This is a genomic window from Haloarcula sp. H-hyl6, assembly GCF_056934455.1.
Genome location: NZ_JBRIIK010000005.1, coordinates 57,672 through 115,342, shown reverse-complemented (window position 1 = coordinate 115,342; position 57,671 = coordinate 57,672). Strand labels below are relative to the sequence as shown.

The 57,671-nt window shown below is 51.1% G+C and carries 38 protein-coding genes and 12 pseudogenes (2 of these 50 cut by a window edge); 23 read left to right on the top strand and 27 right to left on the bottom strand.

Translation table 11 applies throughout. The annotated features are described in order from the left end of the window. Both Hhyl6_RS22945 and Hhyl6_RS22940 read right to left on the bottom strand, forming a co-directional pair. Positions 1-154, bottom strand: the 5' portion of a protein-coding gene (locus Hhyl6_RS22945) for a hypothetical protein (RefSeq protein WP_483741543.1). 3,545 nt of this gene lie to the left of the window's left edge; only the first 154 of its 3,699 coding nucleotides appear in the window; its start codon is at positions 152-154; its stop codon lies beyond the left edge, outside the window. Further along, entirely contained in the window at positions 151-990 is an 840-nt protein-coding gene (locus Hhyl6_RS22940; RefSeq protein WP_483741542.1) for a BrxA family protein, read from the bottom strand. The genes Hhyl6_RS22945 and Hhyl6_RS22940 overlap by 4 nt, the downstream gene beginning before the upstream one ends. A 121-nt stretch (positions 991-1,111) precedes the next feature. Between Hhyl6_RS22940 and Hhyl6_RS22935 the strand changes: the two genes are divergently transcribed. The 8 genes and pseudogenes from Hhyl6_RS22935 to gdhB all read left to right on the top strand — a co-directional run bounded on the left by Hhyl6_RS22935 (position 1,112) and on the right by gdhB (position 11,178). Further along, positions 1,112-2,341 carry a DNA methyltransferase gene (locus tag Hhyl6_RS22935; RefSeq protein ID WP_483741541.1) on the top strand — a complete coding sequence of 410 codons (1,230 nt, stop codon included), beginning with the start codon at positions 1,112-1,114 and terminating at the stop codon, positions 2,339-2,341. A gap of 270 nt (positions 2,342-2,611) precedes the next feature. Further along, positions 2,612-2,935, top strand: coding sequence for a DUF6788 family protein (locus Hhyl6_RS22930; RefSeq protein ID WP_483741540.1), 324 nt, complete (start codon positions 2,612-2,614; stop codon positions 2,933-2,935). Positions 2,936-3,775: 840 nt separating this feature from the next. Beyond that, positions 3,776-3,860: pseudogene (locus Hhyl6_RS22925) on the top strand (IS5/IS1182 family transposase); the annotation flags it as partial. Between the two features lie 132 nt (positions 3,861-3,992). Continuing rightward, a pseudogene (locus Hhyl6_RS22920) lies at positions 3,993-4,733 on the top strand (IS5 family transposase); the annotation flags it as partial. Positions 4,734-5,789: 1,056 nt separating this feature from the next. Continuing rightward, complete coding sequence (locus Hhyl6_RS22915; protein ID WP_483741539.1) at positions 5,790-5,942, top strand: DUF7837 family putative zinc-binding protein; 153 nt, start codon at positions 5,790-5,792, stop codon at positions 5,940-5,942. A gap of 788 nt (positions 5,943-6,730) precedes the next feature. Further along, positions 6,731-9,610, top strand: a complete 2,880-nt coding sequence (locus tag Hhyl6_RS22910; protein ID WP_483741538.1) for a bacterio-opsin activator domain-containing protein — start codon at positions 6,731-6,733, stop codon at positions 9,608-9,610. Between the two features lie 117 nt (positions 9,611-9,727). Next, positions 9,728-9,871, top strand: a complete 144-nt coding sequence (locus Hhyl6_RS22905; protein WP_483741537.1) for a rubrerythrin-like domain-containing protein — start codon at positions 9,728-9,730, stop codon at positions 9,869-9,871. A 2-nt stretch (positions 9,872-9,873) separates the two neighbouring features. Beyond that, complete coding sequence (gdhB, locus tag Hhyl6_RS22900) at positions 9,874-11,178, top strand: glutamate dehydrogenase GdhB (RefSeq protein ID WP_483741536.1); 1,305 nt, start codon at positions 9,874-9,876, stop codon at positions 11,176-11,178. 1,120 nt (positions 11,179-12,298) lie between these two features. Here the strand turns inward: gdhB and Hhyl6_RS22895 are convergent. Together Hhyl6_RS22895 and Hhyl6_RS22890 are read right to left on the bottom strand one after the other, a co-directional pair. Then, positions 12,299-14,260 carry an archaea-specific SMC-related protein gene (locus Hhyl6_RS22895; protein WP_483741535.1) on the bottom strand — a complete coding sequence of 654 codons (1,962 nt, stop codon included), beginning with the start codon at positions 14,258-14,260 and terminating at the stop codon, positions 12,299-12,301. A gap of 211 nt (positions 14,261-14,471) precedes the next feature. Further along, positions 14,472-15,032: a TATA-box-binding protein gene (locus tag Hhyl6_RS22890; RefSeq protein WP_483741534.1), complete on the bottom strand. Its 561-nt coding sequence runs from the start codon at positions 15,030-15,032 to the stop codon at positions 14,472-14,474. Between the two features lie 180 nt (positions 15,033-15,212). On the opposite strand from Hhyl6_RS22890, the gene Hhyl6_RS22885 reads away from it, so the two are divergent. Beyond that, complete coding sequence (locus tag Hhyl6_RS22885) at positions 15,213-16,097, top strand: IS1595 family transposase (protein WP_483741533.1); 885 nt, start codon at positions 15,213-15,215, stop codon at positions 16,095-16,097. A gap of 114 nt (positions 16,098-16,211) precedes the next feature. On the opposite strand, the gene Hhyl6_RS22880 is transcribed toward Hhyl6_RS22885, so the two are convergent. Continuing rightward, positions 16,212-17,450: an MFS transporter gene (locus Hhyl6_RS22880; protein ID WP_483741532.1), complete on the bottom strand. Its 1,239-nt coding sequence runs from the start codon at positions 17,448-17,450 to the stop codon at positions 16,212-16,214. 213 nt (positions 17,451-17,663) lie between these two features. On the opposite strand from Hhyl6_RS22880, the gene Hhyl6_RS22875 reads away from it, so the two are divergent. Further along, positions 17,664-18,401 carry a creatininase family protein gene (locus Hhyl6_RS22875; RefSeq protein ID WP_483741531.1) on the top strand — a complete coding sequence of 246 codons (738 nt, stop codon included), beginning with the start codon at positions 17,664-17,666 and terminating at the stop codon, positions 18,399-18,401. Positions 18,402-18,414: 13 nt separating this feature from the next. Here Hhyl6_RS22875 and Hhyl6_RS22870 read toward each other — a convergent pair whose 3' ends face one another. Then, positions 18,415-18,834, bottom strand: a complete 420-nt coding sequence (locus Hhyl6_RS22870; RefSeq protein WP_483741530.1) for a GlcG/HbpS family heme-binding protein — start codon at positions 18,832-18,834, stop codon at positions 18,415-18,417. A 98-nt stretch (positions 18,835-18,932) separates the two neighbouring features. Between Hhyl6_RS22870 and Hhyl6_RS22865 the strand changes: the two genes are divergently transcribed. Beyond that, the gene (locus Hhyl6_RS22865; RefSeq protein ID WP_483741529.1) at positions 18,933-19,199 is read left to right on the top strand and encodes a HalOD1 output domain-containing protein; all 267 of its coding nucleotides are present in this window, start codon (positions 18,933-18,935) and stop codon (positions 19,197-19,199) included. 132 nt (positions 19,200-19,331) lie between these two features. After that, positions 19,332-20,588, top strand: a complete 1,257-nt coding sequence (locus Hhyl6_RS22860; RefSeq protein ID WP_483741528.1) for an alanyl-tRNA editing protein — start codon at positions 19,332-19,334, stop codon at positions 20,586-20,588. 72 nt (positions 20,589-20,660) lie between these two features. Here Hhyl6_RS22860 and folE read toward each other — a convergent pair whose 3' ends face one another. From folE to Hhyl6_RS22815, 9 genes and pseudogenes are all read right to left on the bottom strand, one after another. Further along, the gene (gene folE / locus Hhyl6_RS22855) at positions 20,661-21,308 is read right to left on the bottom strand and encodes a GTP cyclohydrolase I (protein ID WP_483741527.1); all 648 of its coding nucleotides are present in this window, start codon (positions 21,306-21,308) and stop codon (positions 20,661-20,663) included. Positions 21,309-21,387: 79 nt separating this feature from the next. Beyond that, on the bottom strand, positions 21,388-22,005 hold the full coding sequence (locus Hhyl6_RS22850; RefSeq protein WP_483741526.1) for an anthranilate synthase component II: 618 nt from the start codon (positions 22,003-22,005) through the stop codon (positions 21,388-21,390). Next, positions 22,002-23,510, bottom strand: coding sequence for an anthranilate synthase component I family protein (locus tag Hhyl6_RS22845; RefSeq protein WP_483741525.1), 1,509 nt, complete (start codon positions 23,508-23,510; stop codon positions 22,002-22,004). The genes Hhyl6_RS22850 and Hhyl6_RS22845 overlap by 4 nt, the downstream gene beginning before the upstream one ends. 207 nt (positions 23,511-23,717) lie before the next feature. Beyond that, positions 23,718-26,009 carry a phosphoenolpyruvate synthase gene (gene ppsA / locus Hhyl6_RS22840; RefSeq protein ID WP_483741524.1) on the bottom strand — a complete coding sequence of 764 codons (2,292 nt, stop codon included), beginning with the start codon at positions 26,007-26,009 and terminating at the stop codon, positions 23,718-23,720. Positions 26,010-26,148: 139 nt separating this feature from the next. Next, the gene (locus Hhyl6_RS22835; RefSeq protein WP_483741523.1) at positions 26,149-26,778 is read right to left on the bottom strand and encodes a trimeric intracellular cation channel family protein; all 630 of its coding nucleotides are present in this window, start codon (positions 26,776-26,778) and stop codon (positions 26,149-26,151) included. A gap of 446 nt (positions 26,779-27,224) precedes the next feature. Then, positions 27,225-28,130, bottom strand: a complete 906-nt coding sequence (gene pdxS / locus Hhyl6_RS22830) for a pyridoxal 5'-phosphate synthase lyase subunit PdxS (RefSeq protein WP_483741522.1) — start codon at positions 28,128-28,130, stop codon at positions 27,225-27,227. A 65-nt stretch (positions 28,131-28,195) separates the two neighbouring features. Beyond that, complete coding sequence (locus Hhyl6_RS22825) at positions 28,196-29,446, bottom strand: serine hydroxymethyltransferase (protein ID WP_483741521.1); 1,251 nt, start codon at positions 29,444-29,446, stop codon at positions 28,196-28,198. A gap of 151 nt (positions 29,447-29,597) precedes the next feature. Continuing rightward, positions 29,598-29,762, bottom strand: a pseudogene (locus tag Hhyl6_RS22820) (IS4 family transposase); the annotation flags it as partial. 132 nt (positions 29,763-29,894) lie between these two features. Next, positions 29,895-30,997: pseudogene (locus Hhyl6_RS22815) on the bottom strand (IS4 family transposase); the annotation flags it as partial. Between the two features lie 317 nt (positions 30,998-31,314). Here Hhyl6_RS22815 and Hhyl6_RS22810 point away from each other — a divergent pair. From Hhyl6_RS22810 to Hhyl6_RS22770, 9 genes and pseudogenes are all read left to right on the top strand, one after another. Then, a complete protein-coding gene (locus tag Hhyl6_RS22810; RefSeq protein ID WP_483741520.1) occupies positions 31,315-32,601 on the top strand; it encodes a bifunctional folylpolyglutamate synthase/dihydrofolate synthase in 1,287 nt (428 codons plus the stop codon). A gap of 329 nt (positions 32,602-32,930) precedes the next feature. Further along, complete coding sequence (locus Hhyl6_RS22805) at positions 32,931-33,308, top strand: Rid family detoxifying hydrolase (RefSeq protein ID WP_483741660.1); 378 nt, start codon at positions 32,931-32,933, stop codon at positions 33,306-33,308. A 332-nt stretch (positions 33,309-33,640) separates the two neighbouring features. After that, positions 33,641-34,243, top strand: a pseudogene (locus tag Hhyl6_RS22800) (transposase); the annotation flags it as partial. Between the two features lie 679 nt (positions 34,244-34,922). Beyond that, positions 34,923-35,662 (top strand): annotated as a pseudogene (locus tag Hhyl6_RS22795) (transposase). A gap of 407 nt (positions 35,663-36,069) precedes the next feature. Then, complete coding sequence (locus Hhyl6_RS22790) at positions 36,070-36,867, top strand: sodium:solute symporter family transporter (RefSeq protein WP_483741519.1); 798 nt, start codon at positions 36,070-36,072, stop codon at positions 36,865-36,867. Beyond that, entirely contained in the window at positions 36,864-37,592 is a 729-nt protein-coding gene (locus Hhyl6_RS22785) for a sodium:solute symporter family transporter (RefSeq protein WP_483741518.1), read from the top strand. Before Hhyl6_RS22790 ends, Hhyl6_RS22785 begins: the two co-directional genes overlap by 4 nt. 272 nt (positions 37,593-37,864) lie before the next feature. Next, the gene (locus Hhyl6_RS22780) at positions 37,865-40,438 is read left to right on the top strand and encodes a GcvT family protein (RefSeq protein ID WP_483741517.1); all 2,574 of its coding nucleotides are present in this window, start codon (positions 37,865-37,867) and stop codon (positions 40,436-40,438) included. A gap of 118 nt (positions 40,439-40,556) precedes the next feature. Then, a complete protein-coding gene (gene ilvA, locus Hhyl6_RS22775) occupies positions 40,557-41,801 on the top strand; it encodes a threonine ammonia-lyase (RefSeq protein ID WP_483741516.1) in 1,245 nt (414 codons plus the stop codon). A gap of 160 nt (positions 41,802-41,961) precedes the next feature. After that, positions 41,962-43,134, top strand: a complete 1,173-nt coding sequence (locus tag Hhyl6_RS22770; RefSeq protein WP_483741515.1) for a metal-dependent hydrolase family protein — start codon at positions 41,962-41,964, stop codon at positions 43,132-43,134. Between the two features lie 59 nt (positions 43,135-43,193). On the opposite strand, the pseudogene Hhyl6_RS22765 reads toward Hhyl6_RS22770, so the two are convergent. From Hhyl6_RS22765 to rdfA, 8 genes and pseudogenes are all read right to left on the bottom strand, one after another. Beyond that, positions 43,194-43,974 (bottom strand): annotated as a pseudogene (locus Hhyl6_RS22765) (transposase). A 242-nt stretch (positions 43,975-44,216) separates the two neighbouring features. Next, complete coding sequence (locus tag Hhyl6_RS22760) at positions 44,217-45,095, bottom strand: ABC transporter permease (protein WP_483741514.1); 879 nt, start codon at positions 45,093-45,095, stop codon at positions 44,217-44,219. Further along, the gene (locus Hhyl6_RS22755; RefSeq protein WP_483741513.1) at positions 45,092-46,042 is read right to left on the bottom strand and encodes an ABC transporter permease; all 951 of its coding nucleotides are present in this window, start codon (positions 46,040-46,042) and stop codon (positions 45,092-45,094) included. Before Hhyl6_RS22755 ends, Hhyl6_RS22760 begins: the two co-directional genes overlap by 4 nt. Positions 46,043-46,047: 5 nt before the next feature. Then, positions 46,048-47,148 carry an ABC transporter ATP-binding protein gene (locus Hhyl6_RS22750; protein WP_483741512.1) on the bottom strand — a complete coding sequence of 367 codons (1,101 nt, stop codon included), beginning with the start codon at positions 47,146-47,148 and terminating at the stop codon, positions 46,048-46,050. Positions 47,149-47,150: 2 nt separating this feature from the next. Then, positions 47,151-48,227, bottom strand: coding sequence for an ABC transporter substrate-binding protein (locus Hhyl6_RS22745; protein ID WP_483741511.1), 1,077 nt, complete (start codon positions 48,225-48,227; stop codon positions 47,151-47,153). A gap of 824 nt (positions 48,228-49,051) precedes the next feature. Further along, positions 49,052-49,277 (bottom strand): annotated as a pseudogene (locus Hhyl6_RS22740) (IS1595 family transposase); the annotation flags it as partial. 237 nt (positions 49,278-49,514) lie between these two features. Next, complete coding sequence (locus Hhyl6_RS22735) at positions 49,515-50,315, bottom strand: IclR family transcriptional regulator (protein WP_483741510.1); 801 nt, start codon at positions 50,313-50,315, stop codon at positions 49,515-49,517. Between the two features lie 227 nt (positions 50,316-50,542). Then, positions 50,543-51,184: a rod-determining factor RdfA gene (gene rdfA / locus Hhyl6_RS22730; RefSeq protein WP_483741509.1), complete on the bottom strand. Its 642-nt coding sequence runs from the start codon at positions 51,182-51,184 to the stop codon at positions 50,543-50,545. 1,153 nt (positions 51,185-52,337) lie between these two features. On the opposite strand from rdfA, the pseudogene Hhyl6_RS22725 reads away from it, so the two are divergent. After that, positions 52,338-53,221: pseudogene (locus tag Hhyl6_RS22725) on the top strand (IS1595 family transposase). A gap of 92 nt (positions 53,222-53,313) precedes the next feature. Further along, positions 53,314-53,745, top strand: a complete 432-nt coding sequence (locus Hhyl6_RS22720) for a universal stress protein (protein WP_483741508.1) — start codon at positions 53,314-53,316, stop codon at positions 53,743-53,745. 76 nt (positions 53,746-53,821) lie between these two features. Here the strand turns inward: Hhyl6_RS22720 and Hhyl6_RS22715 are convergent. The 4 genes and pseudogenes from Hhyl6_RS22715 to Hhyl6_RS22700 form a co-directional block, all read right to left on the bottom strand. Next, positions 53,822-54,544 (bottom strand): annotated as a pseudogene (locus tag Hhyl6_RS22715) (IS1595 family transposase); the annotation flags it as partial. An 81-nt stretch (positions 54,545-54,625) separates the two neighbouring features. Then, a pseudogene (locus Hhyl6_RS22710) lies at positions 54,626-55,876 on the bottom strand (IS200/IS605 family accessory protein TnpB-related protein). Then, positions 55,873-56,098 (bottom strand): annotated as a pseudogene (gene tnpA / locus Hhyl6_RS22705) (IS200/IS605 family transposase); the annotation flags it as partial. The pseudogenes tnpA and Hhyl6_RS22710, both read right to left, overlap by 4 nt. Positions 56,099-56,365: 267 nt before the next feature. After that, positions 56,366-57,671, bottom strand: the 3' portion of a protein-coding gene (locus Hhyl6_RS22700; RefSeq protein WP_483741507.1) for a sodium/proline symporter. The gene runs 185 nt beyond the window's last position; 1,306 of the gene's 1,491 nt are visible here — the last part of the coding sequence; its start codon lies off the right edge, out of view; it ends in the stop codon at positions 56,366-56,368.

The following is a 57,671-nucleotide window of genomic DNA, read 5'->3' as shown; positions in this document are numbered from 1 at the left end:
AGGCATCTGTGATGTGGTAGGTGTCGAGGTAGTGGCGGTAGAGCTGATCGCGATGAGCGGCTCTGTCTTCGTCCTCCTCGAACTTCCGGTCGATACGAATGGACTCCTCGAAGGTCGCATCCTGCTTCTCGAACAGGTCGTCCATGGAAGTCATGCCGATCCCTCCGCGAGCATCGTGTAGAAGTCGTCGACGGGTTCGAACCAGACGCGACTCCGAGCTTCGTGGTGCGTCCAGCCCTCATATCCTGCCAGCCGCTTGCTCTGCGGTTCCCAGTACTCTTCGGACTGGAACAGGTAGAGCCAGCCAATCGGCTTCGTGAGCCACTCGTCGCCGTTCTGAGCCCAGGAGTAGTAGGCCGCAACCTGGAGGGGAACGTCGCCGACCTTCGGGGGTTGACCGGCGGTCTCGGTCTTCCCTTCGAGCACACCGATATCACGAAGGGCAGACCTGAGCCCCTGTACCCACCGTTTCTGTGTGGATTCCGAGTACTCTAGCGGTTCGCCAGCCTTGTCTCGGAACTCGTCGAGAATGCTAAGAACAGTATTCATCTCGAAGTCGAGTGCGGAGGGTCCTTGTTTCATCAGCCGGCGGAGGTACTCGTGGACGACATAACGAGCCAGCCCGTCATGGTTGACGAGATAGAGAAAGAGCACCTGTGCCTGGTCTCGTTCGTTCCGACACTGGTCTAGAATTGTTGGAAGCAGTGGGACCGATGGAAGTCCTTCCCCTACTGACTGAAGCCGGGCACGTATAGTGATGAGTGGCTTCTTCGAGCTATTTCGACTGCTGCGATCCCCGACGCGCTCGTCGTACCAGATCTCTTTGACCGACGTCCAATCGAGTTCGTCCGCGTAGAGAGATGCGATATCGTGCGTTCTCTTGGTTTGGAGCCCGCATTGAGTCAAATCCGTTGTGATATTCGATTCGGGGAGTTTCCCAACGAGAGATGGGAGCCATGAATCCAACTCCCCGTTTCGACCTGTAGCCATACTATGACGAGACTGTGGTATCTACTTAGAAGTTCTTGTGACGATTTCCGAGCGAATGAACGGACGGCAAGGGAACTTTGATGTGGGCTCATTATGAGGTAGGAGACAAGAGCGGTACATTATGTCAGGACAATCTTCTCTTGAGGGGAAAGCTCAGCTGGATAAATCGGAACGAGAGCATCTCGAAGACGTCGTTACAGAGCTCCGAGAGACCGTTGAGGCAGATATAGAGTACCAATTTGAACACGCCTACGAGTTACAGGATGAAAATGGTGGAAGAGATCTTTCTGGCGAAGATGTAGATGTTCGAACAGAGTTAGTCACAGCAGTTGAGCGGGAGGAGGATGATGATAAATCCTGGGATGAAAAGTTTGATCGGTATGTAATGGGCGTGGGATACACAATAGTAAATCGCCTTACTGCTCTACGCTGCATGGAAGTCAGGGGCTTCATTGACCGGCCTGTTACTCAGTTCGGCGATTCAGATCTGACTCCCGCAGCTGAAAAAATCCACCAGGAAGAATATGTCAATCCAAATGAAGCAATTGTTGAAGCGTACGATCGGGTTTGTAAGGATTTAACTGAAGAAATTGAAATTCTCTTTGATCCTGATTCACCTTATAGTATTGTTGATCCCACCGTTGATACCTTTAAAGATCTCTGTAGGAAACTTGATGAAATCCCAGATGCAGTATGGCGTGCAGACGATGTTCTTGGTTGGGTATACGAGTATTATAACGCTTCAAAGCTAGACGAGCTTCGTCGAAAAGGAGATCATGTGGGGTTAGAGCCAGAGGACGTTCCTCCTGCTAACCAGTTCTATACTCCTCACTGGGTTGTTCGCATGCTTACCGATAACAGCCTCTCCAAAATGTATCTCGAGTCGAAAGGTGAGTTACATTCTACTATAGAAAAACAAAGCAGTATTTCAGTCGAAGAACGGAAATCTCGTGATGGATCTCCTACTGAGACTCCTTCATTAGCAGACTTTAGCACCTATTTAGTCCCCACAGAAGACGAAAGCGAACCTCCAGAATTTGAGGAACCTAAGGATATTCGAGTAATCGATCCTGCCTGTGGTAGTGGCCACTTCTTGTTATACGCATTTGATATTCTTGAGCGAATTTGGCATCGAGAGCGTCCTGATTTGGAGCGCGCTAAAATACCAGAGAAGATACTACGTCACAATCTATATGGAATTGATCTTGATCTGCGTGCCTGTCAGCTTGCTGCATTCAACCTCTATCTAAAAGCCCGAGGTCGATCGGAGGAAGAAGGAGCTTCTAATTTCGAGATACCAGAAATCGGCATCGTATGTGCTGATACAAAAATTGCTAACGCTCTTCCGTAGGAGATTGTTGATACGGTTGCAGTATTCTGAGAGGAATCTACAAATACCGACTTGAACGCTTCTCTTATCCGGCCAGAGTTCAGCCGACACAATCCAAAATCGCAAGACAGCAAGCGGTCAACAATCTCCTACGCAAGAGCGTAGTACGAAACTTGTATATAAAGAAATTTCGAGTGGTGTTACAGTCAGTGAGCATGGGAGCCCTCATTACCGTCTTAACCAACAAAACTATGGAGTCGCAGGTAGTGTTGGTTAACACGAGAGTAGCCGATGTCCTACGAACCCCCGACCCCACCGGCGAACCTCCCGACGGAGATCGTCACCATGCTCAACGAATTCCCACCAGATCGTCTTCGGGACGTTGCCCGCTACGCCGAGGAAGTAGCCGAACACAAAGAACGCGAAGCACGTCTTGAGGAGGAGTCAGATACAGATAACGTTGAGGATCGACTCGATGACCGCCCAGACGATGTCCCGGTGAAAGCGACGATCACGATCAAGGAGATCAACAACAATCGCTACTACTACTGGCAGTGGCGAGACGGTGATCAAATTAAATCTAAATATAAAGGACCAGTCAAACCGGATGAATGAGCAACTCCGGTTAAGAATCTCGCACTAGACGTGAATCGAAAATCAGAGGCGAATCTCGTGTACAACATTTGCAGACCCATTTTCACATCGATACCGGAGAGAGTAGAGCATTACTACACCACTCTGCAAGTGTTCACTCCACACCACCCTGCAAGTGTTTCAACTGCTTAGAGTTGCGAACACACACACCACCCTGCAAGTGTTCTCGGTTTCAGAATAGGTACGGCAAGAAGAGCGGTACAAGAGCGGATAAACGAGAATATTGGCCTAGAGAGTGGGATCAGACAACAAGAATACAATTTCTGTGTCTACTACTAGCTAGTGTTAATAAGAATGTTGTTGTTGCTGTTATTGCCTATTCATAGAATAGAGTGTTTAAACCTCCTATATACACTAGGAGACTTTTTAGGCAGATTTAAGATGTGATCTCAATTGTCTATATTTCTCATCTTTATATGTGTCTGGGGTTTCCATCAAGATGACCGCACTCACTCCCTTGAACGAAGAACACTTGCAGGGTGGTGTGTGTGTCTCGCTATGTTCTCTCCCTTAGTCTGCTGATCACCTCGCAAAATAAGATCACTCGAACAATGGAAGCCGAGGTGGATGTAGTTTCGTTATGACAATTCACCGACGGTGCCAAACGAACTCAAAACGGTCATTTTCCCTGCTGAGAGCTCTCGCGAACCGCCACGCCGGCACGGATGCACAGAGGAGGACTACTTAATTGGATTCCGCACGAACCACCAGAAACGGAATAATCTGCTCTGTTGAATAGCGATCTAATCAGTCGATATCACGGCTTTAGAAGGGCGAAGCCGAGGAAATCGATTCTTGCCTATGGAAGTCGATCTCCTCGACTTCGTTGAGCAGCGTCGGCACCTAGCCAAACGAAGCGTTGGGGAAGCACGCGGGCGAACCCGCCAGGAGTGGTCTGCATAAGTTCTGAACAGGTCGGGAGAGACGCCGTGAAACATGCCGATCTCGACGAGATCTTTCGGTTTCCACACACTGCGGTCGCGTTCACTATTGGGGTTCAACAGTTACGCTGATCACTCGTGGCGGGTTCGCCCGCTGGATCCACGTTGTCTTGCACTGTTTTCGGCTCGAAGAAGGCCACAGCTACCGTGAAACGCCGAATCGGTTGGGGTATATGGCGGAGATCCGTAACGCCCTCGATCTTGATCAGGACGATTTGCCGGACTACACGACGATCCACAAATCGTTCGACCGGCTCGAAATGTGGGTCTGGCGGGCGCTGCTGCGCATTTCCGCGCAGCAGCATCCGCAGTCTGGCCACGCCGCACTCGACAGTACGTTCTTCGACCGCCGCTCTGCCTCGTCGTAATACCGCCAGCGGTCGGGAAGTAATGTACAAACGCTGAAAGTGACGACACTAACCGATAGAGAATCTCTTGCCGTCCTCGACGTACATATCTCAGCCCGGTGGAAACACGATACCAAGACCGGGCCGCAGGTCGTCCGCCGGAACGCCGACGACCTGCTGTCCGTCGCTGCTGACAAAGCGTTCCACAACTGGATCACGAAATACGAGTTCTACGCGCTTGGCGTCGAACCACTCATCTTACAACGTGGATCAAGGCCGTTGACGCTAGGGCATAACGCGCTCATCCGGGCAGAAGGCTACTCTCAGCGCTGGATGGCCGAGACTTCGTATTCGACAACGAAGCGCTCGCTCGGCGACGCCGTGCGAGCGTTGGGCTGGTATCGGCAGTTCCGTGAAATCGTCCTGATGTTCGCCATCTCGAACATAGAACCGCTCTGTGAACCTCTCTAACCGCGACTCAGCATCTATTCAACACGGCAGAATACACCGCTCTGTAGGTGTGCTAGGTCACAATCATTTTCCCATGACTTACCCGTCTGACGAGACGACCCAGAGTCAGGCAACTCAGTATGTCTCCAGCAGATACCTCCCCCTAATCGGACGACTTCCGGAGTCATCCGCCGATTCCCTGTACTGCGTGTGAGTCTGCGTTCCATTCGAACGCTATGCCTTCATTCCTACTTCTTAATCAGCTCACAATTCCGCTTATTGGCTGTGATACCCATCTCACACAATTTACCGAGATCTGTGAGTATACAACCGAGAACACCGCAGATCTCCTCGGTCACCAACCCGCCGGAGGTTTGGGGTGTCCCAGCTGTCACCTCTCGCCATACGATCCCCACTACCCCATGATCCCAGTCCAAGATGGTGCAGTTGCTGTTCTTGCGTGTCCGGATCATCAGTCAGAGATCGCTGAGCGGTTCCATACCGGACTTAACACGAAACAACAGCTCACAACCTCACTCAATATGTCATAGGCTCACTCAAGTATCTTGATCTCAGTTTTCAGAGTGAGAAAGCTGGATATACTGTTCGGTGTGTCCTTTGTGCTGAAGATCCAGGGATCTGTTCAGTTCGAGGGAAACGCTCCTCTCTGTGAGTGGTGTGACAAAAATATTAGTCTGGACCTTGATCCGGGGAGTTCGTCGAACTTCTCCTTCTACTACCGGGATCCATCTGACGGCTGCTTCCGGCTACCCTGGAATTTCATATCGGCAAAACGCGGTCGACCCACACGCGTCACACTCGTCAGTCTCTGGCGCGACAGTTGTGCCGCACTGTCGACATTCGACGACGACAGTCATCTCGTCGTTGAGGATCTGCTCAAGGACTGTGCGGACACCCATCGTAGCCTGTGATGCACGAGACACCATGTAACCCTTCCGGAGACGAATTTCACTCTAAACCGCCGGACATAGCAACATTACACCACCAAACGCTTATTTTCGTAGCCGAATCATACTCTCGTGGAAGGGCAACTGTCACACGCTCCTTCCCCTTTCCATGACCCGTGATGCGTCGACGCTTGGTCGGTGTCCAGAATGCAGCGCGAGTATATCTGCCGCGTGGCTGTTGGTCGAGTACGAGAAAACCGACGGCACGACTGGCATCTGGGCTGAATGTCCGGCCTGTGAGGATGTTGTCCGTCCCGAGTAGCAGCCGTATTGGTTCATACCTGAACCGACTAGCGTTCGCCACGTCATCGCCACAGAACGGTCTGCCGTGCCGCGAGTCGCCAACATTACGGGAGGGTATCTGGATCAGTCTCTTCGAGGAGTTGCAAGCGGGTATGCGTGTTTTTGCCTTCCGAAACGCCACCTGTAGCAGCAGTCCCTGCACAGAGTGAACAATCTGGCCAGTGATCTGGGAGTTTCTGTCGCTCTGTTTTTTCGACAGCTGTTGCCTGTTGGAGCGGTTGGCAGTCAGGATCTGTGTGAATGTGTACGGTGGCCCCTGCTCCAATCGGACCTCGTTTCTTGACCCAGACTGTTTCACTCGACATGGCGGGTTCTTGACCGAGTCTTACTCCAGGACAGTATTACGTATTTTGTCCGAGACACTACCAGTCTCACAGTGTGTCTACCGACTAGACGTGATCAGTGACCGGCAAGCGGTGGATTGATCCATTGACTGTACTGTAGCACGAGATATAAATAAATTTTCGTATATATTACAACTCCAAATTAGAATTTCAGATTTGCGTGATATTTCAGTTGATAACTACTATATGCTTGATGTAGAACTGATCGAATCTGGTGTGTAATTAGTAATGAACATAGCTTCCACGTCCGGCTGTATTGATGAGTGGTTGAATGAGAAACATCTTAGGTATCTCGGAAGTTAGCTATTAGAATAGCCATGCGCTTATGCATGAATCAAGCATGTTGGGTTTGTTTGCAAGTCAACACTACAGCGCGCATAAGAGAGTTTACTGAACGGAAATTATGACCACTTCTCAGTCGGTTCTCGATTCATCCTGTGTTTTGGTTGTTGGAGTCTCTGAATGGCCTGAGCCATTTGCAGAGTTGCTCAAAACACGGACTGAAGCTACTGTACGACGGGCTACAACCAAAAGAGCGACTCTCGAACAGGTTCGAACTGAGGCGATTGACTGTATTATTAGCGAATATTCACTTGAGGAAGCAACAGGGGTAGAATTAGTTCGAGAGGTTCGCAGCATTAGCATTACTCTCCCGATTATACTGAGCACGCGTTCTGGAAGTGAGGCAATTGCCAGTGAAGCCATCCGCGCGGGCGTCTCCGACTATATCGCCCTCTCAGATTCTATCAAGCAGAAGAAGGAGATGGAGGAACTTCTGGAGCGGACCGAACAGGAAGTCCGCTCTGCGCAGCGTGCAGCAACTCAACGGGAGCGGGCTCAGCAGTTTGACGCTATCTTTAACGATTCTCGTACAGCAACATGGGTTCTTGACCCGCAGGGATCACTTATCCGCGGAAACCAAACTGCCCGTGACATGGTCGACGAGACAATCGATGAGCTCGTCGGAGACCCGTTCTGGACGCTTCCTTGGTGGTCACATTCCAACGGAACGCAGAAAGACATCAAACGCCTCGTAGAGAAGGCAGGAATTGGTAAATTCGGTAACGCAGTCATCGCGCAACCCTCCAAAATCGATGATCCACGGGTCATTGATCTCTCAGTTCGCCCTGTTGAGAATCACTTAGGCAAACTCGTCTCGATTGTTGTCGAGGGCGTCGACATTACCGAACGAGTGGATCTAGAGCGAAATTTGCGTGCGTCTGAAGAGCTTCATCGCGTCACACTCAACAATATGACCGACACAATCCTCATTACGAATGAAGATGGCAAATATACGTATGTCTGTCCAAATGTTCACTTTATTTTCGGGTACACTGCTGAGGAAATCCACGAGATGGGGACAATAGAAGAACTGCTAGGCGAGAATCTATTCGATCGTAATGAACTGGCGGAGAACGGCGTGCTGAAGAATATCGAATGCACGGCAACCGACCAGGCCGGCCAAGAACACACGCTCCTAATCAACGTCCGGGAGGTAGCAATCCAAGACGGAACGCTTCTTTACAGTTGTCGAGATATCACGAAACGCAAACAGCGCGAGGAAGCACTGACAACACTTCAGGAGACTGCACGCGACTTCTTGTACGCAGAAACCCATCAAGAGATTTCTCAGCATATCGTCGAGGATACCTCCGATGTCATTGGTCTTGATGCAGGTGCTGTGTATCTCTTCGACGCTGATAGCAATAATCTTCGTCCTATAGCTCACTCGAAACAAATGAAAACAGTGAACGGTCCACTAACAACCGTTCATGCGGATGGCGAAACGCTTGTGAGCTACAGCTTCGTCGAGAACAAACCACTATTCTTCGACGACGTACATGATGCTGATCGGCTCAGGAACCAGACGACAGGTCTCCGTAGTGCGACATACATTCCGCTTGGAGAACATGGTGTGTTTGTCGCCGGCTCGGACACCACTGGCGCATTTGATGAGATTACCCGTGAGCTTGCAGACTTGCTAGCGGCAACGGCGGAGGCAGCTCTCGATCGGGTGACTCGTGAATCTAAACTTCGTGAACAGGACCGGACACTCCAACAACAAAATAAACAGCTCACCCAACTGAATCGGATTAATGAGACAATTCGAGAGATTGATCAAGCTGTTATCCAGGCTGAAACTAGAAAAGAAATCGATCATACAGTCTGTGAATTGCTGACCGACGATGACCGGTTTCGGTTTGCTTGGATCGGAACGGTCGATTCATCAACCAACTCGATTGAGCCACGGGCATGGGCAGGTGATGGACAAGGCTATCTGGACAGCGGATCGTTTGCTGTAACCGAGTCGAATACTGAACCCATGGTACAAACAGCGGCATCGGGAAAGGTAACGATGGTACCAAACACTGCTTCTGGGCTGCACGATGAACCATGGCGCAAGGACGCTCTTGCTCGTGATTACCTATCGGTGTTGAGTATACCGTTGATCTATAATGACCTCATGCATGGTGTCCTTACGGTCTACGCCCGAAGTCGGAATGCGTTTGATGAGACGACACAGGCAGTCATGTCGGAACTCGGCAAGACGATCGCATCGGCCCTCAGCGCCATTGAGAGGAAGAATGCCCTTCTCACGACATCGATGACTCGTGTCGAGTTCACTATCGAAGATTCCTCATTTGTCTTGTCTCGGCTCGCTCAAAAAGCAAACTGTTCTCTTTCGTATCATGGTGGTGTCCAGCAAACCAGTGAAGGACAGTATGTGTTTGTGACCGTCAAGGACGGTACCATCGACGCACTCCAGAGTGCTGCCGCTGATCTCGTCGCAGTCGATGATGTACAGACGATTAGTAGTGATGGAGAAGGCAACGTCTTACGGTTACAGCTAACACAACCGTTTCTGGCCTTAGAACTGGCAAATCATGGTGCTGTCTTCCGGGAAGCCACAGCCGACCCAACAACGACGACGCTTGTCATCGATATGCCAGAAAGCGTTACAGTCCGAAATATAATGCAACTTGTTCGTGAAACGTTCTCTGGCGTTGAGTTGCACTCTAAACAGACTCTTGATCAGTCGGCTGACCATGACTTGTATTCGAAATTCTTAGACGAACTGACTGAACGACAACTGGAGGTCATTCAAACAGCCTATTATAGTGGGTTCTTTGAATCACCACGACAAAGCACTGGAGAAGAAGTCGCGGAGATGTTAGGAATCTCCTCAACGGCCTTTTACCGACATGCACGGACTGTCCAGCGAAAGCTGTTTGGAGCGGTATTCGAGGATGGAGGTCATGCGCTTGCTATTCGGGAGGGTTGAATATTACACCCTAGTTGCAGATTGCACATGTGATAACGAACTACCGGATATTCCCTTATACACATATTATAATTTGATTGAGTGTCCGCTCCAAACTCGGCCACTCGTGAACACACAATGATAGATGGTGAAATCAATTCTAACGAAGAGTCTCCGTACGAGTGCTTTGAATGTAGCAAGATCATGGTCTCAGAGAACTCCCCAAATCAGTGTCCTGACTGCGGGGGTGCGATGCGTAATCGACGGGTCCCTCTCGAATAGCTATGCCACCGCAATCCAGTTCCATACAGGGTGAAGAGCGGGTAACACAGTCGGATACAACCGCAGTTGAGTCTGCCCTCGAAACTGCACGCCGTCAGCTTCGGCACGCTGCGGATTACCTCGATATCGATCCAAATATCGTTGAGCGTCTCAAGTATCCGAAGAGGGTTCACGAGGTTACGGTCCCAATCGAGCGAGACGATGGAACCGTTGAGGTATTTACTGGCTATCGAGCCCAACACGATAGCGTTCGTGGACCTCACAAGGGAGGTCTACGCTATCATCCGGAAGTCACAAGAGACGAATGTGTCGGCCTCGGGATGTGGATGACGTGGAAGTGTGCCGTTATGGATCTTCCTTTTGGTGGTGCGAAAGGCGGGGTTGCTGTCAATCCGAAGGAATTGAGTGACAACGAGAAGGAACGTCTCACGCGTCGGTTCGCCGAAGAAATCCGCGGAGTGATTGGCCCAACTGTGGATATTCCGGCACCAGACATGGGTACTGACCCCAAGACGATGGCGTGGTTGATGGATGCTTATTCGATGCAAGAAGCCGAAACCGTTCCAGGGGTTGTAACCGGGAAACCACCAGTTGTCGGTGGAAGTAAAGGGCGTAATGGAGCACCTGGTCGAAGCGTTGCTATTATCGCTCGAGAAACAATCGAGTACTATGAGAAGGATATCGAAGAGGCAACTGTCGCTATTCAGGGCTATGGGAGCGTCGGATCCAATGCTGCACGATTACTCGATGAGTGGGGTGCAAATGTTGTAGCTGTCAGTGACGTTAAAGGAGGGATCTACGATACAAACGGTCTTGACACAAATGCGATTCCATCTCATCATGAAAAACCGGAGTCTGTGTTGAGTCAGGCCGCACCGGAAACCGTTACCAACGAAGAATTGCTCAAACTTGACGTAGATGTCCTCATCCCCGCTGCGCTTGGAAATGTCCTCACAGCCGAAAATGCCCATGATGTGATGGCGGATATCGTCGTCGAAGGCGCTAATGGGCCGACAACCAGTGCAGCCGACCGAATTTTCGCAGAGCGTACGATTCCAGTCATCCCAGATATTCTGGCTAATGCTGGTGGTGTCACAGTAAGTTACTTTGAATGGCTACAAGATATCAACCGTCGAGCTTGGTCGCTTGAACGCGTCCACAACGAACTCGAAGAGGAGATGCTAACGGCTTGGGAAGTCGTCAAAGACGAATACGATACCCGTGAGGCAACGTGGCGAGATGCTGCCTACATCGTGGCACTCTCTCGAGTCGCTGAGGCCCACGAAGCCCGAGGTCTTTGGCCCTAACAATGAGTTCCTCTCTGATGAAACGAGCACGGGAACCATCGACGACGCTCGAGCGGGGGATTTTCCGAGTATTCCGGCTGTCATCGATTGGATGCGTGGGCACCCTAGCCTGGTTCTTCGGTTACCTTCTCTTGGGTTTTGGATTTTACCAGATTGGCCTCTATGAACCTGGTTTTCGAGTGATGAGCTTTAGTGATCCAATTTTCACGGCTTTGATTTTCCTTACAGGATTACTCATCTGTGTAACATCCGGGTCACTATCCATTCTTACCCTGCTTCTCGAACCAGGAGACGACAGATCAAATTTTGTTGTGTTATTAAGCTTGATTGCGTTCGGGTTTGGTGCTGCTGCAATACGAGTCCTAATTCGCAGCTTATAGCCCTGTTTGATTGATTCGGGGGCTATTTACCCATAATCAATATACTGTAACAGCTGCTAGCGGAAATACAACGGTCATTTCGACTTAAACAATTATGTGGTTCGGTTACTCCTCTGTAATTTCGTCCATGAAATAGCCTCGTTTGGCGAGAGTACCAGACTTTGAGCCGTCTCCTTCTACTCCAATCAGACAATATATTGTAAACTATCTACAACTGTATTTTAGTCGGGTTTTTAATCGCAACCTCGTAAGTTACCAGCTTATGACTCGGGGTCAGTAATACGTAGTTCTCCCTCTACTTCGTAGAGCCAGCCGTAATCGAGCAGCCGTTTGATAGCATATTCAGCATCTGCCTGAGTTGGGAATGACTTGTGAGTGCACAACAGCGTCTGAGCCCGCTCACGAGAGATACCGTCCCGCGGTGACTCCGTTCCAGACTCGAGAATCTCGTAGCCCTTCATGATCCAGTCCGGGAGTGACCGCGAGTCATTTGACCACATGTGTATGCACCTGTGCTATCCGATGTCTGTTGATTCGTAGTACATCACATTAAATCACTGCCCTTGGCGCCTGGATAACTCATACCGGCAAGCAATTATTCTTAATCCCAACTTCCTTCCAGCGATGCACTAGCAGTGTGGTCCTCCTTGTTTCTAAAGTGTTCGAGGAACTGTACGGCGTATACATAAAACCAAAGTACCCTGCAAAGAAAGACTAGCTGTATCTGACGACCGCGGTACTCAGATGGCGTTCACTCGGGTCATGTCGTCGCTGAGTGGTGCTGCATCTTCTGGGAGCAATGCTACCACGAGATACTCAGCATAGTCTTTGAAGTACTCAACAAGTTGGGCAATTCGATCCGAGTCGATTGCCTCCAGCGAGTCGAGTAACATGAACGGGACTGTCTCGTGAAGATCATGCACGAGATAGCCAGCCAACGCGAAAATGAGTCCCGTAACCTCTCTCTCACTCTCACTGAGGTGCTCAATCGTATCTTCGTAGGCTGCCCCATTTTCAGTTGTCCGTACGATGTGAAGTTCGAACACTGACTGTTCGACCTTCTGCCGACCGTCACGGACCGTGCGCTGAACGCGTTCAATCCAGATCCGGTCGAGATTCTCGTAGGCTAAGATATCAAGCATCGCATCCATGTGTTCGTTGAACGAATCAACAGCGTCAGCTTCGATTTGATCGATCTTCGTCCGTTCCTCGGCTAGTTGCTCCTCGATGTCCTCACGCTCTGCACGTAGTTCCTCTGCCTGGTCCAGCATGTCTTCAATCTTCTCGATTTCATCGGTTACCTCTTCAATATCGGCTTCGAGGCTTTCAATCTCGAACTCAAGCTGGTTAGCTTCTTTGTGGAGAGAGAGGATTTCATCAAAATCTTCCGATTCGAGTTCCTCAACTTCGGCCTCAAGTGACGCGACCTCGTCACTCAGCTCTTGGCGTTGCGATTTGAGCGAGGTGAGTTGTGATTCGCGATGATCAAGTTCGTCGTTGATGTCTGCAAGTTTGCGTTCGATTTCTTCACGTCGCTCCTGTTGCTGTTTGGCTTCACGCTGCTCGGCTTTCAGTTCCTCAAGATCAGATTTTATTTCGTTGAGTTGCTCCACCTTATCCTGGCTGATTTCTTGTAGATGGCTGACAGTGTCTTCAATCTGGCTACGTTCAACGGATGTCCCACAGGTCCAGCAGACAATGGATTCATCCCCGTTGTCGAGTAGGTCATCGGTTGGAGAGTCAGCCGACTCAACTTGGTCAGTCTCATCGAGCGTCTTGAGAACGTCATGGTCGTCCTCTTCTAATCGTTCTTCATTGTATTGGATGAGACTTTGGAGATCAGATATCTGGGTGTTCAAAGTCTGGCGTTTCTCTCGGAGTTGATCGATTTCATTTTCGAGGTGCTGCTGATCGCCCATCGGAGCTTCAGGCAGTTCACTGAACTCATCTTTGAGATCACTTCTCTCTTGTTTGAGCGAGGTCATACTCTCAGTTTGTGTCTCGATTTTCCGCCGAGTTGAGTCAAGTTCCGACCGAGTCGACCGAAGTTCATCGAGCTTTACCTCGAGCTCTTCTTTTTCTTGCTGACTTTCTTCGATATCTTGACTATCTGACTCTATCTCTTCCTCTTTTCCCCTCAACTCATTTTCTTTTTCTCTTATTCTACCTTTTATTTGGTTTTTCCGCTCCTCTAAGTCAGACAGTCTACTTTTTTCAGATTCTATCTTTTCTAATCTGTTGTCTATATTGTCTTTTTCATGTTCCAGTCTATCGATCTGGTCCTTAATTTTGCCAGTGTCCACAGGTCGCATAATGATTTCTCGGAGATCATCTCCTTTAGCAACGGATTGACGTGCTTCATTGGTCTCCAACAGGAACGCAAACAGGTCAGCAACTTCGGGATCGTCGAGATAGCTATCACCACCAAACGAAACTGAATCTCCTGCTCGAGTGAGCGTCCGTTCGTAGGTTTTGTCATGGAGTTCGAGCTGAACGTATCCGTTGTCGGCGTCGCCTTTCAGTGTCGCTTGATTGCTTCCCATAGCAGCCATGATCGATTGGAGGAATGATGTCCGATTGGTTGCGTTCTTACCAGTCAGCACCGTTACTCCAGGCGGAATCGAAACATGTGCACTGTCTATGCCACCGATATTTTCAACGGTAAACACTGCAGGTTCGGCTGTTTGTTCTGAGGTTGCCATAACTCGAAGAAGTAGTTCCATCTATTAAAATCCTATATCGGAAGGATCCGTTTGTTTAGTGAAATTGTACTTTGTGTTAGGGCACATAAGTATATTGGTGGTATTTTGGCTTTAAATTTATTAAATTTATTAATAGTAGTATTTCAACTATTTGATCAAAACAAACTTCGTAGGAAGAGACTGATCAAATATGATGATTTCACCTTCTCAATCATTCTAGTAATTCGAGCTCACTGAGTCTTGCTTTGACCACCTCAATAGCTCGCTCGATATCGTCAAGGTGTTTTCCACCAGTGAGAACCATCTTTCCGCTGGCGAACAGAAGCACAACGATAGACGGTTCCTTAAGCCGGTATACAAGCCCGGGAAACTGCTCGGGTTCGTACTCAACGTTTCCGAGACCTAGGCCGATAGCAATCGCATTTAATTGTAGTGTGGAGCCGATATCAGCGCTCGAAACAATGTTCTGAATTTCAATCTTAGGTGAAGAATCGGTGTCTATACCTAATTCTTGCAGTTTGCCAAAGACATTTTCAACTGCCATTTCCACCTTGGCTACGCTTGTAGCACCGGTACAGACAACTTTCCCTGATCTAAAAATGAGTGCTGCGGCTTCTGGCTCACACATCTGATATACCAGGCCGGGGAAATTCTCTGGATCATACTCTGTTGAGTCTAAATCATCTACCAAAGTATCAAGATCAAGTTCCTGGCCAACACCGGACGACGCAACAACGTTCTCTACTTTAACTGATTGTGTTGCAACGCTCATATAGTCACTTGTTTCCACAGACTACTTAAAACATGGAGTGAGCTCTAATAGGTAGCAGTCGCCCGAACACAGGTCAACAGTTATGAATTTCGCTCTTGCGTAGGAGATTGTTGATATTGCAGAGCGGTAGCTGCGGAGTCGAAGAGGACAAGGGCACCGCGTCAGCGGTGCCCGACACGAATGATTCCGCTGGATGTGTTTGGGTCGGAATCGGTCGCAGCGGACCTGCTGGAACAGGTTCGCTGGCGTGACGGTGTTACCTGTCCTCGCTGCCGTTCTGACCGAACGGTCAGAAACGGCTGCTACAGAGAGTTTCAGCGGTATCTCTGTAAGGATTGCGACCGAACATTCAACGACAAGACTGGCACAATCTTCGCTCACTCGAAGATTGCGCTCCGTCGGTGGCTGTTCTCGATTTACGCGTTCCTCCGGTTTAACACGAGTCTCCGCCAACTACAGTGCGAAATCGAGGTAACACACAAGACGATGCACCGGCGCATCGAGCGCTTCGCCAGAGCGCTCGATGCGCCTTCCCTCAATCTCGTCGGACCGGTCGAAATCGACGAAGTCTACGTCAACGCGGGGAAGAAAGGCCGCGAGCGCGACCAAGAGTCGAGCTCGCGTGGCCTGTCCACGCGCGGGCGAGGTTCGTACGATGGCGACAAGCCACCCGTGTTCATAATCGCTGATCGCGGGACTGGACAGCGGTACGCGATTCCAGCGAAAGCCGCCGACGAATCGACGATTCGACTCCTGCTTGCTGACCGCAAAGAGGAGTCGCTCACGGTCTATACCGACGGCTTTCGAGCGTACGAACCGCTCGAAGCGGACGACGCATTCGACCGCGAATACGTCGTCCATGGCGACGGCGAATACGCCGATGAGGAAGTTCACGTCAACACCTGCGAGAGCCACGCGTCGCTGACGCGACGGTGGCTCTCGCCCCATCGAGGCGTCTCGAAAGACAAGTTGACGCAGTATCTCAGAGCGTTCCAACTACGTCGGGAACTGTTTCGGAAACCCGGCCGAGACGCTCTCAAACACGCTGTTCGAGCGACGCTGTGAAATCAACAATGTGCTACGGATGAGCGATGAATTTTATACAATCATTGCTACGGGTAGTATTCATATTATAGTTCCATCATGAACCAATGTGATTTTGATGAAGAACATGAGTAGTTACTGGTGCGCCGGCTCTGGGGATTGCCATGCTACTCCAATACCAATGACAGCGAGGATGCCAGCAATCAAGAATGCAGTGTCAAACCCAACAATGTTAATGATAGCTCCGCCAACAATCGGAGCTATGAATGCCCCTGCCAAACCAACACTCGTTTGAAATGCGACTGCTGTTGCCGCAACACGGGCATCGACTACCTCTCGGGCATACGTGAACGACAGACCAAGCGTAAGTTGGACTGCAAAACCTACTAAGAGAAGGAGTGTAACGAGAAGCGGAATCGAATGGAAATGTGTAAAGGCTAGAAGAAATGGAGCTGTCAAGCCAAAAGAGGCGAGAATAACAGGTTGGCGACGGCCACCAAATACTTGATCGGAAAGCACACCACTACTGATTCGTGAGACGACACCAATTGCTGGAAAAAGTGCCAACAGTAATCCGCTCGATGCTAAGGAGAGTCCAATTTTCTCGGTGAGATATGATGAGCCCCAGCTATTCACGAACAGGTACAGTGAATACCCGAGGAACCCGAGAATACCGATTAACCAAACAGATTTATTACAGAAGACAGCCCTGAACTCAGCTACAGTCGGAGGGGTGCTCTGACCCTCGGCGATTCCTCGACTAGTGGGCCAGAATACTAACAGACCAACAAGGGCAAACCCAGCAGGCATTAGGAAGATTGCGGGCCACCCGAACCAGTTTGCAATGAGCGGTCCGGTTCCTTGACCAAGGGCGAATCCAATAGGGCCACTTGCAGTGAATATCCCGACTGCTGTTGCCTGCCGTCTGTCGCCTACCGCGCGGCTGACCATATCGATGCCGGCATTCCAAACGACGACGTATGCGACACCACCTAGAATACGTGACGCGATTACCGACCAATAGTTACCATGTCGTCCAGCGATCCAACCCCAACTTCCCGCAATAAAGACTACTAGCACAGCAACCGCCATTGTCGTCCGAGAATTAGTCCGGTCGAGAACTACGCCCGCAGGCAGACTAGTCACAACAGCCGTTCCAAACATGATTCCCACTAGGAGACCAGCGAGTGTTGGACTAATACGCAATGAATCACGAATGAGTGGCGTTACACTCGCTGGGATAATCTCATAGGCGGCCACCCCAGTCGACACGAAACTCACACCAACTACAGATCCCCAGGTCCTCCAATTGGTCTGGTCAGATTTGCTACTCTCGTTTGGTACCGATGACTCATCAGGAGATGGTGTGCTCATTGAGTGACGCGATCCATTAATTAGTACTCGATAATCAGGAATGAATATTACGAATCGTCCCTACAAAATCTTCTGGGTCTATTCTCGACTTATCCATCGGCGGTGACTATTTGTCGTACCCATGGCAGACACTGGTTCATACGTATTCTAGTGGTGTGTGTGAAATACACTAAGAGTAAGGGGTTTATCTCCGCTCACACAGAATCTACATGTATGCACTTGGAAGCCCAGACATGGACAGACATGGATAGTGTTGAGACGAACCTTGCATTGCTTCCTGTCGGAAGCACGGAGCAGCACGGCCCACACGCACCGTTGGGGACCGACACGCTCAACGCGGAAGCAGTTGCCGCAGCGGCCGCTGGACAGTATGATGGTCCTGTTGTCGTTACACCAGCGGTGCCTGTCGGCATTGCAGAGGAACATCGAAAGTTCACTGGCACACTATGGACATCTGAGTCGACGTTCCGGTCGTACATTCAAGACATCGTTGACAGTCTGATCACCCACGGTTGGGACCACATCGTTATGGTTAATGGCCATGGTGGAAACGTCGCGGCACTCCGAGAAGTTGCTGAACAGATTTCAAGACATAACGACGCGTATGCTGTCCCTTTCACCTGGTTTGACGAAGTCGGAGAGCATAGTTCCGACATGGGACATGGAGGACCGCTAGAGACGTCGTTGCTCCAATATACGAATCCAGAGACGGTCAATGAAGATCGAATTGAGTCGGCAGCTGAGAACGGAAGTCAGCGTTGGGGAGATTGGCAAGGTCATGTCAATCTCGCAGTTGACTCTCACGAATTTACCGAAAACGGCGTCGTCGGAGACCCTCGAGATGGGGGTCCCGGACTGGGCGCGACGTTACTAGAGGTAGCAGCCGATGCACTTGTCGAATTGCTTGATGCTGTGGCTGAGCACCCGACAGACACGTCAGATCGAGCCTAGGTGGATGGAATAGTCATCCTGTGATCTCGTTCCACCGCTCAACACCAGCCTCCGCAACTTCACGGTCTTGAGAGACAGCCCCACCAGAGACACCGATACTGCCGACGATATCACCGTCTCGCTCAAGCGGATAGCCACCACCGAAAATAACGATGCGATCTTCATCTGTTGTTTGCAATCCGTATAGTGAGTTCCCTGGTTCCGACGGTTCCGCCAGTTCGTGGGTTGGCATTTCGAGAGCGGCTGAGGTATATGCTTTGTTCCGTGAGATACTCACTGAAGCAAGCCATGCTCCGTCCATTCGGTGCTGTGCGATGAGACTACCCTCGCTATTGGCGATGGTGATTACCATCGGGTTGTCTATCTCCGCTGCTTTCTTTTCTGCTTCTTCGACTAGCTCTTTCGCTACTTCAAGTTCGATTGATTCGACCATGCAAATCTCACATGAAGTGGCTAATATAAAAATCTCACCGCTGACCGATATTTTCCATCAGTTTTATCCTTTTGAGTCGCCGCGACTAAATTGGATAGATGCCGACCGACCAATCACAATTAGATACCGCTGAAGAGAACACAGAGTCGCCTTCTCGTACTATCATCCAACGTATCTCAGAGGCCACAGATCAGAATATATCCCAACTACCACCATTATACGAGGCGATTGATCCAGATGCGCTGGAAAATCTTTTAAATTCGGTCGATGGGGATGACACATTCGTGTCTATTGAGTTTACATATGCTGGTGAGCATATCTCGATTGATACGGACGGTTTACTAGTAGCCGTTAGTAGCAATTAAAATCGGCCATATTGACAGCACTTTAAGTTGGCAATTTGAGCATATCTATAGCGGTTGTAGGTGAATTGTTGTCCTATTGTTTTCTGTAGAATATGGATGCAATTCCTCTACTTATTTTGTCTCTTCACAGACATGGAGAGAACAGCGATGCGGGTGTTTATAACCGCTCACTGTGATCTGTTGTATATGACTGCCGAGCCATCGGTGAATTTCGCGAGTGAGAAGCCCTATGTCACATCGTTCGATGCGCTGGTCCACTCCGTGGATGGGCGTGATGTAACACTCGATCAGACGGCCTTCTATGCAGAAGGCGGTGGTCAACCAGCCGACAAAGGGACTCTCGCCGGCGTCAATGTGGTCGATATCCAGAAACGCGACGGCGTGACCGTCCACACCCTCGCCGAGGCCCCCGAGATCGAGGCAGGAGAGACAGTCAACGGTGAGGTGGACGATGAGTTTCGCACCTACAACATGCGCGCTCACACCGCCAGCCACGTCGTCTACGGCGTCGGCCGGAAACTGTTCGACGGCCACGGCTACGGCGGGTTCGACATCGGGGAAGATACCGTACGTCTGGACTTCGACGCCGAGGCCGACGCCGACGAGGTGAACGCGCTCACGTTCCAGCGCATGGCCAACGAGGCCGTCTGGGACGCCCGTTCCGTGGACTGGTACGAGATGGACGTCGAGGAGGCCCGTGGCGACGATGACATCGTGTTCAACCTCGGCGACGCCGACCCGACCGAGAGAGTTCGCATCGTCGAAATTGATGGCTGGGACATCTCCGCCTGCGGCGGCACGCACGTCCGGAACACGAGCGAAATCGGCCCCATCGAGGTGGTGGACGTCTCGAACCCGGGTGCCGACCTCGTACGCGTCGAATACGCCGTCGGACCGTCGGCCATCCAGCGCCAGATAAACCGGCGACGGAGCGCCGACCGGGCCGCCGACACGCTAGACACGAGCGTCAAGGACCTCGCCCAGCGAGCGCAGGGCCTCTTGGACGAAAAGAAGTCCCTACAGGCCACCGTGGACGAACTACAGGAGCGGTTGCTGGACGCACGCATTTCGTCACTGGCCACTGATACAACAGCTAGAAACGGACAGGAGTGGCTGATTGGCACCGTCAGTTCGAAGGACCCGAACGCAGTCGCCGACTGCGTTGGGACACTAGACGACCATGTGGCCGACGTCGTCGTCCTCGTCGGTCAAGACCGGTCGACGTTCGTCGTGGTCGGTACGGACGGCGAGACAGATGCAAATGGCGTAATTGACAACGTCACCGACGAGTTCGGTGGCGGTGGCGGCGGCCAACTGACCCTCGCACAGGGCGGCGGTCTCGACGCTAGTCCTCAGACCGTAGTCGATTATCTGCGCGAGAGTGAGTAGTCAAGAAGCCGGAATTACAAAATCAGATCAATTGGCTGTGGCGAGATCTTGGCTTGAAGACCGAAGACGCTGTCAGTAGCCGGCATCAATGCTGGCGCCGTTCCGCTGAATCAACTCGCAGAACTGTTTCCTGTCCGCTTCGGTAACGGTGCCGGCGTGCTCTCTCGTGGTGGTCTCGGTCACTGTCTCGACACCTCGCATCGCTTCGCACATATGTGTCGCAGTGAGCTCAACGATTACCCCCCGAGCGTCTATCTCCTCAGCCAGTCCCGTCGCGATATCCTGACTCAATTCTTCCTGTGTAGTCAGCCGACGCGACTGCCACCGGACATAGCGGATGAGTTTTGAGAGTCCAACCATCTCGTCGTTAGGACGGTATGCGACGTGTGCTACGCCGTAAAACGGGAGTATATGATGTCCACAGAGACTGTATAGTGGAATCCCAGTCTTGACGATGAGGGTATCAGTATCGGCATCAAAGGTTCTCATCACCGGTTTCGCTTCAGAGCGCATCCCCTCAGTTAGCGTCTTCAACATCGACGGGACTCGCCGGTCCCACGTGTCGAATATCTCTGCTTCGTCAGGATTCCGACCCATAGCTTCGAGTAGCAACTTCGTCCCTTCTCGGGCTTTCTGTTCGTCGAACGCGACGTCTGGGTCGGTGGTTGAATCGGTCGATGGGTTATTCTGATAGTCGGCTTGCTGTTCCCGCGAGTTCATCATTTTGAACAAACAGAATCCAACACATAAACCTATTGCTGGTTAACAATGCTCCAAGAGACAGGGAGGAGGCGCCATCTCAGACGCTGGCAATGTTGGTACAGAAGTTCTTGATGATACGCTTCCCCGCGTTAGTGAGGATACTTTCGGGGTGGAATTGTACACCGACTTGTGGCCGGTCAACATGCTGGACGCCCATCACCACACTCTGTTCCTCATCGACAGCGACAGCATCTGACGCGCCACTGTTCGCAGAGACGTTTGTAGTGTATGCCGTTTCCTCCAGTTCGGCCGGCAGGTTGTCGTCCTCCACGGCCAGCGAGTGGTACCGCCCAACTTCAAACGGGTTGTCGACACCCGTGTAGAGAGGAGTCTCATCGTGATTGACCATAGACGGCTTGCCGTGAACTACATCGGGAGCATGCTCAACAGGCGCCCCGTATGCCGCACAGAGAGCTTGGTGACCCAGACACACGCCAAGAGCAGGGTAGGTCGTCTTGGAGAACACATCGATAGAGACGCCTGCCTCGGCTGGTGTCCCAGGGCCAGGAGAGACAACAATACCGTTTGGGTTGAGTTCTCGGATTCCGTCAATGTCAATGGCGTCATTACGTTTAACCACCACCTCGTCAAACTCACCGATGTACTGGACCAAGTTGTATGCGAACGAATCGTAGTTGTCTATGAGGAGTATCATCCAGTGTCCTCCGTTGGCTCAGTAGTAGATTCGACGGCGAATGAGCCGTGTTCTCCCAGAGCCTCGTCGACGGCGGTAACAAGTGCTCGTGCCTTGTCCAACGTCTCCTGGTACTCGGTTTCTGGCACCGAGTCATGAACCACACCGGCACCCACGCGGAGTCGGTACTCGCCCGCATAACGGACCAGCGTCCGGATAGTGATGTTCAGGGTGGCTTGGTCATCGAAGCCAAACACACCAATGCTCCCGGTGTACGGACCTCGACGGGTAGCCTCCACTTCATCGATTATTTCCATAGTACGCGGTTTCGGCGCGCCAGTGATAGTACCACCTGGGAACACTGCTGCGACGGCGTCAGCAATGCTCAGGTCATCGCGCATCTGTCCCTCGACGAGTGAGACGAGGTGCATAACCTCAGAGTATTTATCCACACGACGATATTGCGCGACATTGACGCTTCCGCACCTACAGACTTTTCCGAGGTCATTTCGTTCGAGGTCGACAAGCATCGCGTGTTCGGCACGTTCCTTTTCGTCTGTCGTGAGGTCGCATTGCAGTTCCTCATCCGCCCCGGGGCTATCTCCGCGGGATCGAGTTCCAGCGATAGGCTCGGTAAGGAGATGATCCCCATCAACATCCAACAGTAATTCTGGACTGGCACTAACAAGGTCGATTCCCGGGAATTCCAATAATCCGGAGTATGGTGCAGGGTTTACCCGACGTACTGCGTCAAACGTCTCGACTGGATGGACCGCTGCCGGTGCCCGCAACCGGTGTGAGACGTTCGTTTGGAACGTATCTCCTTCCCTGATATACTCCTTGATAGTCTGAACCCGATCGGCGAACGCAGTCTCACCACATTCGCTCTCGAACGTCGCTTGGCGGTTGATGGTCGGCTTAGATTGGATTTGTCGATCGCCGTCCAGTGCTGCGTTGGCCAGTGCCAGTGCCTGTTCCCGACCCTCTTCATAGGCCACTTCCGGTGACATCTCGACTGGTGGGCAGGCAGTGATGTGGATCGGCACTTCATCACCCTGTGGCGCCTCCCAAGCGGCGACTGAGTCGAACACACCAAGTTGGAGTCGTGGGAGACCGTCAGTAATCGTCGTCGCTGGCAACTCTTCCAGTTCCCGCGCGATATCATAGGAAAGCCAGCCGAACGCTCCACACGGATATGGGACGTTACAGTCTCCGCGAATAAGTTGTTCACGGGACAACAGCGCGTCGATAGCCTGGATGCTGGGACTATTGCCATCTCGTGCCGTCGCCGCTGGGTTTACTTGTAGTCGTTCGACTGGTTCAACGCCGAAATACCCCCAACCAGACTGACCACCAGTGGTTTCGAGGTAGAACCCATCGGAGTCTTGCTTGCGGGCACGTCGATATGCCTCGAACGGATCCGAGACCGTAATACCGACTTCGACTGGTACACGAGCATCGCACGGTGCTGCGGCCGCAGCCTCAATGAACGATTCTTTTTCTGTTATGGTTCTCACATCACTCATATGTCACTAAATGGTGCGTAGGTGGAGAGGTTCTGTTCAATGTGATTGTGTAACACAATACGGTGTTTGGTCAAAAGCGTTTCGTAGGCCGTCTGTCCAGCCAAGATAGGCCAAGTTAGTAGAAATACAGCTTCGACGTCTTAATTCGGTTCACTGTGCGGATATTGCGCCACTCATTCCCACTCTAATAAATCGAATATATGGATCTCAGTTGAGAGCGGATTCAAGAATGAGTCGTTGTTCCACGCGCTTAGCCTCGCGCTGTGCATCGCAAACAGCATCCACATTTACGCTAATAGATGTGATTCCAGCCTCAACGAGTTGCTGAATCATCTGCGGCTTGGAGGCTGCCTGCCCACAGATACTGGATGCGATGTCGTTAGAGCGGCATGTCTCAATGGTCTCACGCATCAGTTGCATCACAGCCGGGTGAAGTTCATCATATCGGTCGGCGACCGTTCCGTTGTTGCGATCAACAGCCAGCGTGTACTGTGTGAGATCGTTGGTTCCTAAGGAGACAAAGTCAATCCCTGTTTTACAGATCTCTTCGATACAAAGTGCGCTGGCTGGTGTCTCAACCATAACACCCCAGTTACGCTTCTTAGGGTCAATACCAACTTCTTGCATCAGACTTTTTGCTTTATACACGTCTTCAGCATCATTGACGAGCGGGAACATCAGCTCCACACTACCGTAGCCCATTTTGTAGAGCTTCTGGAAAGCCTGAAGTTGAAGTTTGAACGTCTCTGGTGTAGCGAGCGAGCGACGGATACCACGATAGCCAAGCATCGGGTTGTGCTCGTGGGGTTCATCATTGCCGCCCTCTAGCTGTCGGAACTCATCTGTCGGCGCATCGAGCGTCCGAACACGTACCGGTCGCGGGTAGAACGCTTCAGCAACAGTCCGCATTGCATCGGTAAGTGTATTCACGAAAGCATCCGCACCATGGTCCGCGACATACTTTTCAGGTGTCTTATCGGTCGAGAGAATCATGTGCTCCATCCTGAGCAAGCCAACACCGTCGGCATCCGTAGCCGCAGCACGCTCGGCAGCCTCTGGAATGGAGACATTGACTTTGATGTCGGTCGCGGTCATGGGTTTGCCCCCTGTAACCTGAGGAGATGGCGACGAAGTCTTACCGCTTTGTGAATTCTCACTGTCCGGCGACCGCTTTCCGTCAGCCACGACACCACGGTCCCCATCAATGGAAACCATCTGATCGTCAGTGAGAGTTTGTGTTGCGGTTTCAGTTCCGATGACAGCTGGGACACCTAGTTCCCGAGAAACGATGGCGGCGTGACTCGTCATGCCACCTTCATCAGTGACCAATGCACTTGCCCGTTTCATTGCTGGCACCATGTCCGGCGTCGTCATCTCTGTAACGATGATATCGCCCTGGTTGACTTTATCGAGTTGGTCAAGCGTGCTAACAATACGAACGGCGCCTGTCGCTGTCCCTGGACTAGCGCCAAGACCGTCTACTAGATGATCTCGGTCACCCCCTGTTTCACTCAAGCTTCTATCCATACTCTTGCCTGAATCATTATTGCCGTGACTCTCATCGATAGTAGTTATCGGCCGGGACTGCAGAAGGAATACCTGGTCATCATTGATCGCCCATTCAACGTCTTGTGGTTGTCCGTAGTGCTCCTCAACGAGCTCGCCTAATCGGTGAAGATCGTCCAGCTCTACGTTATCAAGCACCCGTTCAGTCTGTTTGTCATCTGGTACGGATTTTGTGAGAGTTTCACCAGTCTCAGGCTCTCTTACGTGCATGGTCTTCTTCGTCGCGACGGTTACAGTTTCAAGAGAGTTGGCTTCCCGATCGTAGGTATAGTTGTCAGGAGATACTTCACCAGAAACGACTGCTTCGCCCAAGCCCCACGCTGCTTCAATAGTTATTTCGGGTTCACCAGTTGACGGATGGCTTGTGAACATGACACCGGATTTTTCGGCATCGACCATGCGTTGAACGACAACAGCGATATCGACGGTCTCGTGATCGAATCCCTGCTGATCCCGGTAATAAATGGCCCGCTGGGTAAATAGCGATGCCCAGCAACGTTTGATTCTGTCTATGAGTTCCTCCCGGTCTACATTGAGAAATGTCTCCTGTTGGCCGGCAAATGATGCATCCGGCAGATCTTCAGCAGTCGCTGAGGACCGTACCGCCACGAACGGTTCATCCTGGAAGTCGGCATAGGCATCAAGAATTGTCGATTCAACACTGTCGGGAATTTCCGCATTGAGAATGAGTTCTCGAGCTTGCTGTTCTGCTTCGGCGAGAGCGGCGGAATTCTCACTATCCACCCCAACAGCGTCAAATAGCTTCTCAGCAATTCCGGCCTGATCAATGAACGTACGATACGTGTCTGCAGTAACAACAAACGCAGAAGGTACTGGGAGCCCAGCTTCTTGTAACTCACCGAGCGAGGCACCTTTACCGCCGGCGGTGTCAACGTTACTGTTACTAATGGCGTTCAGCCAAGCTACTGGCATATGTGCCCTTCTTGAACCTGCTTCTACTAAAATAGGCCGGTGAAAAGCGTCCGTAGATCAGGCATAAAGCGAGAAAAGATACCTAAAGGCTGGGCAGAAGCTATCTGAACCGTGGTTGGTTTTTCTCAGTCAACATGTATTAGTGCTCCTGTGCAATCCTATCCATCCGAGGTAGGTGCCACTCCCAGTAGATCGCCAATATTCGTACGATTAATGTGATTACTGCACAAGCGACGGCACTAGTTTGACTAGATATACCAGCTGAAATAAGCAGCCAGAACGCACCAGAACCAATGAGTGCACACGTTGCATAGAAATCTTCCTTAAGAACGAAAGGAATCTCACCACGAAGCAAATCAGCGAGGGCGCCACCACCAGCACCAGTAACCATCGCGAGGATAACGATACCAAACGGTGATGTGCCGGCTGAATGAGCAACAAGGGCACCCGTTGTGGCAAACGCAGCGAGTCCCACGGCATCCGAAATCACTACTACTGGATGGTTAGCAAATCCATCAATGATCCAGACACCAGTCAAGGCAATAAAAACACCTAGAAGTGCAACGCTTATATCGGTAGTTGAATGTAAAGAATTCGGGACCTGGTTTACGAGTACATCTCGTGTCGTACCACCCCCAAGCGCTGTCACGACACCAAGAATTGTAACGCCTAAAAAATCGAGTTCGGCGTCGACTGCTTTCAACGAACCAACGATAGCAAATGCCAGGAGACCAATGATATTCATGACCGTAAAAGCATTAGCGGACATATCCAACCGATATTGGTTATCCAGTAAAAAATTGTCTACTCACTCCCGGGTACAACAGAAAGCAGGTCTACTTGAGCAATGTGTTACTTTCTGTAGCTCGGGATTTTACTGAGGCAATTTCGCAGATTGGGCGTGTAAGGCCGTATAACACTCAATTCGAAGATCTGGGCAATCTACTGGCATTCCTGTTTGACCACCGCTCGTCGCCCAACTCTCGGATCAGCTTCGCAAGATGTTGTAATGGAGTCCCGTTCTTCGAAAAGTAATGCCTCTATGAATTGACTGAGCCATCAACTGGAAAGGTATAATCAAGCGTGTCGCAGGCGTCTTGACTATCCTCGTCCAACGTTTCTCTGAGGAGGTCTGCGAGTGGCATGACACTTCTCGCTACGTCCTCCTCGCTTCTCAAACACACTCAGCTAGACAGTGCCGCTCGTCAAATCGTATCAAACTCCACGACTCTGCAGTTTCTCACCTTCTTTGAGGTCAACGTTTGCGTCGCCTTTCATTCCCTTGCCAACATTCTTGCTGATCTCAGTCAGTATTTCGGGGTCGTCCCAATTGTTGACAGCTTTAACGATAGCGGTACCCATCGCTTCCGGATCTTCGGCACCGAAGATACCAGACCCGACAAAGATGCCGTCGCAGCCGTGATGCATCATCAGTGCAGCGTCAGCGGGCGTCGCGATGCCGCCGGCGGCGAAATTGACGACCGGCAGTCGCCCTATGTCGGCTGTTTCATGGACGAGATTGGCAGGTACCTCGTGTTCGCGGGCCCACTTCTTGCGTTCCTCATAGTTCATGCCTTCGAGTTTACGGATAGCGCCCTTGATGTTGCGCTGATGATGGACAGCCTGATTGACATCGCCGGTGCCGGCCTCTCCTTTCGTCCGGATCATCGCCGCGCCCTCATCTATGCGGCGGAGCGCTTCAGGTAAATCACGGGCGCCGCAGACAAACGGTGCCGTGAACCACCGCTTATCGATATGGTAGCGGTCGTCGGCCGGGGTGAGCACCTCGCTCTCGTCGAGCATGTCGGCGCCAGCGGCTTCGAGGATTTCGGCCTCCTTCGTGTGGCCGATACGTGCCTTCCCCATTACTGGGATAGACACTTCTTCGATTACCGCCTGCAACGAAGCCGGGTCCGCCATCCGTGCGACGCCACCACGCTTGCGGATATCCGCGGGCACCGCTTGCAGGTTCATCACGGCGACTGCCCCGACGTCCTCGGCAATACGGGCCTGCTCAGGTGTGACGACGTCCATAATGACACCGCCCTTCTGCATTTTTGCAAATCCTTGCTTTATTAAATCCGTACCATATTTGAGGTCTGTGATTTCTGTGTTATTCATTTTGATCTCAGGCCTTTATTCTATCTCGGTTTCAGTAGGGTAATTAATTGGTGTAGACTAGGAATTCACTCATAAATCGGGAATTCCTCACAGAGTCGATCTACACTCTCTTTCACGTCGGCTGCTAACTCGTCATCATCTGGATTATCGAGAAGATCGACAATAAGGTGTCCCACCGTCTCAACCTCCGACTCTGTAAACCCACGCGTAGTGAGTGCTGGCGTGCCAACCCGGATGCCACTGGTGACAAATGGAGACCGAGATTCTCCCGGCACAGTATTCTTGTTGATTGTGATACCGACTGGTTCAAGTCGTTCTTCAGCGTCTTTCCCAGTAATATCAGGATGAGACTCTCGAAGATCAATTAGAAGGAGGTGTTTATCCGTGCCATCGCTGACGAGTGACATGCCACGGTCCTTGAAGACCTCAGCGAGTGCATTTGCATTTGCAACGACCTGCTGAGCATAGTCCTTGAATTCAGGTGTCAGTGCCTCTTTAAAACCGGCAGCTTTCCCAGCGATGTTATGCATGAGTGGGCCTCCTTGACCGCCAGGGAAAATCGCCTTATCTATTTGTTCGGCATACTCTTCAGTCGTGAGAATCATACCGCCCCTACCAGCTCGAATCGTTTTATGCGTACTACCAGTTATGAAATCTGCGTCGCCTACCGGGTTTGTATGTTCACCAGCTGCTATGAGACCGGTGACGTGTGCAATGTCTGCTAAGTGGAATGCGTCAACAGAGTTGGCAACCTCATTGATCCGTTCGTAATTGAACTCACGGGGATATGCAGAGGAACCGCTAACGATGAGATCCGGATCGAATTCAGTAGCATGATTCGCCAGTTCGTCGTAATCAATATATCCGGTTTCGGGGTCTACACCATATTGTTCGACTTCATAGAGTTGGCCAGAGAAATTAACATGGTGGCCGTGTGAGAGATGGCCTCCATGAGTCAGATCGAGTGAAAGGATACGGTCCCCAGGTTCGAGCATTGCGAAGTACACACCCATATTAGCCTGTGTGCCACTGTGGGGCTGAACATTCGCGTGCTCCACACCAAAGAGTTCTTTCGCACGATCTATAGCCAGTTGCTCAACAGTGTCGATGTGTTCACACCCACCGTAATAGCGTGCTTCAGGATAGCCTTCGGCATACTTGTTGGTAAGTACGGATCCTTGAGCCTCTAAAACAGCTTTTGAGACGTGGTTTTCTGATGCAATCATTTCGAGATTGTTCTCTTGCCGCTGTTCTTCTTTTTTGATGGCAGTATGAACAGCAGCATCAGCCTCAGCTAGGTTGGTACTAGGTACCATGACATTCAGTTGTTCTACTTGGGTTAAAAATCTTTCTGAACTGCGTGTGCCGGATGGAAGATACGTGCTACAATCAAATCAGCCGTTGTACTTGGGACTGAATTCACAGCGTCTTCTTGGCTGAGAGAGTGTCCGCATCATTCGTCTTTAGCTAAGACTCACACCTCGGTTGTGTAGCGGTAGCGAGCGTCTCCTGTAAGACCGGTCGTTGCTGGTGAATCTTCTGAGCGTCCTCGATCAATCACTCCAGCAACGGTGGTGGCGAGTAACCGAGATACTCACCGAGTTCGTGGAGGATAAGCTGGGCGTGCGACCGGGAGTGGTCTGCATAAGTTCTGAACAGGTAGAAAGAGACACCGTGAGACACGCCTATCTTGGCACCATCTGTCGTTTTCCAAGCGCCGCTGTCGGCGTTCCTCATCGGGGTTCAACAGTTCCGCTGATCACTCAAGGTCGCCGCCCAGCGTTCCGGCGGAAACACAATCTCGCCGTCAGCCTGCTCGGTGACCAGATCCAACAGCTCACGACTCTCCAGCAGTGACAGCACGCCGCATACAGCAGAATTTTCACGACATCCGGGTCGCTTGTGTCGAACTCATCCAACTCGTACTGCGTCTTCAGTTCACGAAACAGCTTTTTTACCTCCCATCGACACCGATACAGCGTTGCTAGATCCGCCGGGAAGAACTCGTCTCGCGGCAAGTTCGTGATGTACAGATGGTAGTCGTCGGCGTCCGTGATGAGGACGACGACGACGCGGAATCGCTTCGTGTCCAGCGAACGTGTTCCTTCGTACTGGCCGCGCTTGAACTCCGCTTCGACCTCTACGTCGATGTACTTCCGCGAGTGGTCATCAACCCCATCCTGGATCTGCTTGCCCTCCAAGGGAATGGCTCGGCCGTGCCATTCCCGTAACTCCTCTGATATCACCGGGTTCGCGCTCTTCTTCAGCCGACTCACAAAGTAGCCGTCGTTCTCGTCGATCAACGCGAAGCGGCGGTACTTGAAGTACGCCAGATCGAGCAGAGCCAACCGTCCTTGCAGCCACGATCCTACTAGCGTGCTGTCGTGCGTTTTCTCGTCCGTTACGTCGATCCGTTCAATCGTCTCGTCGGTGGCGTTGTGGAGCAGGTGGAGCTTTGCTCCAGCCTGCTCCTCGTGACGGGCTTGGAACTCATCAGAGAAAAACTCGTGCAACCGCAACACCGTTCCATCAGCGATTATTACGTCCCTGAATCGGTCGATATCAGCGTCAACAGCGTCGGGAACAGCGACCTCGTCGAGGCCGCGCTCGACGAGATCGCGGAGGTACTCCGCCAGCGTCGGCGTCAATCGGTGGTAGAAACCACCGGGAGAAATCGGTTCATCGGCTGTCGAGTTGTAGCTGCGTCTGAAGCCAGCGAGTGTTCGGCTCTCGCCTGCGGCGAAGCCGAACACGAGCGTCCACACGAGGACTGGAACCTGAAGCTTCCCCACTCGCTCAATCACGCCGAGTTCCTCGGCGTGCTCTTCGAGGAACTCGGAGAGTAACAATGTAGTGAGCCGACGCATGATTCTCGATGAGGAGGCTCTGTTGGACACAGCTATGGCCCCCTCATTCCTCTCGAAAAGAAGCCTCGATAAGCTACTGCTGTACTGCGGTTCTTCTCTTAGCTAAAGACGGATGGTGTCCGCATAGAGGGGGATAATTTAGACTACGTAGGAATATTTGCATGGCACGGTTTAGCGGTGGTCTATACGTGTGATTTTGTCTTTCAGTATCTTCCGGAGAGCCACAGGTTCAACCAATCGAATCTCCCTTTATTTTCTGATTCAGCTCCTCACCCACCGTCGATGGGTTAATTAGGCAGGTGCTGTAAATGTTTTTCATGGAGTATCAAGAAGCAACCGATTTTTTGGATTCGCTACAGTGCCAGCGCCCTAAACTCGGCACAGAAACAACGAGACAGATGGTAGCCTATTTTGATGACAAGCAGGCGAATATCGATTTCGTTCAGATTGCAGGCTCAAACGGAAAAGGGAGCACCGCCCGAATGCTTGAGAATGTTCTACAGACTGCAGGTTTTGATGTCGGACTGTTCACCTCGCCAGCTCTATACGATGTCCGAGAGCAAATACGAGTCAATGGTCAAAAAATTTCAAAAGAGCGAATCACAGATTACATAGAGAATATACAACCTAGCGTTGAATGGCTTCGATCGGTCGACAACACACCGACACAATTTGAACTCATTACTGCACTGGCGATTCACCATTTCAATCTTGAAGAGGTAGACATCGCCATCCTCGAAGTCGGGATAGGAGGGCGCTACGATGCAACGAGTGTCGTCGATCCAGTCGCAAGTGCAGTCACAAGCGTTAGCTTAGAACACACTGGCGTGCTCGGAGATACGGTGGAAGAGATCGCTCACGACATGGCCGAAGTCGCTCCAAATGAAAATCCGTTGGTCACGGCGGCATCCGGAAACGCTCTAACTGCTCTTCAAAATAAAGCGGATGTAATAACAGTAGGTTCGACCGACAGTGATGTACTAGTAGCCGAAAACATCCTGCGATCTGCCGTAAAGAACAATATCTCGATTTCAGGACGAGACTGGTCACTTCAAACACAGATATCATTGCTCGGCCGGCACCAAGCAATGAATGCGGGCATTGCTGCAACTCTAGCTAAGCAAGTTGCTGCAGTCGATAGCGAGGTTATAGCGGAGGGGCTCCAAGAGGTCACTTGGCCAGGACGGTTCGAAATTGTCGCTACGGATCCCATGGTTGTTCTGGACGGTGCACACAACCCAGAAGCTGCTTCTGCACTGAGAGATCTCCTCGCTCGCTACAGTTATGATGACCTGCACGTTGTTTTCGCGGCAATGTCTGACAAAGATTACGAGCAAATGATTGAGCAGCTTCCGTCTTTGGAGACCGCGTTTATTACGCGTCCAGATACTGACCGTGCTGAAGACATGTATCCACTGGCAGAGGCTTTCGATGGGCATGCAAATCACATCAGGAAAATTGGAAACGTTCTAGAAGCAACAGAACAAGCACTCACCCTAGCTAAAAAAACAGACCTAGTACTCGTAACAGGATCTCTTTACAATGTCGCTGAAGCAAGAGATAGATGGGTCCATCCAACATTGACTAAGCGTAAAATCGCATAAATGCAGTCGGTTCCAACACTTATACCAACTACATGAACAACGGGTATGGGCATTAGGAACAGTCGCACCTTGTCAAATATCCCTGTATAGTGTGCCTTGTCCATAGGCGAGATCTGGAAGGGAGCTAGCTTAGTCAGTCGTAGCGGATCGATTCCATCTCAGGGGGTGTGAACACTCGTCCGCTCCTCGCTGGGGTCGGTAGATCCGCGAAGAGGCCGTCTTAGAACTGCTGGGCCTCAGCTATATCGCAGCGTTTCCATCAGTGGATAATGCTGTAGACGAAAGCAAGAGCACCATGTTTTAAGTCAATGCAACAAGGTGACTCTGATATGGTGCGAACCATACAGACGCAAGATGCCCCGGCAGCGGTTGGTGCGTATAGCCAGGCGAAAACCGACGGACACCTTGTCTTTACTGCAGGGCAAATTCCGATGACGCCCGAAGGTGAGCTGCTCGACGAAAAGCCAATCGGGGAGCAAACTGAACAAGTACTCGACAACGTTCAAGCGATACTTAGCGACGAAGGACTCTCGATGGATGACGTTCTCAAGGTCACTGTATTCCTAGATGACATCGACAATTTTGAAGAGATGAATGAGATATACAGCAGTTATTTTGCTGATTCACCACCTGCACGTAGCGCCGTCGAGGTAGCGAATCTTCCAAAGGGAGTGGGTATCGAGATTGAAGCCATCGCCACAGAGTAGAACTTAGCCGTAGTCATTTCGAGAGTTGCCAAATTGTATATTCCGGTCTTTGGCAAGCACGTCCAATACGATCGCCATCAGGATGAGTCCCTGTTCGGATTTTCTTTGGGCCTGTTGCAACTATTTTTCGCGCCATATGGGTCAATGCTGGCACCACTCCAATATCGGGCATAGCTATTGCTCACTACGATAGCAATCCTCCTTATCGTATATTCCGGACTCCTCCAAACACTTTTTTCATACGCTCTTGCTTAGGAGATTGTGGATACTGCTGAGCGGTAGCTACGGAGTCGAAGAGGACAAGGGCACCGCTGACGCGGTGCCCGACACGGATGATTCCGCTCGATGTATTTGGGTCGGAATCGGTCGCAGCGGACCTGCTCCAACAGGTTCGCTGGCGTAATGGTGTTAGCTGTTCTCGCTGCCGTTTTGACTAAACGGTCAGAAACGGCAGCTACAGAGAGTTTCAGCGGTATCTCTGTAAGAATTGCGACCGCACGTTCAACGACAAGACTGGCACAATTTTCGCTCACTCGAAGATTGCGCTCCAACGGTAGCTATTCTCGATCTACGCGTTTCTCCGCTTTAGCACGAGCCTCAGCCAACTCCAGTGCGAAATCGAGGGGACACACAAAACGATGCACCGGCGCATCGAGCGCTTCGCCAGAGCGCTCGATGCGCCTTCCCTCGATCTTGTTGGACCAGTCGAAATCGACGAAGTGTACGTCTCTGCCGGGAAGAAAGGCCGCGAGCGCGACTCCTGGTCACGCTCGCGTGGCCGTGGTTCGTACGATGGCGACAAGCCACCCGTGTTCATTATCGCCGACCGTGGCACCGGACAACGGTACGTGATCCCGGCGAAAGCTGCAGACGAATCGACGATTCGACTCCTGCTAGCGGACCGGCAGCAGCAGTCGCTCACTCTCTATACCAACTGATCTCTACACGGGACTCAACCGTTGGATATTCAGTAGATACCATCACCAAAGGGAGCTACGTAAACCGATAATAGACACTGTGTATTTGCATATTGCAAACGCAGTACTATAGCCGTACAAATCCACTTATTAAGCCCGCCTCATCAAGCATTACAATATTAGCTCTGTAATTTGGATAAGCACATGGAGTGCTATAGCACAACAAGGAAGATCAGAAACTCCTGGCAAAGTATTACATGACTAGTATTGTAATGACCCCCCGTAGCGTCATTTCTATACGAATCACCGAGGGGTGTGTATCTGGATTATCCAAACAGTTACTCGTATATGGTTTTCTCAGTAGTGCTGGAATAGATAAGTCGTCTATCTGTCCCATAAGAGCACTCAGCCTTGGGATAATGGAGTAGGTGGCTCTCTACCACAGGCATATTTTACAGGAAATTGGATTGGTTAAATATTATCATATCTCGACATAATAGCTAGAATCAGTCCCTATAGCTATCATTCTCAATGTGGCCTGTTCGTTTGGGAAATCCAAATTCTGGCCTAATGATTTTTACAATGAATGATGGTAATAATATAGGCGCATAATCTATTTGAAGGACTCTAGTGGGTCGCTTGACAGCGGTGGTTTCGTCCGTCAGAGCTAAATGAAGCGGGAAACTGCCGATGTTCTATGTCGAACACCTCCTGCTTTACGAGCAAAGTCGTTCAGTTAGCTAAAAATGCTGTTGGTGGCCGAGGCGAAGTCGCCGACTATACCGTCCTATCGCTGCATTGTCTGCGAATTTACTTGGAGAAGTCCTACCGAGAAGCGTTGAATCTGCTGAGCGAAATACCATATGTTCTTGGGGAGATCGGCCTCGACGCGGCTGATCCCTCCGATCACCCCTCTAATTTCAAGTAGTTGATATAATCAAGACAGTACTCTGGTGAGTGCTCGGTACAGTTACACGAACCATCCGGTCATGCCGCTATCGACGCGACGATCTTCACCGAGAAAACGCTAGCAAGCACTACTATCGCCGGACGAATTACCGGGTTCAGACACTCAAAGCGACTGCGCTCGTCGACACAAAAAGCCACGCAATTCTGGACGTGGACTGTACGACCGAGAAACACCACGACACAGCTCGGCTAGCGACAAAGACTGCGATTGGATGGACTTACGCGAAAGACTCCGCGAGGAGGGCGTTAGACCGCTGATTAAACATCGTGAGTTCCGGCTCCTTGATTACGCGGACAACGCGCGGATCGGTGGACCTCGATACTACCAACGAGCGATGTGAAATACCGTCTTCTCCACAATCAAGCGCACGCTCGGACGCCGAGCGTGCGCGAACCCGATACGGTGAATTTCGTGAGCTCGTCCTGATGTGTGCGGTTGACAACACCAAGCAGTTTCTGAAACAGTGAATTCAAGCTACATCTAGCGATTCACCACAGCCCAGAAGTTTGTATTTAGTAGCGTCGCGTAAACCGCGTCACAGCAATTTCGAGTCGGTCCTTGGAGCAGATTTCTACAGCAGTTCCGGAAAAATCGCACAATGAGACGATGACGAAGCACGAATACAGTGATGGTGAATATATGCCAAAAGTTTTGCTTATTAAATATAATTCACATAGGTTAAATTAGATACGGTAGAGCCAGTCAGAGACATCAATTATAAATAGAAGGGGATGCATGGTACCAATGCCAATGATAATGGCATACCTGACAGCAGTGTTTATTATAATTCCATGGATCATCCTGGGATTATACATCCGTTGGGCAGTACAGTCCGGTTATGAAGAGTCATTCCCTCTAGCGGAGGAAACCTGAGATGAAACTAATACATTGGACAGCAGTATTTGGAGCTCTATTCCTCGGAATAACCTTTCTACTGACCTATGTCGCTTCTAAGCGAACTGAGAATCTTCGTGACTATGTGGTCGCACCAACAAGCTATGGACCAATTTGGGTGGGTCTCGCATTGGGTGCGACTTCAAGCAGTGCATCAGCCACTATGGGTACCCCTGCCTTCGTTTATACATATGGCTGGTCAGGGATGTGGTATGCATTTGGGTATGGTCTAATAGTTCTTGCTTGGGCAGTTTCGGCCTATCAACTACAGCGGTTCAGCCGTGACTTAGACGCAAGTTCTCTTCCGGACTTCTTTGGAAAGCGATTCCAGAGTCCATTTTTGCGCACTTTTTCGGCGGTCGTAATTCTCTTCTTGACTTTCTACATAGCTGCACAGTTCGTCGGCGCCTCGCTCTCAATCACTGAACTAACTCCTATATCATACACTACAGGCATAATAATGGGTACTGCGATCATCGTTGCTTATGTGATGATCGGGGGTGCACACGCAGAAGTACTGAACAGTGCAGTCCAAGGTGGGTTTATGCTCGTGTTCGGTTTCCTTGTAATTGCGGCTGGGCTCATGAGCGTTGGTGGTATCGGTGAACTGAATGCAGCAGCAGTGTCAGTTGATCCTTCGCTTGGCTGGGATTCGATGTTTTCTGCTCCTGAATTCACTCCGTTCAACGCTTCAGCGAGCTTTATTTCATTAGGGTTATTCGCTCTGACACCCCAGCTGTCACGCCTTTGGATGGCTCTCGACGATGAAAAAACGTGAAACATACCCTTCTTGTAGGTATGTTCTTTGTGACAGTAATGTATGTGATGACGATTGTCGGTGGTTTAGCCGCTCGTGCACTTGCGCCAAATCTGGAGATTGCTGATCTCGCTACTCTAACGCTGCTCTCTGAGACAATGCCAGACTTTGTCTTTGCGTTTGCCGGAATTAGTGTGTTCGCTGCAATTATGTCAACCACTTCGGGACTCTTCCTTACGATTGCCGTCGCAATCACGAACGACATCTACAAAGATACGATTGTGCCTCATTTCTATCCGGAAGCCGATGAAGAGGTCATTCAACGGCGAACGGATCGCTGGACACGCTTCCTAATTGTTGTAATTGCGGTAGTAGCGCTCTATATCGCTTACCATCCACCACAGTTCCTCACAGGGCTGATGTGGGTCGGTATAGGCGCGTTTACTGCCGCATTCGTGCCGGTTCTTGTATGGAGTTCCCTATGGGATGGAGTAACACCCTTCGCTGCCAAAGTAAGTGCCATCACCGGGTTCTCCATCCATATATTCGGGTACTTTGTATTAGGAAAAATGATGGGTCATGCTCTATGGACAGTCCCATGGAGGGGTGCTGGTGTGGGCATTCTAGTCACCTTTTTGCTAGTCCCAGTGGTGAGTAAGATATCGTCACAAACCCTCAAGCAGCAGTTCTTAGACGATATATTTTCTAAGAATAGAGAAGCGAGAGCAAATCAATCCGATGACTAATTAGCCGAAGACTGAATTCATCGAAAATATTCTCCCACTTTGCGGTGTCGAATATCTAATCACATTTGGCCACGCTGAACACCTGAGACCTTTGACTAGACGGCGCCAACTCAATTACAGGATCAAGTGCTCAAGCAACAACGCGTCAGAGTGGTGCATTTCCGACAAAGCTAGGTAGACATACTATTAGAGTACTGGGACAATCTCGTAAGGGACGTTAACAACAACCGATAATTATATTTGTCTTCGTATAGAATCTGTTTTTGTCGTATATGAACGCAAGCGATAGCCTGCCGACAGAAGCTGATACTGTCGTTATTGGTGCTGGAATTGTTGGTTGTAATGTCGCCTACCAACTCACTCAACTTGGTCGAGAAGATATCGTAGTGGTTGACCAGGGACCCATGCCGACCACCGGCGGTTCTTCAACCCACGCGCCAGGGATCATGTTCCAGACCACCGAGCACAAGATCCTCACCAAGTTTGCCGATTACAGCCGGCGACTATACTCGGAGTTGGAAGGCCAAAACGGTGAGCAAGCCTACAAGGAGGTCGGTGGCGTCGAAGTTGCAAGAAGCGACGAAAGAATGGACTATCTCCGACGTCGAGTCGAATGGGCAAAATCCTGGGGAATTCCCAGTCCCGAAATCTTGTCACCTAGCGAAGTCGAAGACAAGCTTCCTCTCGTTAATAGCGACCGAATTCAAGGTGGATACTATTCACCCACTGACGGACAAATTTCTGGTGTGGTCGCCTGTGATGCATTAGCTCGTGAAGCGATAGACAATGGTGCGACATTTGTTCCACATACGCGGACAGAAGATATTAAGATTGATAATAGCGAAATAAAAGAAGTCATAACTGAGAACGGAACAATCGAATGCAACGAAGTCGTTGTCGCAACCAATATTTGGGCTAGGCAGCTCAGTGAAAAAATAGGGCTCGATATTCCGGTGGTGCCCGTTGAACACCAGTATACGATGACGGAGTCACTAGACGAGCTATCTGACAACGCCGTGGATATCACGACCCATCCCCTGTTTGAGAACTACGAGAACGTTTCTGGTGAAAAAGCCAAACGCCTGCTCGTTGGGCCAGACCGACCGATCCTACGGGATCAAGACAATGCGATGTACTTCCGGACTCACGGGGATGTCTATGGTATTGGCTCATATAATCATGAGTCTATTGTCCCAGATCCACAGGAGCTCGGAGGCAATGATCCGGACGGTGAACAGGGTTCCGTCCACGAGTTCACCGAGTACCACATGAACAATGCGACCCACCCGGATCGCCAAGAAAAAGCACCTCGGCAGGCTAGCAACGAACTTCTTCCCGTGACTGAAGGGAAAGATCTCGAGTTCAAGTACAACGGGATGTATTCCACCGCGCCAAATGGCCTGCCTGTACTGGGTCCAGTTCAGGGATACAACGGGCTCTGGACCGCAATGGCAAGCTGGGTTACGCACGCTGGTGGGGCTGCTAAAGCTCTTGCTGAATGGATGGAGAATGGAGTCCCATGTCTTGATGACGGGCCTATTGATCTTGCACATGCGGACGTGAATCGATTCGACGAACACGAAGGAAGCTGGGACTTTGCACGTGATCTCGGTGCTGAAGAGTACCGGATGATCTACAGCATCGTGCATCCGAAGTGGGTGTGGACGGATCACCAGCGAGACATCCGTCGGACGCCGATGTACCACTCCCACAAAGAACTCGGAGCCGAGCTGTGGGCCGAAGCCGGCTGGGAAGAGCCCCAGTGGTTCGAGTCGAACGCAGACCTGTTGGCCAAGTACAGCGACCAGATCCCCGAGCGGGGAGACTGGGCCGGGAAATACTGGTCCCCGATCGAAGGAGCAGAAACCCTGAACGTCCGAGAGAACGTCGGTCTGCACGACATGACCTCCTTCAACAAGATGGAGGTCGTCGGCAACGAGGCCGGCGAGTTCCTCCAGTATCTCTGTACGAACGACATGGACCTCGACGTCGGCGACGTCAGGTATACGCTGATGTGCAACGAGGGTGGCGGCGTCCGGGCCGACATCACGGTCACGCGCACGGAGGAGGACCGCTACCTGCTCCTGACCACCGGCCGTGAAGTCGGAAACAACCACGTGGCGTGGGTCAAAGAGCAGTCCCCGGAAGACGTTGTTGTCAACGACGTCACGTCCAGTTACGCGGCAATGGTCTGTACGGGCCCGAACGCCCGGAAGGTGCTGTCGAAGGTCACCGATGTCGACCTCTCGGACGACGCCTTCCCGTTCTTCACGAGTCAGGAATTCTATGTGAACAACATTCCTGTGACCGCGCTCCGCGTCTCCTATGCCGGCGAACTCGGTTGGGAGCTGTACACGCCGTCGGAGTACGGCGAGCGCCTGTGGGAACACATCATGGAGGCCGGCGAGGAGTACGACATCCGGCCGTACGGGAACGGCGCCCTCAACGCTCTGCGGATTGAGAAAGGGTTCCGCCTGTGGGGCGAGGACCTCCACACTGAACACAACCCCTACGAGGCGGGCCTCGGCTGGGCCGTCGACCTCGAGACCGACTTCATCGGCAAGGAGGCCGTCGCCGCGGCCGCCGACGGCGACAACATCGAACACAAAGTCGCCTGTCTAACCCTTGACGATGAGGACGTCACCGTGCTGTCTCACCGACCGGTACTCGACGGCGATGAAACGATTGGATACATCCACAGCGCCGAGTACGGCTATACTGTCGGTGCCTGTGTGGTGTATACCTACTTGCCGCCAGAATACGCCGAACCAGGGACCGAACTCGAGATCCTCTACGAAGGTGAGAGACACACTGCAACCGTGCGAGAAGAGCCGCTAGTGTCGTAAATGGAGGATTCTCTGTAGTAGAATAAATTCTCCAACTATTATCCGGCTAATCTGCGGGTAGTATCGTACATGAACAAAATTACGCAGTTGTTGGAAAACCAGAGCGCGATTCGAAATTATGAGTGAACGATACGAGATTGAAGTAGAATATCAGGATATTCAACGAGCACACGAACGGCTAGACGACGAGACTGTCGTCAAACACACGCCAGTAGAACGTAGCACGTCTCTTGGCAGAATGGTCGGCGGGGATGTATTCTTAAAAATGGAACATCTCCAGTGGACCGGGTCGTTCAAAACAAGAGGAGCGTATAATAAGATCTCTCAAGCCATCAGCGAAGGAAATGACAGATTCATCGCTGCGAGTGCTGGAAATCATGCTCAAGGCGTCGCACTTGCTGCAACAAAGTGTGGGGCAGAATCAACGATCGTCATGCCGGAAACGGCTCCACAGGCTAAGATTGATGCAACCCGTAGCTATGGCGCGACGGTAAAGTTGGTCGGTCAGGATTTCCAAGATGCGATGTCATTTGCGCAGTCACAAGCAGAGGATGATGAAGATGTAAAATTTGTTCATGCCTACGATGACAGAGACATTATTGCTGGTCAAGGAACACTCGGAATCGAGATGCACGATGACTGTCCAGATGTGGATACTGTTGTCGTCCCTATCGGCGGTGGGGGGCTAATAAGTGGGGTTTCTACAGCATTTGCTCACCTCTCACCAGAAACACGAGTCGTCGGTGTGCAGGCAGAGGGTGCTGAGACAGTCCATGAAAGCCTGAATAAAGGAATTCCAGTAACACTTGATGAAGTGAGCACTATAGCAGACGGCATCGCTACGGGAGGAATCTCTGAGAAGACACTCCAGATAATCCAAAAGAACGTAGACTGTGTTGTGACTGTTTCAGACACAGAAATCGCTAGAGCGCTTCTCCTCTTACTGGAGCGATCGAAGCAAGTTGTCGAAGGAGCTGGGGCAGCATCCGTAGCTGCTATTCTAAGCGACGAACTCGATGTTTCTGGCGAGACAGTAATGCCCCTACTATGTGGCGGGAATCTCGACATGACGAGGCTTCAAACCGTCTTACTGCATGCACTTACAGACAGAGATCATATTCTCCAGGTACGGGTCCGGATCAACGACACCCCTGGAAAAATGGAAGATCTGTCAAGTATCATCGCAGAACACGGTGCGAATATTCATGATGTTCGGCACGAGCGAGCAGACAAAGGGTTAGACGTTGGCGAAGCGTATCTTGTATTTGAAATCGAAACAAGCGGTACTGAGCATTCGGATTCGATTATTGAGAGTGTCGAATCTAATGGCTATAAAGTCGAAAACACACACGCAGAGCGATAGTAAATTCCCTGAGCTTGCCAAAGCCAAGATCAGCGGAAATATCATCGGGTAGCCAAACTATTCCTAACCAAAGATTTTAAGATGTCTCGCACACGTTGTATACTCGCATGCTACTACACATAAATGTGTGTCGGTCAGCGATAGTTAGAGGTGGACAATCATGAGTGACTATGATCTGCTGCTGAACGGTGATCTGTGGGACGCTCAACAAGGGCGCAGAAGTGGGATGTGGCTTGCGGTAGAAGATAGCGTCATTGAAGGAGTCTATGACAGCAAGCCGGGCACGGCAAAAGAGGAACAGGAAGTTGAACTGCTCACTCCGGGCCTAATTGATCTCCACGTACATTTGGTGTGGGACGGAAGCGGAGATCCTGTTGCCACGCTACGAAAACAGTCTGAACAGGAACAAACAATTCATGCAGTCGCGATGGCTCGTGAGCAAGTTGAAGGCGGGGTCACTACTATCCGAGATCTCGGGAGTACCCATGACATCGCAATCAACGTCGCAAACGCTGTCAGACGCGGTGAGGTTCCCGGTCCACGAATTCACGCCAGTGGCAAAACAATAATCATCAGTGGCGGGCACGACCCATTCTGGGGAATTCCCAGCGATGGAGTTGATGCCGTTCGTTCGAGTGTCCGTCAACAGAGAGATAAAGGCGCTGACGTGATTAAAATTAGTGCCACTGGAGGGGTATATGGACAAGCAGTTGGTGAAGATCCGGGGATGTCGGAACTTTCCAAAGACGAAGTAATCGCTGCCGTTGAGGAAGCACACCGTTTCGATCTCCCTGTCGCCGTTCATGCCGTCGGCACAGAAGGGATCGAAAACTCTGTGACCGCTGGTGTCGATACCCTTGAGCATGGGAACCTGATGACCAGCGAGAGCCTTGAAAGGATGGTTAAAAAGGACATTGCTTACGAGCCCACTCTCTATATTTACAAAACGGTCGCTGAGGGTGGCGAAAGCATCCCAGATTATGCGTATGAGAATGCTCAGCGAGTGTCTGAGCGCCACTGGGAAGTGTTCGACGAGGCAATCAATAGCGACGTCCGAATCATCGCGGGCAGCGATGCAGGTTCGCCAGATATTCCCCATCCGGCCTTGCATCACGAGCTCGAGTGCCTGGTGAAGGGTGGTATGACTGAAGAGGAAGCCTTGGTGGCTGCGACGAGCACACCAGCTGACGAGCTTGGCGAGCCCGGACTGGGCGTTCTCAAACCGGGAACACCAGCAGATATTGTAGGGTTTAATGATGATCCGCTTACGGACATCACAGTAACCGGTTCTCCTTCAGTGGTTGTTGCAGACGGTGAACTGGTAAGGAAGTAAGTTAGTGTGGGTCCAAGGGGGAGAAATTTCTGCTCTGTTGAATAAAGGCTGAGTAACGGTTACAGCGGCTCACACAGTGGTTCGATGTTGATGATAGCGAACATCAGGATGATTTCACGGAACTGCCGATACCAGTCCAGCGCTTTGTTGTCGAGTGCGAAGTTTCGGCCATCCAGCGCTGAGAGTAGCTTTTTGTCCGGCTGAGCGCGTTGTTCACAGCTGCCATCGGTGATGAGCCGCAGTAGTGAACGAGGTACTCCACACCTATGGCGGCATTCTCGTACTCAGTGTGCCAGTCTTGGGATCCGTTGTCGGCGGCGACGGACTGCAGGTCGTCCGCGTTTCAGCTGACGACCTGCGGTCCGGTCTTCGTATCGTGTTTCCACCGGGCGGCGATGCGAACGTCAAACACAGCCAGTGACTCCACATCTGTTAATGTCGTCACTTTCAGCGTCTGTACTGTGCTTCCTGACCGCTAGCGGAAGTACGATGAAGCCCTACGGCGGTCAAAAAACGTGCTGTCGAGAGCGGCGTGGCCAGACTGCGGGTGTTGCTGCGCCGAAACGCGCAGCAACGCCCACCAGACCCACATTTTCAGCCGGTCGAACGACTTGTAGATTATACTGTAGTCCGGGAAATCGTCCCAGTCCAAGACAAGCATGTCTCGAATATCGGCCATGTAATTCAGTCGGTTCGGCATTTTGTGGTAGCTGTGGCCCTCTTCAAGCCGGAAGCAGTGTAGAACAGCGTGAACCCAGCGGACGAGCCCGCATGCTTCCCCAACGCTTGTTTAGCTAGCCGACGACACTGCCCAATGAAGTCGAGGAAATCGACTTCCATAGGACAGAGTCGAATTCCTAGTCTTCACCCTTCTAAACCAATGATATCGGCTAATTAGATCGCTATTCAACAGAGCAGTCTGTTCAACTTCCTTGGCGGTGCTCGTACTGCTGCACTCTCTCCACTGAACTCTCAGGACATCAGGTATCTTCACGTACTTATCTCTGTGACTGTCAGAAACTGATTCGGCTCGACTCGGAGCCATCAGCGAGAAGATGCGAAAGAAGGCAAGAGATCAAGATTCAGGTGTATCCGAGCGCGTCGGAGACGTCGAAGATGTGTTCTACAACGGCGATTGCGAGGAGAACGAGGAGTATGTTGATGGTAGCGACGGCGGCAATAACGGGACTCGCTCCAAACTTCATCTGAGAGAAGATGCGCACTGGAACTGGGGTCATCAGCGGACCCTGGAGGAAGATGGTTATTTGCAGATTGATGAAGCTCACGATGAAGGAGAATATAGAAGCGGTCACGAGCCCAGGGAGCAATAGCGGAAACGTGACCTTCTGGAACGTCCGAATCTCGTCTGCGCCGAGGTTCATCGCTGCTTCCTCGAGGCTCCTGTCGAAGTCAGACATCGAAGCCAAGATACTCCGGATTCCGTACGGTGTCGCGTATACCGCTAGACCGATTGAGACGCCCCAAATGTTCCCGGATAGTCCGAACTGCTGCAGGAAAAGCAGCAGGGCGAGCCCGAGGATGACTTGGGGAATCATCAGCGGAAGGAACGTAGCAGCACCGAAGGCGTCCTTGTAGCGGAAATCGAATCGAGCAAGCGAATAGCCAGCTGACACGCTCAACACTATCGCGACGATTGTCGCGAAAACGGAATACTGGAAGGTAGTGACGAACGACGAGATCCATGTATCCGAGGTGAGAACCGTGAGATAGTGATTGAGCGTAATCGAAGACAGCGAGAAGTTCCAAATGTTGTCCTGGTTGAAGCTCAGGAGGATAGCAAATAGCACTGGGAGAACGAGATACGTGAGGGTGAGTCCAATCAATCCGTAGTACAGATACTCGGATAACTTTTCACTCCGTGTCGAAGGATCCAGCGTTCCAATAACGGAGGCGAGCCGAAAGGTCGTCGTTCGCCCGACATTCTGTTTCCGCTGGCTCATACGAAGTCACCTCCTGCCGTTCCGTTCGTCCCGAGTTTGGTGTAGAGATACACTAACAGGAGAGATGTCGCGAGGAGGATGAACGAGAGCGCGGCACCGAGTGGCCAGTTTAGATCTGTTGTCGAGATATTGTAGATGAAAGGTGCGAGCATCGGAACCTGTGGCATTCCGATGAAAATAGCAGTGGCGAACGTGCCCATCGTCAGAACGAACGAGATGAGCGTCGAGCCGATAATGCCAGGAATTGACAGCGGGACAGTCACGTAGAAGAACGTCTGGAGCCGACTGGCACCGAGATTATACGCGGCGTCAATCAATTCCCTATCGAGCGAATAAAGCGCACTCATGATAATGAGGATTCCGAACGGCATGAGGACCGACGCCAGTGCTATGACAACGCCGAGTTCCGTCTTCAGCAGTGTGAACTCAACGCCGAGAGAGGCCAATAACTGATTGACTAATCCGTTCTCACTCATTACCACGAGCCATCCGAAAACCCGAACAACGTTCCCAACGAGCATCGGTGCGATGACCAGCAGTATGACTGCTTGTGAGTATCGCCAATTGGTGAATACGATTGCGTAGGCGACGGGATAACTCAACGTAACGGTGAGAAGCGTCGTGAAGACAGATATCTTCACCGTGCTAATGAGTGCAGTCCGATACACGTCAGACGAGAAGAACTCAAGGTAATTCTCGAGAGTGAAAGCCGCCCTCATCGTCCCGTTCGGGACGTTCGTATAGAAGCTCACGAGGAGCATGTAGGCGAGCGGTACGACGAAGAAGAGTGCCATGTAGAGCAAGTAGGGGCTCGCGACGAGGGCGTGCGAGTAGTTCGTATCCTTATGCTTCCGGACTAGGCCGTGAAGCGGCCCGTGAATCCACTCGACTGGGTTGTACTTCGAAGTAGCTGGTGACAGTTCGCTGTTTTCGTATTCGTCCGGCATGGTGTTCAGTCAACGAAGACGTACGGCATCTCGGGGTCGATAGCCAAGTCTACCTGGTCACCCGTACTGTATTGGCCGTCGTCTTCGAGATTTTGTTTCTCTGCCCTGATCTGCTGTCCTTCGACCGAGAGGAGGAACGAAGTCTTCGATCCGAGATACGTCTTCTCCTCGATGGACCCTGTGAGGATATTCGAGGCGCCTGCGTAATCTCCAAGGGCGAACCCTTCAGGCCGTAACAACACAGTCACCTCGGCGTCCATGTCTATCGTCGCGCTATCCGTCGTCGATTGGTTAAGCGCGATTTCGTCCCCGGTGTCCGTCTGGACAGTGTAATGGGTACTGTCGACGGACACCACGGTTCCGTCGAGAAGGTTCGCGTCACCGATGAAATCAGCGACGAACTCGTCTGCTGGCGTCTTGTAGATCTCCTCTGGCGTACCTACTTGGTGTATCCTCCCGTCACGTAGGACAGCCATTCGGTCGGATATCGTCAGCGCCTCGTGCTGGTTGTGCGTGACGTAGATCATCGTCACGTCTAGGTCCCGATGCAGTCTCAAGAGTTCTAACCGCATGTTCTCGCGAAGCTTTTTGTCGAGATTCGAGAGTGGCTCATCAAGCAGCAAGACCGACGGCTCTATTGCTAGCGCCCGGGCAAGCGCGACGCGTTGTTGTTGGCCGCCTGAGAGTTCGGAAGGATATCGATTCCCCATCCCGGACAGCCGAACGGTGTCAAGCATGTCCTCAATCTGGGCATCGATATTCCCAGTGAATCCGTCGTCCATCTTGAGACCGAATGCGATGTTGTCGGCCACGGTGAGATGCGGAAAGAGTGCGTAGTGCTGGAACACCATACCGAGGTCCCTTTCGTATGGTGGAGCAGCCGTCACGTCCCTGCCATTGATGTAGAGCGCTCCCTCGGTCGGTGTTTCGAATCCAGCGACCATCCGTAGGGTTGTAGTCTTACCACAGCCACTAGGGCCTAACAGGGTCAGCAACTCGCCTTGCTGGACTTCGAGATCAACATCGTCGACGGCGATGATGTCACTAAACCGTTTCCGGACGTTCGACAGTTCGACGACTGGTCGATTATTCGTGTCAGTACTCATCGTCAGGAGTGTTTGTTGATTATCTGGTTAGCTCGTTCGCGCCAGGAACCCTGATTGCTCGAAACCCACTCGAAATCCGGCACATTCAAGCTGTCGATGACGTCGTGTGTGACGATTTGCTCTCGAAGGTCTGCGGGATACTCGACCTCAGAGTTTGTGCTTCCGTAGTACATTTTCTTTGCAAACGCCCGTCCCGACTCCTTCGATAGCATCTGGTCGACGAGTTTCGCTGCCCATCTCTTTTTGTTCTCAGGAACGTTCTTTGGAATAGCTGGACCGAACGATGCGGTCATCGCGCCCTCTTTCGGGATGGCCGCAGTCACCGGTGCGCCATCGGTGGCGTGCCAGAATGCTGCTCGCGCAGCCCAGTACCGCGCGATGTGGACAGTCCCACTAGACAATGCATTACCGTAGCCATCAGTCGTATTCAGGAATTCGGGGCTTTGATTCTGTACAATGTCTTCATAGAGTTCGAATGCAGTATCAATGTTCTTGAACGACTCGCCGCCCGACTCATAGAGTGACAACGCCATAAGATCGTGGGTTGGGACCTCCGTATCGAGGGTGAGGGAGCCCTTGTACTTGGAATCTAAGTAAACACCCCAAGAACTCGGTTTCGACGGGACCGCTTCGGTATTATACAGCAATCCACTCGCCGTGAACGCCCGCATAACCCAGTCTTCTCCCTTGAAGATGCCCGGAACGTTCGCTAACGAGGGGACAAGGTCAGTGTTTAATGGCAGCCAGAGTCCAGAATTCGACCCCTTGACGAGTCTCGCTCCGTCCTGGAGAGCTACGTCAACAGGAGGATTGTCTTTCTGTGCAATGATCTTGCTCAGTCGACTTCCACCTTGACCGACAACCGAATTCACTTCGATACCAGTCTCTTCCGTAAACGGCTCAACGACCGTTTCACGGACAGCGTCGTTCCATGAACCGCCCCAAATGCCCATATTGAGAGAATCGGGCTTGCTTTGTGACTCAGCTCCCGTCCCTGTACAACCAGCGAGTGCCGTTGCCCCAACACCGATACCGATCCGTGTGAGGTACCCTCGGCGGGTAAAGTCTCTTGCTACCATGCTACAAACACTCAATTACCACACGGTATCTTAAGTGTTTTGTCGGGAGCAAAAGTCGGTTGTTCCCATCTTTCCTGATTGCTGACTCAATTTCTGGAGCAACACGAGCGTGACCAGAGCGGTTGATTTACTGAGTCGAACAGAGAGTGCATTCTCACCCCGGTGAGAGCGCTGTCAACCCGGACAAGACGTCAAGCAGTCGCTCATTCACGAAGTGGTTGCTGGACGCGGGCGGCTTCAGCCCGCGTTCAACTGGCTGTAGGTCAGCGAGATCCCAGTACGGTTAGTCCGTGCTCCCCACTTCCGATGCAACGGTTCGTCGAGAGCGTGGTCAACACACTCACGGAACACCTCAAAGCGAAACCAGACAGGGTGTGCTCGCCACGCCGCGAGAGTGGTTTGCGAAAGAGTTGGGCCCTGAGAGAGCGTCTATCTCTTGATGAAAAGTGTTCGGCGAGGGCAGCTAGTGAAGCACTTGTCGGAGGAAGAACTCGAACAGGTAATCACAGACGCACAGAATGAGGACGAGACGCGTCTTATCCGGCGATTGTGCTACATCAAGAATCTCTACCAGGATGATACGCGCGAGGGGGCTGGCAAGCGCGTCGGGAGTCCCCCGATAAGCGAGAGAGCAGCTTGTCTTTGGTGAAATCGTCACCGTTCACAGAGTCCACCTCCCAGCAAGGACAGCAGAACCATCGGGATGGGCTCCGTGGCGGAGCCTATCCCTCAGAGCCGCACCAACTTTCTGCTGCCAGTACCTACGACCCCATTGAACGGTCTCCTACGAACAAATGATGAAATCAGTCCTGGCTAAACACATACTCTTTGAAGATGCCGCGATGAGGTGAGAGCCACCATCGCGTCAGCGACATGTAGCTCTCGCAGGTCTTGACGTGTACGTCGCCGTCAACGTATGGACCGTCACGGTGGACGACGTATTCGTGGGTGAATATAAGGTCGTCCTCTAGCGGATTGTATGCGCGAATCCATCGGTATAGACGGTTAGTGACTCTCCTGTTCGTGGTTGACAAGCAGGAGTCGTACAGTCGGTTATTAGTGAGATAGAAATCTAGATTCTGATTTTTAGTGATAACAAGTCCGTTGGTTTTAGCATTACAAACATTACGATCACTAACCCCCTGTTTTAAGAGAGATATGATTTTTGTATAATGATAAAGTTAAATATAATTATTATACATCATAATATAATATTTTTTGACTAGAATTAAACTGTGGTTTGGAAAGTACAAACCCTCTCACTATTACACTCCCACACCTGTATTTCTATTCGGGTTGACCTTCGTGATTTCGCATTGTTTGAATATTGACCTCGATTACGTTTGCTGTACTGGTGACAGTGGTTGGAACACTCTCATGGAAATCCTCACCCTGCATTCGACTGGTGGGTTTAGTTACGCTAATTGAACCTAAAACGTTATTCTGACGGTCAAAAATTGGTGCCCCCACTGCGCGCGTCCCGAGTATTTCTTCTTCATCATTGAGAGCGTATCCCTGCTCACGAATACTTTCTAATTCCGTTAGAAGGTCTTCTTTATTTGTCAGCGTATTTTTTGTTCGCCTCGGTAAGCCCGATTTTTGAATGATATTCTTGACACGATCTTCCGGAAGATGTGCTAAAATTGCTTTTCCATACGCAGAGCTATGAAGATATCCGGGCTTTTCCAGTTTTTTGCTATAATAATCCTTGCCAACTGCATTGTCTCCACGAGCTTCATGCAAATAGATCAAATCACCATGTTCTTCAGTGACTAAATGGACGTATTCTGCTGTCTCCTCTGCTAGCTGATCAACTTCAGACTTTCCCGCTCGATAGAGTAACTCGTTGTTTTTAACGAACTCACCCAGACCTAGGAAGTGGAGACTGAGCCTATATTTATTATTTTCTTTAACCACATACTTCTGTTTTTTGAGTGTTGCAAGATGGGTATAGACAGTCCCCTTTGGAACGTCCAGTTCTGATGCAAGTTCTGTTACACCGGCACCACCCAGGTTCTCCAGTGCGTGAATAATATCCCAACTTCTTTCGACCGTTTTCATCGTTCGAGGTGAGTTGTCTTCTGGCATTATCAGCGTGTTTGAGGTAGGCACACATAAATGTTTGCAGATTCCAAACACGGATATCGCAGTAACATACATAAAAATAGTTTTGGTAATAGTAATCAAATTTGTTCCTAAGAAAAGAGACGGTACTCAGACACATATATTTGCAATATGGAAACATAGTCAGTCCCGAGCTGATATTCCATTACAAAGCTAGTTTTGTAACAGTATGGAAAGTGGTTTCTGGTTCTTCAGGTCTTATTCTCACAATCACAATGTCCTCGGTCAAACAGCTCAAAGACGTTATATTGTTGATTACAGTCAGTACAGACTATCTGAATGGTAATGATTACATCAAATGAGCCCACGACAAGACGTCCAGTAGAAATGAGACTGTTAATACTATTTTCTGTTACGGCTTGAAGCCGTCCCTGTAATCGTTTAATTGTTTCCTGGGTCTTCGTCACTTGATCTGTGTTGTTATCCTCACGTTCGACTCCACGGTCTTTCCGAAGATATGTGTGGATTGCCTGATGAGAAACGAAATCGTTCTGAAGGGTATCGATATCAACTCCTTCTTGTTTTAGTTCACTGACTACCTCTATCCGTGTTCCTTCAGTAGTCTCATCATCTGTAAGTAACGTGTAGAGCTGATTTACTTCGTCTTGTCTTGCCAACATACCTGCGTCTGCCATTGCAGATTTCAATACTCGACGATTCATGACATCTGCAAGAGTTCGTAGACTTTGTTGTTCACGACCATCACCCAACCAACGTTGTTCGAGTTCCGCTCCGAATTCATCGAGGTCGTATTCAGAAATGACCCGCGCTACCTTACTTGAGCGTTTAGTATTTTCTTGGTCACTCTTGCTGTTAGATTCTTTTTCGGTCATGTGTTTTCCTATGGGCGTCTCTTAAATAAGCGTTCTGTCCCTAGTCTAATCGTGTTTAAATAAGCGTGGAAACTGAGGCGTGAGAATTTTGACACTCTGTACCAGAATCGTGCCGCCTCAATGGTAATAGAACATAGGTTAATTTGGATTGTGTGGACAAGAATAGATTAGGCTGGCAATCGAGTTGGCTAATCAAACGTATAGTTCTGGGCTGAAGCTGCCGAATATCATCAAATCATTTCATAGTCTTGGTGTCCACCCATATCCAAAAACAAGGTACGATTGGCTGCAAAAACCGATTTGCAGACAGTATCTGAAAACTCTCCGAATGAGATTGGCCATGACCAAGCTGAGGTCCAAATCAACGATCGCCAATTCTGGCTGAACTAGGTCTTCTGGGGGATCCAACACTGCTATCTGGTCTCCTCAATCAAAGACGTCCTTTGGAATATACAATTCGACTTTCCATAGTTTCGGAGAACCAACTTACGATATGATATCCCAGATTTAGAGTTTAGATAGCGAGTAGCCGTTATTCATGAAATAGTAGTTTAGATTGTCATATTATCCTCACTCAGATTCGTAAGGTAGAGACGATTTAAAGAGGATTTAGAATCACTGGTAGATCTCATGTAGTTAGTATATTACGAAATGTTGGAACCCAATGTTTAAAATACTATTTTAACACCAGAGAGATCCAATATCGCCTTTTTCGTAAATCACAGCTGAAATGGTGATGCGAAATTTTTTCTTGTCTATTTCATAATTTTTGCTTTTCCCAGTAGGTTCAAAGTGGAAGTCTATGCCAGTACTAAAGTTGAATAAGGTTCTTAGGCTCTGAAAGAGGTGAAATCAAGGGGATGATTATCTGGGTGTACTTAGAGTAAAAGGTAGAACAGTAGCTGTATCTCGAAGTATAACAAAGTAATCGTATATTCATAAGGCCGATATTCAGTATTTCACAAAGCCGGGCATTGAGACATCTGCTCGCTGAATGTGGGCCTGCGATCCACATCAATCAGAGGATGAAATTCACTGAACCCAGTTCATCGATTTTCTCGTACGCTCTTGCGTAGGAGATTATTGATACTGCTGAGCGGTTGCTGTGGAGTCGAAGAGGACAAGGACACCGCGTCAGCGGTGCCCGACACGGATGATTCCGCTCGATGTATTTGGGTCGGAATCGGTCGCAGCGGACCTGCTGGAACAGGTTCGCTGGCGTGACGGTGTTACCTGTCCTCGCTGCCGTTCTGACCGAACGGTCAGAAACGGCAGCTACAGAGAGTTTCAGCGGTATCTCTGTAAGAATTGCGACCGCACGTTCAACGACAAGACTGGCACGATCTTCGCTCACTCGAAGATTGCGCTCCGTCGGTGGCTGTTCTCGATTTACGCGTTCCTCCGGTTTAACACGAGTCTCCGCCAACTACAGTGCGAAATCGAGGTAACACACAAGACGATGCACCGGCGCATCGAGCTCTTCGCCAGAGCGCTCGATGCGCCTTCCCTCGATCTCGTCGGACCGGTCGAAATCGACGAAGTCTACATCTCTGCCGGGAAGAAAGGCCGCGAGCGCGACCAGGAGTCGAGCTCGCGTGGCCTGTCCACGCGCGGGCGAGGTTCGTACGATGGCGACAAGCCACCCGTGTTCATAATCGCTGATCGCGGGACCGGACAGCGGTACATGATTCCAGCGAAAGCCGCCGACGAATCGACGATTCGACTCCTGCTTGCTGACCGCAAAGAGGAGTCGCTCACGGTCTATACCGACGGCTTTCGAGCGTACGAACCGCTCGAAGCGGACGACGCATTCGACCGCGAATACGTCGCCCACGGTGACGGCGAATACGCCGATGAGGAAGTTCACGTCAACACCTGCGAGAGCCACGCGTCGCAGTGCGACGGTGGCTCTCGCCCCATCGAGGAATCTCCAAAGACAAGTTGACACAGTATCTCAGAGCGTTCCAACTACGTCGGGAACCGTTTCGGAAACCCGGCCGAGACGCTCTCAAACACGCTGTTCGAGCGACGCTGTGAAATCAACAATGTGCTACGGATGAGCGTATACACTAATAAAGCGTGACTAAAAATGACCCAAATTATAAGACGCTACATGAGAAAGCTTAGATATGGTAATCCTCGCAGCTATTGATAAGTCAGAGAGAGCGCCTGAAGTTGTCGAGCAAGCAGACAAATTGGCTGAAAAATTCGGAGACGAAATTCATGTAGCGCATGTAATGAAAAAGTCGGAGGTAATCGAGTCTAAAGAGTCAGATATCGGCAGCGTAGAAGCCCCAGATATGGACGAAATGCAGTCGATAGCTAGAGATGTTGGACAAAATATACTCAATGATTGCTCAGCTGAATCTGAGTTGGAGGTCATTGGTCTTATTGGCAACCCAGCCGACAAGATTGTAGAATACGCGCGCGAAGTAGATTCAAGATACATAATCGTCAGCCCGAAGCGGCAATCTCAGACGGGGAAGATACTCTTTGGAAGTGTGGCCCAGTCTATTCTTTTAAATGCACATTGTCCAGTAGTGTCTTTCACAGATCTCTGAAAACAGTCTCGTCGGATTTCAATAGACGCCACAGTGCATTTTATTTAACGCTCTCATCTGTTGCACATTGTTGATTTCACAGGGTCGCTCGAACAGCGTGTTTGAGCGCATCTCGACTCCGTTTCCGGAACGCTCCCGGCGTAGTTAGAACGCTCTGAGATACTGTGTCAACTTGACCTTGGAGATGCCTCGATGGTGGCTCTCGCAGTATTGGCGTCCAACTCGTCAACGGCGTACTCGCCCTCGTCCTGGATGACGTATTCGCGGTCGAGTATGTATTCTTCTTCGACCAGTTCTTAGATCCGAAAACTATCGGTATAGACGGTCAGCGACTCCTGCCGGTAGTCGGCCAGCAGGACTCGAATCATCGATTCATCTGCGGCTTTCACCGGGATCACGTACCGCTGTCCAGTTCTCCGTTCAGCGGGAACAAACACGGGTGGTTTGTCACCATCGTACGAACCATGCCCACGCGAGCGCGACGTCCCATTACGTTCGTGCCCTTTCTTTCCGTCAGAGATGTACACTTTGTCGGTTTTAATCGGCCCGACAAGGGTCGAGTGAAAGCGAATCGAGCACTTTGCCAGAGCGGTCGATTCGCCGGTGGTTCGTCTTTTGTGTTACCTCAATATAACACTGTAGGCGCCGGAGACTCGTATTGAACCAGACGAGCGCGTAGATCGAGATAACCACCGTCGGAGTGTAACCTTCGAACATGCGAAGATCGTGCCCGTCTTGTCGTTGTGCGTGTGCGGTCGCAATTCTTACAGAGACACCACTTATATTCACGACAGCTTCCTACTTATTGACCTCCTCCTCCACGTTCACGCGGCGGAATTCCACCACGGGATTTCAGGCCGGGCGAAGCAGTCTGTTGGTTTCAAGACGCATACGTTCCACGCGTCTCCTGCTGGGTGTCAGCTTCGGCGGCTGTCCTTGTGGTCCGGTCAAAGAGACACCATCCGTAGCCGAGTCATCGGCCTTCTGCCGGGAAGTCCGGTCGCTTCGTCGGTGGCTCGCTTCACTACGGTACGGTCTGCAATGTTTATCGCCCCGTTCACGTCGGCTTGGTACACACCAAGCCAGCAGTCGTCGTTCGAGCAACGGAACGTCGCCTGTCGTGGCCGGGAGTCGTGTTCATCGCAGGCGTGGCACGCTTTCGACGTGTTGGGGAGATTCACCATCTCGACGGGAATCCCCTTCTCGGTGGCTTTGTAGCGAATCTGTGCGTAGAGTTTCGCAAAGCCCCACCCGTTGCAACCGTCGGTTCATGTACGCGCCGTAGTCCATGTTCTCACGGATGTACGTCAAGTCCTCCAGCACCAACGCTGGGTTCTCGGTTCTCGGCGGACTCGGCGTATGCCACGACCTCGCTGGTCACTCAGTGGAACACGTCCTCAATCCGGTCCCACAGCGCGTCACCGTAGGATGCTGCGATTCGCTCACTACCACACTTCTGAAGGTGTTTTGTGGCGGTGAAGTAGGTTTTGCGGAGCCGACGAACGGCCTTGCCGTCGTCGGCCCACAGTCGGGGCGACCCGAAGAACCGGTCTCGTCGCGGTTTGTCCCCGTGACGAGACCGGTTCTCCAATGTCCACACCAATGGGCGTAAGTTCGTCGGCGGACGCCGCAGGTTGGTCCTCTACGTCGCGGGTAGCGGTGACGTGGAGATAAGTACCGCCCCACTCGAACAGCCGACTTTCTCCCATCTCGGCGTCGTCAGCGTACAACGCTTCCAACCACTCCCACTGTTTGGGATTGGGCTGTGCCGGTATCCAGAGATGGTAGTCCTCATGGTACGGAATTTTTGCGTACCATTCGATAGCGGTCTCTGGTTTGTGGTCGAGTTGCAGACCCTCGTTGGTGAATCGCACCGGGTGGTCGTCGTGAAGCTCGTCGGCGTCGTAGCTTTCGTAGAGTTGTGAGGCGTACTTCTCGAGGGCGTTTTTCACATAGCTACTCAGGTCGTACTCGACTACTACGTCGTTGGCCGCTGACTGTGTGGCACAGCCAGCGGCGAACGCCTCCTGAAGTGCCTGCTGGAAGCGTCCCGTGTCTCACGAAGCTTCTGTCGTTTGTGGACGTTCGGGCCAACAAGCTTCAGTTCGAGCGTCTTCGTGAGTTCGGTTATGGTTCTGTCTCCATGTAGCGGTCGATGTAGTTTTCGACGATTTCGCCGGAGACGTGCCCGGCTATCCCAGATAGTAGCCGCGTGCCCACCGGATGTTCTCGTCGTCGTGGTTGGCGTGACGGTGGTTGTACTTCCGGGAGGAAAAACCCTTGAACAATTGGAGAGCAGTGCCAGACTGTGCTTAGGCGGGCTACTGACGGACAGGTGAACATGGTCGGGTTGAAAGACGGGAATATGCGCTTGTCTCTCTATCACAGACTCAGACGGGCAGCACGGCTACTGGACGACATCTTGCCACTGAACCTTCTCGAGCAGGTTCGCTGCGCTCCCTCTGAGCTTATTCGTTTAAACAAAAATATCCCATCCGGGTGACGCTACTGGGTCACCCGTACCTGCTATATCTTCACAGTGGTATCTCACCTGACCGCCCATCGGCCTCTTGAGAGCGTATCGTGTTTTATTCGTCTCGATTAGACGGCACACCCCCTCTCAATCATCGTTTCCTGCAGCAGATACCTCCTTTGAGGAGAGTTCTTGGATATGCTCTGTCTGTTCAACCTGCGACTGTGAGTATCTACTCACCACGTAGATGGTTACAAATGACAATAGCATCGGCCAGATGTTCCACGTGATTAGAACAGGGTGGAAGCTTCCAATATATGTGAAGCCGATAATCGTCCCAACTAGGCCGACAACCATTCCAGCAGCTACACCTTCAGAAGTCGTATTCTTCCACCACAGTGTTGCGAAGATAGCCGGACCGAATGTGGCACCTAGCCCGCCCCAAGCGAAAGCAACCAGTTGCAGCACTAGAGAGAGATCCAATGCCGCAATTATCGTCGATATCACGCCGAGAGCGAGTACGGAGAATCTAGCTATCTGTTTCGATCGCTGGTCAGATATCTCGTTGCCAAGCAATCGTTCATAGAGATCCCGAGAGACCGTCGTTCCACTGATCAGTAGCTGAGAGTCCCCCGTGCTCATCAGTAGCCCGATGACTGCTGCTAAGACAAAGCCAGCTGCAACAGGTGGGAGCTGATTAATTGCTAATACTGGGTATACGAGTTCCTCATTGCTGAGCGAAGACCCCTCCAGCAAAACGCGTCCCGTTAGCCCAATGAAGACAGCAGTAACCGCAACTATCAGCTGGGCACCCCCGCTCCAGGCCATGGCTGTTCGCACGTTTTTCGAGTCGTCGATGGCGAAGAATCTAATCAGAGATTGTGGATTCCCGAAGTACGCCATCCCAATGAATCCCCAGAAAATTATACTGCTAAAGAGGGCGAATCCCTGGTTTCCACCGGTAAATGATACAAGAACCGGATCTACTGAAGCTAACGCGTTAAATAGCTGCACCGGTCCACCAACCTGGAATGTTGTCCAGATTACAAATGTGAATGATCCGAGAACGACAAGTACACCCTGAATGAAGTCCGATACTGCAACAGCTTGGAACCCACCTGCAACTGTATACAGTACAATTATTGCCCCCATTATAAAGGCGGACGTCATCCAAGGTAGGTCAAAGAATGGCTGCAACGCTGTTGCTCCAGCAGTGATTTGCGAACTCACATACACTGTTTCGAAGACGACCAAGGCAATCGAGGCTATGAGTAGTACTAATTTGCTACCAAACAGAGTTCCAAGGTATGCTGGCAGCGTTTCCTCTCCGACTACAGTACTGGATCGTTTTAGCCTGCCTGCAACGCCATAGTACATGATAACCCAGCCAGTCACCTGTGAGATAATTGCGATCCACGCCCAGGTCCCGACAACATAGGCAAATCCAGTGATT

Bases quoted from the DNA above. Each gene is read 5' to 3' on its own strand.
- Hhyl6_RS22940 (WP_483741542.1), bottom strand. From the start codon at position 990: ATGGCTACAGGTCGAAACGGGGAGTTGGATTCATGGCTCCCATCTCTC.
- Hhyl6_RS22935 (WP_483741541.1), top strand. From the start codon at position 1,112: ATGTCAGGACAATCTTCTCTTGAGGGGAAAGCTCAGCTGGATAAATCG.
- Hhyl6_RS22930 (WP_483741540.1), top strand. From the start codon at position 2,612: ATGTCCTACGAACCCCCGACCCCACCGGCGAACCTCCCGACGGAGATC.
- Hhyl6_RS22915 (WP_483741539.1), top strand. From the start codon at position 5,790: ATGACCCGTGATGCGTCGACGCTTGGTCGGTGTCCAGAATGCAGCGCG.
- Hhyl6_RS22910 (WP_483741538.1), top strand. From the start codon at position 6,731: ATGACCACTTCTCAGTCGGTTCTCGATTCATCCTGTGTTTTGGTTGTT.
- Hhyl6_RS22905 (WP_483741537.1), top strand. From the start codon at position 9,728: ATGATAGATGGTGAAATCAATTCTAACGAAGAGTCTCCGTACGAGTGC.
- gdhB (WP_483741536.1), top strand. From the start codon at position 9,874: ATGCCACCGCAATCCAGTTCCATACAGGGTGAAGAGCGGGTAACACAG.
- Hhyl6_RS22895 (WP_483741535.1), bottom strand. From the start codon at position 14,260: ATGGCAACCTCAGAACAAACAGCCGAACCTGCAGTGTTTACCGTTGAA.
- Hhyl6_RS22890 (WP_483741534.1), bottom strand. From the start codon at position 15,032: ATGAGCGTTGCAACACAATCAGTTAAAGTAGAGAACGTTGTTGCGTCG.
- Hhyl6_RS22885 (WP_483741533.1), top strand. From the start codon at position 15,213: ATGATTCCGCTGGATGTGTTTGGGTCGGAATCGGTCGCAGCGGACCTG.
- Hhyl6_RS22880 (WP_483741532.1), bottom strand. From the start codon at position 17,450: ATGAGCACACCATCTCCTGATGAGTCATCGGTACCAAACGAGAGTAGC.
- Hhyl6_RS22875 (WP_483741531.1), top strand. From the start codon at position 17,664: ATGCACTTGGAAGCCCAGACATGGACAGACATGGATAGTGTTGAGACG.
- Hhyl6_RS22870 (WP_483741530.1), bottom strand. From the start codon at position 18,834: ATGGTCGAATCAATCGAACTTGAAGTAGCGAAAGAGCTAGTCGAAGAA.
- Hhyl6_RS22865 (WP_483741529.1), top strand. From the start codon at position 18,933: ATGCCGACCGACCAATCACAATTAGATACCGCTGAAGAGAACACAGAG.
- Hhyl6_RS22860 (WP_483741528.1), top strand. From the start codon at position 19,332: ATGGAGAGAACAGCGATGCGGGTGTTTATAACCGCTCACTGTGATCTG.
- folE (WP_483741527.1), bottom strand. From the start codon at position 21,308: ATGAACTCGCGGGAACAGCAAGCCGACTATCAGAATAACCCATCGACC.
- Hhyl6_RS22850 (WP_483741526.1), bottom strand. From the start codon at position 22,005: ATGATACTCCTCATAGACAACTACGATTCGTTCGCATACAACTTGGTC.
- Hhyl6_RS22845 (WP_483741525.1), bottom strand. From the start codon at position 23,510: ATGAGTGATGTGAGAACCATAACAGAAAAAGAATCGTTCATTGAGGCT.
- ppsA (WP_483741524.1), bottom strand. From the start codon at position 26,009: ATGCCAGTAGCTTGGCTGAACGCCATTAGTAACAGTAACGTTGACACC.
- Hhyl6_RS22835 (WP_483741523.1), bottom strand. From the start codon at position 26,778: ATGTCCGCTAATGCTTTTACGGTCATGAATATCATTGGTCTCCTGGCA.
- pdxS (WP_483741522.1), bottom strand. From the start codon at position 28,130: ATGAATAACACAGAAATCACAGACCTCAAATATGGTACGGATTTAATA.
- Hhyl6_RS22825 (WP_483741521.1), bottom strand. From the start codon at position 29,446: ATGGTACCTAGTACCAACCTAGCTGAGGCTGATGCTGCTGTTCATACT.
- Hhyl6_RS22810 (WP_483741520.1), top strand. From the start codon at position 31,315: ATGGAGTATCAAGAAGCAACCGATTTTTTGGATTCGCTACAGTGCCAG.
- Hhyl6_RS22805 (WP_483741660.1), top strand. From the start codon at position 32,931: ATGGTGCGAACCATACAGACGCAAGATGCCCCGGCAGCGGTTGGTGCG.
- Hhyl6_RS22790 (WP_483741519.1), top strand. From the start codon at position 36,070: ATGAAACTAATACATTGGACAGCAGTATTTGGAGCTCTATTCCTCGGA.
- Hhyl6_RS22780 (WP_483741517.1), top strand. From the start codon at position 37,865: ATGAACGCAAGCGATAGCCTGCCGACAGAAGCTGATACTGTCGTTATT.
- ilvA (WP_483741516.1), top strand. From the start codon at position 40,557: ATGAGTGAACGATACGAGATTGAAGTAGAATATCAGGATATTCAACGA.
- Hhyl6_RS22770 (WP_483741515.1), top strand. From the start codon at position 41,962: ATGAGTGACTATGATCTGCTGCTGAACGGTGATCTGTGGGACGCTCAA.
- Hhyl6_RS22760 (WP_483741514.1), bottom strand. From the start codon at position 45,095: ATGAGCCAGCGGAAACAGAATGTCGGGCGAACGACGACCTTTCGGCTC.
- Hhyl6_RS22755 (WP_483741513.1), bottom strand. From the start codon at position 46,042: ATGCCGGACGAATACGAAAACAGCGAACTGTCACCAGCTACTTCGAAG.
- Hhyl6_RS22750 (WP_483741512.1), bottom strand. From the start codon at position 47,148: ATGAGTACTGACACGAATAATCGACCAGTCGTCGAACTGTCGAACGTC.
- Hhyl6_RS22745 (WP_483741511.1), bottom strand. From the start codon at position 48,227: ATGGTAGCAAGAGACTTTACCCGCCGAGGGTACCTCACACGGATCGGT.
- Hhyl6_RS22735 (WP_483741510.1), bottom strand. From the start codon at position 50,315: ATGCCAGAAGACAACTCACCTCGAACGATGAAAACGGTCGAAAGAAGT.
- rdfA (WP_483741509.1), bottom strand. From the start codon at position 51,184: ATGACCGAAAAAGAATCTAACAGCAAGAGTGACCAAGAAAATACTAAA.
- Hhyl6_RS22720 (WP_483741508.1), top strand. From the start codon at position 53,314: ATGGTAATCCTCGCAGCTATTGATAAGTCAGAGAGAGCGCCTGAAGTT.